We start from the raw sequence: 51973 nt of genomic DNA on the forward strand, positions 1-51973 counted from the left end.
CGATCCGCATCGCGCGGCGAGCGACGGCGCGCTGGTCACGCTGGCCACCGTCCTGGTCCTTGTTCCGGGGGTGGTCACCACGGCGCTGGGCGTGTTGCTGCTGGTGCCGCCGATCCGCGCGGTCGCGCGCCCCGGGCTGGCCGCGTTCGCGGTGCGCGGGGTGCGGCGGCGGATGCCGCTGATCAACTCGTCGCGCGAGCGCGACCACCGGCCCGACTACATCGACGGCGAGGTCGTCGACGTCCGGGACTTCGAGCCGCCCGCCCTGCCGAACGACGCGCGCGGCGGATACCCGGGGCACCCTGGCTGGGATTGATCGCCCGTAGTTTTGGCCTGTGAGCGACACGCCGACCACGCTGCTGGTCAATGGCCGGATCCATAGCCCGAGCCACCCCGACGCGACCGCCATGGCGGTCCGCGGCGGCGTCGTCGCGTGGCTGGGCAGCGACGACGTCGGGCGTAGCCAGTTCCCGGGCGTCGACGTCGAGGACCTCGACGGCGGCTTCGTCGCGCCGGGATTCGTGGACAGCCACATCCACCTGACCGCGACCGGCCTGACGCTCAGCGGCCTGGACCTGCGGCAAGCCACGTCACGCGCCGAGTGCCTGCGGATGCTCGCCGACCACGCGGCCGCCCACCCGGGCAGCGTGGTGTGGGGGCACGGCTGGGACGAGTCGTCGTGGCCGGAGAACGCGCCGCCGAGCACCGCCGACCTGGACGCGGCCGTGGGCGACCGGCCCGCCTACCTGGCCCGCGTCGACGTCCACTCGGCGCTGGCCTCTACGGGGCTGCGGCGGCTGGTCCCGCACCTGCAAGCGGCGGCCGGTTTCGCCCCCGAGCGGCCGCTGGTCGGCGACGCCCACCACCTGGTCCGGGCCGTCGCCCGCGACCTGCTCACCCCCGGACAGCTGGCCGAGGCCCGCACGGCCGCGCTGGACGCGGCCGCCGCGGCCGGCATCGTCGCGGTGCACGAATGCGCGGGCCCCGACATCGGCGGCCTCGACGACTGGCTGCGCCTGCGCGACCTCGAGCACGGCGTCGAGGTGGTCGGCTATTGGGGCGAGGCGGTCACCACGGCCGAACGGGCGCGCGCGCTGATCGACGAGACGGGGGCCCGGGGGCTGGCCGGTGACCTGTTCGTCGACGGGGCGCTGGGGTCGCGCACCGCGTGGCTGCACGAGCCGTACGCCGACGCCCCGGGGTGCGCCGGCACCTGCTACCTGGATCCCGACGCCGTCGAGGCCCACGTGCGGGCCTGCACCGAGGCGGGGGCGACGGCGGGTTTCCATGTCATCGGCGACGCCGCGGTCGCGGCGGCGGTCGGCGCGCTGGAACGGGTCGTCGCGGACCTCGGGGTGACCGCGGTCGCCCGCTGCGGGCACCGCCTCGAGCACGTGGAGATGGTCACCGCCGACCAGGCCGCCAAGCTCGGCGCGTGGGGCGTCATCGCCAGCGTGCAACCCAACTTCGACGCGCTGTGGGGCGGCGCCGACGGCATGTACGCCCGCCGGCTCGGCGCCGAACGAGGCCGCCGACTCAACCCACTTGCGCTGTTAGCATCCCAAGGCGTGCCCCTCGCGCTCGGTTCCGACGCCCCGGTGACGGGCCTTGACCCGTGGCTGAGCGTGCGCGCGGCGGTCAACCATCAGACCCCGGGCAGCGCGGTGTCGGCGCGGGCCGCGTTCGCGGCGGCCACCCGCGGCGGCTGGCGGGCCGGCGGCGTCCGCGACGGCCACGCGGGGACCCTCGTCCCCGGCGCGCCGGCCTCCTATGCGGTGTGGGACGCCGGCCCCCTGGACGTCCACGCGCCGCGCGATGCCGTCCAGCGCTGGTCCACCGATCCGCGTTCCCGGGTGCCCGCGCTGCCGCGGCTGGGTCCGGCCGACGCCCTGCCGCGCTGCCGTCGAACCGTGCACCGAGGCGCTGTCATCCATGGCTAGCGACGGGTTCGGCAGCGACGAGCGACCCGACGACGACCCGGAGGCCACCCCGGCGGCCGACGAGCCGGAACGCCACGACGAGGAGCCCCCCGACGAGCCCGAGTCCGAGCCCGCCGCGGCGCCCGGGCTGCCCGCCCGGGTGGGCGCCGCGGCGCGCCGCGCGCTGGCCGCGCTGGTCGCCGCCGTCATCGCGCGACTGCCCGGGGTGTGGGCGGCGCTGCGGCCCCGGCTGCCCCGGCTGCTGCTCGCCGTCGCCGGCGGTTGGCTGCTGTACGCCAGCTTCCCGGCCCTGAACTGGTGGTGGGCCGCCGTCGTCGCCGCCGCGCTGCTGGGCTGGGTGCTGATGCATCCGGCCACCACGCTCGCCGGCGGCTTCGGCTACGGGTTCCTGTTCGGGCTGGCCTTCTACCTGCCGCTGCTGCCGTGGATCAGCACGCTGGTGGGCGCCGTGCCCTGGCTGGTGCTGGCGACGACGTGCGCGCTGTTCCCCGCCCTCTTCGGCCTGTGCGCCGTGGTGGTGCGGCGGCTGCCCGGGTGGCCGATCTGGTTCGCGCTGGTGTGGGCGGCTCAGGAGTGGCTGAAGTCGACCCTCCCGTTCGGCGGCTTCCCCTGGGGCGCGGTGGCGTTCGGTCAGACGCAGGGCCCGTTGCTGCCGCTGGTCCAGCTCGGGGGAGTCGCGCTGCTGTCCGCGGCGATCACGCTGGTGGGGTTCAGCGCGACCGCGATCGCGCTGGAGATCGCGACGTGGTGGAAGGCCGGCCCCCGGGCGCGCACCGGCGAGGACGCACAACCGCCCGCCGTGGTGCTGCCGGGGATCTGCATCTGCCTGGTGCTGTTCGCCGCCGTCGTCGTGTGGCCGCAGGTGCGCCACGCCGGCGCGGGGTCCGGCGGCGAGCCCCCGGTCACCGTCGCGGTGGTGCAGGGCAACGTGCCGCGGCTGGGCCTCGACTTCAACGCGCAGCGCCGGGCGGTGCTGGACAACCACGTCCGCGAGACCCTGCGGCTGGCCGAGGACGTGCGTTCGGGCCTGGCCCCCCAGCCCCAGTTCGTGATCTGGCCGGAGGACTCGTCGGACATCGACCCGCTGGCCAACGCCGACGCCGCCGAACAGGTCGCGCGGGCCGTCGCCGCGATCGGCGCGCCGATACTGGTCGGCACCGTGGCCGACGTGCCCGGCCGCACCCCGGAAACGTCGCAGTACACCAACACCGTGATCGTCTGGAACCCGGTCACCGGACCGGCCGACCGCCACGACAAGGAAATCGTGCAGCCGTTCGGCGAGTACCTGCCGATGCCGTGGCTGTTCAAGCACCTGTCCGGCTACGCCGACCGCGCCGGCCACATGGTGCCCGGCAAGAGCAGCGGCGTGGTGCACATCGCCGGGGTGCCGCTCGGCGTGTCCACCTGCTGGGAGGTGATCTTCGACCGGGCCCCGCGCAAGGCCGTGCTCAACGGCGCCCAGGTGCTGGCCGTGCCGAGCAACAACGCCACCTTCAACAAGACGATGAGCGAACAACAGCTGGCGTTCGCCAAGGTCCGGGCGGTCGAGCACGACCGCTACGTGGTGGTCGCCGGCACCACCGGGATCAGCGCGGTCATCGCCCCGGACGGCGCCGAGCTGGTGCGCACGGACTTCTTCGAGCCCGCCTACCTGGACATGCCGGTGCGCCTCAAGACGAAGCTGACGCCGGCGACCCGATGGGGCCCGATCGTGCAGTGGATTTTGGTGGCCGCGGCCGGAGCGGCCATTCTGGTGGGGATACGGCACAATGGATGGTTCGCGCGTCCGGTTCGCCTGAGGTCCGGGCCGCGCGGTGAATCCGAAGATGCCGCCACGCCCCCGGGCGAACCCCCGCCCGACGAGGGCGACACGGAAACTGCGCACGACACCCCGCCCGAACAGGGCGGCCGACCCGATGCCGGGCGAGACAGTGACGACAAAGGAGCTACATGACCACCGGCCAGCCGGCGCCCCGGGCCGCGGGCAACCGTCCCAGCGAGCGCGTCCTGGTGATCATCCCCACGTTCAACGAACGGGAAAACCTGCCGGTCATCCACCGGCGGCTGAAGGACGCGTGCCCCGCCGTGCACCTGCTGATCGTCGACGACAGCAGCCCCGACGGCACCGGTCAGCTCGCCGACGAGCTGGCCGCGGCCGATCCCGGCCGCACTCACGTGCTGCACCGCACCGCCAAGGACGGCCTGGGCGCGGCGTACCTGGCCGGCTTCGCGTGGGGCCTCAGCCGTGACTACGCGGTGCTCGTCGAGATGGACGCCGACGGCAGCCACGCCCCCGAGCAGCTGCACCTGCTGCTGGACGCCGTCGACGCCGGGGCCGACCTGGCCATCGGTTCCCGCTACGTCGAGGGGGGCGCCGTGCGGAACTGGCCGTGGCGGCGCTGGGCGCTGTCCTGGACGGCCAACACCTACGCGCGGCTGGCGCTGGGCATCGGCGTCCACGACATCACCGCCGGCTACCGCGCCTACCGCCGCGAGGTGCTCGAGGCGATCGGCCTCGAGGCGGTGGACTCCAAGGGCTACTGCTTCCAGATCGACCTGACCTGGCGCACCGTCGGCAACGGGTTCGTGATCGCCGAGGTGCCGATCACCTTCACCGAGCGGGAACTGGGCGTCTCCAAGATGAGCGGGTCCAACATTCGCGAGGCGCTGGTCAAGGTCACCCGGTGGGGCGTCGAGGGGCGCCGGGCGCGCCGGGACGCCACGCGGGCCGACAACCGCACTTAAGAGCGGGCTCGGTTAGCCGCGGCGGCGCGACCTGATCAGCTCGAGGCGCTCTTTGAGCAGTTCTTCGAGCTCGTCGACGGTGCGGCGCTCCAGCAACATGTCCCAGTGCGTGCGCGGCGGCTTGACCTTCTTCGGCTCGGGCAGGTCACCCTCGATCAGGGTGCCCTCCATCCCGTTGCGGCACAGCCAGGTGCCGGGGATGTCGGCGTCGTCGGCGAACGGGACCTCGAACTCCTCGCCGTTCTCGGTGCGGTACCGCGCGATCTGGCGCGGCGCGAGGTCGTGGTTGCGGTCGGTCTCGTAGCTCACGGCTCCAAGGCGACTGCCTCTCAGGACGCGATCGGCCATGCGTGCTACTCCTCTAGTTCTTTGGGCTTTCTTAAGGCTGTTGACAGTGATGCAGTTCTGTCCCGGTTAGCAAACGTTATGACGGTCTGCGTAGTTCCCATGCCGACACGCGGCATACGCGACGCGACCTTCCATGATACGGGACTATCGAACGCGTCCGACTAAAGTCGGCAGGCGTGACCCGCCGCGCCCACCCCCAGCCGTGCCGCTGGTGTGGCCGGGACGTGACCGACGCCGGGATGGGCCGTCGCCGCCAGTACTGCCGGCAATCCTGCCGGCAACGCGCCTACGAGCAGCGGGCCGCGCTCAACCGGGGTGACACCGGGGCCGTGCCCGCCGACGCGGTGGTGTTGTCCGCCGACGACGCGGCCGACCTCTCGGATCGGGTCTATCAGGTCCGATGCGCCGCCGAGGACGTCGCGACCGCGCTCGACGAAGGGGCGCCGCCGACCGAACTGCGCGACCTGTGCGACGTGCTGATCCGGACCGCCCGCGCCGCCGACGGCTGGCGCCGCGCGGGTGTCTGATCTGGTTTGAAACCCGGCTTTGACCACCAGCGATGGATCGCCGGGTACAGTCGCGCCATGGGCGGCGGGCCAGTCGTGCGCGGGCGTACACGCGCATCCATTTCTCCAGGCCGGTCCTCGGTGAGAAGTCGGGAGCATCGGGCGTTTTGAAATCCTGCCGGAGTTGGCCATACTCACCAGCGACATTCTTGGGTCGAACAGCGGCACGACGCTGGTCGGAAAAACCACGGCCCCGGCTCGTGCGGCAAATTCCGTGACTCGGCGAGGGCGCTCGGCAACGGCCGCATCCGGCGGTGACACGACGGCCAAAATGCCAGGTGAGGGTTAGGCGAGGTTAGGGATGGCGGATCAACTCCAGCATGCGACCGAAGCGCTGCGCAAAGCGCTGGTCCAGGTGGAACGCCTGAAGCGCACCAATCGTGCGCTGCTGGAGCGCTCGAGCGAGCCGATCGCCATCGTCGGCATGTCGTGCCGCTTCCCCGGGGGCGTCGAAACCCCCGACGACCTGTGGCGGATGGTGGCCGACGGCCGCGACGTGATCACCGAGTTCCCCACCGACCGCGGCTGGGACCTGGCCGGCCTGTTCGATCCCGATCCCGACGCGCGCCACAAGACCTACGCGCGCACCGGCGGCTTCGTCGACGGCGTCGCGGACTTCGACCCCGCGTTCTTCGGGATCGCGCCCAGCGAGGCGCTGGCGATGGACCCGCAGCACCGGATGTTGCTGGAGCTGTCGTGGGAGGCCCTGGAGCGGGCCGGGATCGACCCGGGCGGGCTGCGGGGCAGCGCCACGGGGGTGTTCGCCGGGCTCATCGTCCAGGGCTACGGCATGCTGGCCGAGGAGATCGAGGGCTACCGGCTCACCGGCATGACCTCCAGCGTGGCCTCGGGACGGGTGTCCTATGTGCTGGGGCTGGAGGGCCCGGCGGTGTCGGTGGACACGGCGTGTTCGTCGTCGCTGGTGGCGCTGCACATGGCGGTGCAGTCGCTACGGACGGGGGAGTGCGACCTGGCGCTGGCCGGCGGTGCCACCGTGAACGCCACGCCGACGGTGTTCGTGGAGTTCAGCCGGCACCGCGGCCTGGCGCCCGACGGCCGCTGCAAGGCGTACGCCGGCGCGGCCGACGGGGTCGGCTGGTCCGAGGGCGGGGCCATGCTGGTGGTCGAGCGGTTGTCGGATGCGCAGCGGCTGGGTCACCCGGTGCTGGCGGTGGTGCGGGGCAGCGCGGTCAATCAGGACGGCGCGTCGAACGGGTTGACCGCGCCCAATGGTCCCTCGCAGCAGCGGGTGGTGCGCGCGGCGCTGGCTAACGCCGGGCTGTCGGCGGCGGAGGTGGACGCGGTCGAGGGCCACGGCACCGGGACCACGCTGGGCGATCCGATCGAGGCCCAGGCGCTGCTGGCGACCTACGGTCAGGATCGCAGTGAGCCGCTGTGGCTGGGGTCGATCAAGTCGAACATGGGCCACACGCAGGCCGCCGCCGGTGTCGCCGGGGTGATCAAGATGGTGCAGGCGATGCGCCACGAGACTTTGCCGGCGACCCTGCACGTGGATCAGCCCAGCCCGCACGTGGATTGGTCGGCGGGCGCCGTGTCACTGCTGACCGAATCGCGGCCCTGGACGGAGCGGGACCACCCCCGCCGGGCCGGGGTGTCGTCGTTCGGGATCAGCGGCACCAACGCCCACGTGATCGTCGAGGCCGGGCCGGTCTCGGGGCCGCGGGAAGCCGGCCCGGCGCTCCCCGTGGTGCCGTGGGTGGTGTCGGCAAAGTCGTTGACGGCGTTGGAGTCTCAGGCCGCCCGGCTGACCGCACATGTGCGCGCCCACGGCGAGCTCGACATCGCCGACGTGGCGTGGACGCTGGCGGGCCGGTCGGCTTTCGAGCATCGCGCGGTGGTGGTCGGCGGCGACCGGGACCGGTTGCTGGCGGGGCTGGACGAGCTGGCCGGGGGCGATCCCGTCTCGGTGCTCCGCGGCGCCGCCGCGGCCGCGGGCAAGACCGTCTTCGTGTTCCCGGGCCAGGGCTCCCAATGGCTGGGCATGGGCATCGAATTGCTCGACACCGCACCGGTATTCGCGGAACAGATCCAGGCGTGCGAGGCAGCCTTCGCCGAATTCGTGGACTGGTCGCTGACCGACGTCCTGCGCGGCGCGTCGGGGGCTCCGGGCCTGGACCGAGTCGACGTCGTGCAGCCGGTGCTGTTTGCCGTGATGGTGTCGCTGGCCGAGCTGTGGAAGTCGGTCGGGGTCGGCCCCGACGCGGTGATCGGGCACTCGCAAGGCGAGATCGCCGCGGCGTATGTCGCCGGCGCGCTGTCCCTGCGGGACGCCGCGCGGGTGGTCACGCTGCGCAGCAAGCTGCTGCGGTCGCTGGCCGGGCCCGGGGGCATGCTGTCCATCGCGTGCAGCACCGAGCGGGCCCGGGAGTTGTTGGCGCCCTACGGAAATCGCGTCAGCATCGCCGCCGTCAACGGGCGGGCCGCGGTCGTGGTGTCCGGTGACGTGGCCGCGCTGGACGAACTCGCCGGCTTCTGCGCCGACCTGGAGCTGCGCACCCGGCGCATCGACGTGGACTACGCCTCGCATTCGGTGGAGGTCGAGGCGATTCGCGGCGACCTCGCCGAGGCGCTGACCGGGATCGAGCCACGCTCGTCGCGCACCGCCTTCTTTTCCACGGTGACCGGAAACCGTTTGGACACAGCGGGCTTGGACGCCGAGTACTGGTACCGCAACATCCGCCAGACCGTCCAGTTCGACCAGGCGGTGCGCAGCGCGTGCGAGCACGGCTTCCGGGCGTTCATCGAATCCAGCCCCCACCCCGCGCTGATCGCCGGGATCGAGGACACCGCCAACGACTGCCTGGCCGGCACCGACGGCGCCGAAGCGACCGTCGTGCCCACGCTGGGCCGCGACGACGGCGGCCTGGATCGGTTCTTTGCCTCGGCGGCCACCGCGTTCGTGGCCGGCGTGAGCGTGGACTGGCGCGGTGTGCTCGACGGGGCCGGCTTCGTCGAGCTGCCGACGTATGCCTTTGACCGCCGCAGGTTTTGGCTGTCCGGGGAAGGCGTCGCCGCCGACGCCGCGGGCCTGGGCCTGGGCGCCAGCGAGCACCCGCTACTGAGCGCGGTCGTCGAGTTGCCGGCGTCGGGCGGGGTGGTGCTGACGGGCCGGTTGTCGCCCGGCCTGCAGGGCTGGCTGGCCGATCACGCGGTGTCCGGTGTCGTCGTGTTCCCGGGCGCCGGCTTCGTGGAGCTGGCGATCCGGGCCGGCGACGAGGTCGGGTGCTCGACGGTCGACGAACTGACCCTGCTCGCGCCGTTGATGTTGCCGGCCAAGGATTCCGGGTCCGGTTCGGTCGCCGTGCAGGTGGTGGTGGGAGCCGCAGAAGAAACCGGCCAGCGCAGCGTGTCGATCTTTTCGCGCCTCGACGCCGGCGCCGGCTGGGTGTGCCACGCCGAGGGAAGGCTGAGCCCGGGCTCGGTCGAGCCGGACGCGGAGCTGGCGGTGTGGCCGCCGGAGGGCGCCGTCGCGGTCGACGCGGCCGACGGCTACGAGCGGTTGGCCGCGCGCGGGTACGGCTACGGCCCCGCGTTTCACGGATTGGTCGCGACGTGGGTCCGCGGCGACGAGGTGTTCGCCGAGGTGCGGCTCCCCGACGCCGCCGGGGGCGTCAGTGGATTCGGCGTGCACCCCGCGTTGCTCGACGCGGCGATGCATGCGTTGGCGATGGGCCACCAAATCGGCGGCCACGCCGACGAAGTGGTGTTGCCGTTCTCGTGGCAGGGCGTGTCCCTGCACGCGGCCGGCGCCTCTGCGGTGCGCGCGCGCCTCGCGCCGGCGGGCAGTTCGGCGGTCTCCATCGAGCTCGCCGACGGGCTGGGATTGCCGGTGCTCTCGGTGCGGAAGATGGCGGTGCGTCCGATCAGCGAACGGCAACTGCGCGCGGCGGTGTCGGAGGCGGGTCCGGACCGGCTGTTCGAGGTGACCTGGTCGCCGGCCGCCACGACGGCCGGCCACGCCGGGCTTCCCCCACACGAAGTGTTCGAGTCCGGTGCGTGCGGCGACGGCCCGGTGGCGGCAGCCTACGAGCGCACGCACCGGGCGCTGGCCGCCGTGCGGTCCTGGCTGACCGAGCGCGACACCGGGGTGCTGGTGGTGGCCACCCGGGGCGCGGTGGGGCTGGCCGGTGAGGACGTCACCGACTTGGCGGGCGCGGCCGTGTGGGGGCTGGTGCGGTCGGCGCAGACCGAGCATCCCGGACGCATCGTGCTGGTGGATTCCGATGCGGCGCTTGACGATAGCGCGCTGGCCACCGCCCTCGCCGCCGGTGAGCCGCAGGTGCTGTTGCGCGACGGCAAGGCCTACACCGCGCGGGTGCGCGGCAGCCGTGCGGTCGACGGCATTATGACGCCCCCCGCCGGCGGGCCGTGGCGCCTCGGGCTCAGCAGCGCGGGCACCTTCGAGAACCTGCAACTCGAGCCGGTGCCCAACGCCGACGCCCCCCTGGAGCCCGGTCAGGTTCGCGTCGCGCTGCGCGCCATCGCCACCAACTTCCGCGACGTCATGATCACCCTGGGCATGTTCACCCACGACGCCCTGCTCGGCGGCGAAGGCGCCGGCGTGGTGGTCGAGGTCGGGCCGGGGGTCACGGAGTTCGCGATCGGCGATTCGGTGTACGGCTTCTTTCCCGACGGCAGCGGCACGCTGGTGCCCGGCGACGTCCGCCTGCTGCAGCCGATGCCCGCCGACTGGTCCTACGCCGAAGCCGCCGGCATCTCGGCGGTTTTCACCACCGCGTACATGGCGTTCATCCACCTGGCCGAGGTCAGGCCGGGCCAGCGGGTGCTGGTGCACGCCGCCGCCGGTGGCGTGGGGATGGCCGCCGTTCAGCTGGCCCGGCATCTGGGCCTCGAGGTGTTCGCGACCGCCAGCCGCGGCAAGTGGGACACGTTGCGGGCCATGGGTTTCGATGACGACCACATCGCCGACTCGCGCAGCCTGGAATTCGAGGAGAAGTTCCGCTCGGCCACTGACGGCCGGGGCATGCACGTGGTGCTGGACTCGCTGGCCGGCGAATTCGTCGACGCCTCGCTGCGGCTGGTCGCCCCCGGCGGCATCTTCCTGGAGATGGGCAAGACCGACATCCGCGATCCGGGCGCGATCGCCCGGGAATACCCGGGCATACGGTACCGCGCCTTCGACCTGTTCGAGCCCGGCCGTCCCCGGATGCATCAGTGGATGATCGAGCTCGCCGGGCTCTTCGATTCCGGCGTCCTGAAACCGTTGCCCGTCACGGCCTTCGACGTGCGGCGCGCCCGCACCGCGCTGCGGTATCTGAGCCAGGCCAAGCACATCGGCAAGGTCGTCATGACTCTGCCTACAGCGCCCGGTGCCGGGCTCGCCTCCGGCACCGTGCTGATCACCGGCGGGACCGGCATGGCGGGGTCCACGCTGGCCCGTCACCTGGTGGCCCGGCACGGTGTTCGGGATCTGGTGCTGCTGAGCCGCCGCGGCGCGGACGCGCCCGGCGCGGCCGAATTGATCGCCGAGCTGGAGGCCGGCGGTGCCCGGGTCCGGGTGGTGGCCTGCGACGCGGCCGACCGTGACGCCCTGGCGCGGGTGATCGCCGATGTTTCGGCGCACCGGCCGCTCTCCGGCGTCGTGCACGCCGCGGGCGTGCTGGACGACGCGATGATCACCTCGCTGACGCCCGAGCGCGTCGACGCGGTGCTGCGGGCCAAGGTCGACGCGGCGTGGAACCTGCACGAATTGACCCGCGAGGCGAATCTGTCGGCGTTCGTCATGTTCTCGTCGATGGCCGGGCTGGTGGGCTCGTCGGGCCAGGGCAACTACGCGGCGGCCAACTCCTTCCTCGACGGGCTGGCCGCGCACCGGCGGGCGCACCGGCTGCCCGCGATCTCGCTGGCGTGGGGGCTGTGGGACGAGGCCAGCGCCATGACCGGCGGGCTGGACGCCGCCGGCCGCGCCCGGCTGGGCCGCGACGGGATCCTCGCCCTGTCCTCGGCCGAGGCGATGGAGCTCTTCGACACCGCACTGATCGTCGACGAACCGTTCGTGGCGCCCGCCCGCATCGATCTGGCCGCGCTGCGCGCCCACGCCGTCGCGGTTCCCCCCATGTTCGCCGACTTGGTCAGCGCGCCGACGCGGCGCCGGGTCGACGACTCGCTGGCGGCCGCGAAATCCAAATCGGCGCTCGCCCACCGCCTGCAGGGGCTGCCCGAGGCCGAGCAGCACGCCCTGCTGCTGGACCTGGTGCGCTCGCACATCGCCACCGTGCTCGGCAACACCCCCGCCGACGCGATCGACCCCGACCGGGCGTTCCAGGAGCTGGGCTTCGACTCGCTGACCGCCGTCGAAATGCGCAACCGGCTCAAAACCGCCACCGGACTGGCCCTTTCGCCCACGCTGATCTTCGACTACCCGACACCCAACGGCCTGGCGAGCTACATCCGTACCGAACTCGCCGGCGTGCCACAGGAAATCAGGCACGCCCCGGTCGTTCACGCCACAGACGACGATCCGATCGCGATCGTCGGCATGTCGTGCCGCTACCCGGGCGGGGTGAATTCCCCCGACGACCTGTGGGACATGCTCACCGAGGGGCGCGACGTGCTCTCCGAATTCCCGACCGATCGCGGTTGGAACCTGGCCGGGCTGTACAACCCGGACCCCGACGTCCCGGGCACGTGCAACACCCGCTCCGGCGGCTTCGTGGACGGTGTCGCCGATTTCGATCCCGCGTTCTTCGGCATCGCCCCCAGCGAGGCACTGGCCATGGATCCGCAGCAGCGCCTGTTCCTCGAATTGTCCTGGGAAGCCTTGGAGCGCGCGGGAATCGAGCCCGGCGGGTTGCGCGGCAGCGCCACCGGCGTGTTCGCCGGGGTGTATACGCAGGGCTACGGCATGGGCGCCGCGTCGGCCGCGGAGGGCTTCCGGTTGACCGGGCAGTCGACGAGCGTGGCCTCGGGCCGGGTGTCGTACGCGCTCGGTCTGGAGGGCCCGGCGGTGTCGGTGGACACGGCGTGTTCGTCGTCGTTGGTGGCGCTGCACATGGCGGTGCGGTCGCTGCGCGCGGGCGAATGCGACCTGGCCTTGGCCGGCGGCGTCACCGTCAACGCGACGCCCGACATCTTCGTGGAGTTCAGCCGCATGCGCGGGCTGTCCCCGGACGGCCGCTGCAAGGCGTATGCGGGCGCGGCCGACGGCACCGGATTCTCCGAGGGCGGCGGCATGCTGGTGGTGGAGCGGTTGTCGGATGCGCGGCGGCTGGGTCACCCGGTGCTGGCGGTGGTGCGGGGCAGCGCGGTCAATCAGGACGGCGCGTCGAACGGGTTGACCGCGCCCAATGGTCCCTCGCAGCAGCGGGTGGTGCGCGCGGCGCTGGCTAACGCCGGGCTGTCGGCGGCGGAGGTGGACGCGGTCGAGGGCCACGGCACCGGGACCACGCTGGGCGATCCGATCGAGGCGCAGGCATTGTTGGCGACCTACGGTCAGGATCGCAGTGAGCCACTGTGGCTGGGGTCGATCAAGTCGAACATGGGCCACACCCAGGCCGCCGCCGGTGTCGCCGGGGTGATCAAGATGGTGCAGGCGATGCGCCACGAAATGCTCCCGGCGACACTGCATGTCGACGAACCCAGCCCGCACGTGGATTGGTCAATGGGTGCGGTCTCCTTGCTGACAGAGCCGCGGCCCTGGCCGGGTGGTCGCGCCAGGCGGGCGGGGGTGTCGTCGTTCGGCATCAGCGGCACCAACGCGCACGTGATCATCGAGGCTGGGCCCGACGCCACCCAGCGCGAACCCGGCCCGGCGCTCCCTGTGGTGCCGTGGGTGGTGTCGGCAAAGTCGGCGGGCGCGCTGACCGCCCAGGCGGCGCGGCTGGCCGCACACGTCGGTGCCCACGGCGAGCTCGACATCGCCGACGTGGGATGGACTTTGGCGGGCCGGTCGGCCTTCGAGCATCGGGCCGTCATCGTCGGCGAGGACCGCGAGGGACTGCTGGCCGGGCTGGACGATCTGGCCGCGGACCAGCCCGGCACGGTGATCCGCGGCATCGCCGCACCGGCGGGCAAGACCGTCTTCGTCTTCCCCGGCCAGGGCTCCCAGCTGCTCGGCATGGGCCGGGGCCTGCACGCCGCCTACCCGGTGTTCGCCGAGGCGTTCGACACCGTGGTGGCGGAGCTCGACCAGCACCTGCTGCGCCCGCTGCGCGACGTCATGTGGGGCCACGACGAAAGCGTCCTGAACACCACCGAATTCGCGCAGCCCGCGTTGTTCGCGGTGGAAGTCGCGTTGTTCCGGCTGCTGGAATCCTGGGGCATCCGGCCCGATTTCGTGCTGGGCCACTCGATCGGCGAGCTGTCCGCCGCGCACGTCGCCGGTGTCCTGTCGCTCGAGAACGCGGCGGTGCTGGTGGCCGCCCGGGGCCGGTTCATGCAGGCGCTGCCGGCCGGCGGGGCGATGGTCGCGGTGCAGGCCACCGAGGAGGAAGTGCGGCCGCTGCTGGGGCCCTCCCAACAAGACAGCGTCAGCATCGCGGCGATCAACGGGCCGGCGTCGGTAGTGGTTTCGGGTGCGCAGCAGGCCGTGTCCGCGGTCGGCGATCGATTCCGCGCCGACGGCCGCCGGGTCCACCAGCTCGCCGTCTCGCACGCGTTCCACTCCCCGCTGATGGATCCGATGATCGACGAATTCGGCACCGTGGCGGGCGGACTCGCGGTCGGCAAGGCCACCATCCCGATCGTCTCGAACGTGACCGGGCAGCTGGCGGGGGACGACTTCGGATCGGCCGCCTACTGGAAGCGGCACGTGCGGGAGGCGGTGCGATTCGCCGACAGCGTGCGTTTCGTGCATTCGGCCGGCGCCACCCGCTTCCTGGAGGTCGGGCCGAGCAGCGGGCTGACCGCGTCGATCGAGGAATTGCTGGCGGACAGTCCCGTGATCTCGATGTCCGCGCTGCGCAAGGAACGCCCGGAGCCGGTGGCACTGGCCACCGCCGTCGCGCACGGGTTCGTCGCCGGGATGGACGTGGACTGGCGCGGTGCGCTCGGTGGCGCCCGCTTCGTGGAACTGCCCACGTATGCCTTTGAGCGGCGCCGCTTTTGGCTGTCCGGCGACGGCGCCCCGGCCGACGCCGCCGGACTGGGGCTGGCCGCCGGCGAGCACGCGCTGCTGGGCGCGGTGGTGGAGCTGCCGGCCTCGGGCGGCGTGGTGCTGACCGGCAGGCTGGCCCCGAGCGCGCAGGGCTGGCTGGCCGATCACGCCGTCGGCGGCGTCGTGTTGTTCCCGGGTGCGGGTTTCGTCGAGCTGGCCATTCGCGCCGGCGACGAGGTGGGCTGCGGGGTCGTCGAGGAGCTGAATCTGGCGGCGCCGCTGGTGTTGCCGGCGTCGGGGTCGGTGGCCGTGCAGGTCGTCGTCGACGGCCCGGACGACTCGGGCGCCCGTGCGGTGTCGGTGTTCTCGCGCGCCGAGGCGGGGTCCGGGTGGTCGTTGTACGCCGAGGGTGTGCTGCGCGCGGGGACGGTGCAGCCGGCGGCGGACCTGTCGGCGTGGCCGCCCGTGGGCGCGGTCCCGCTGGACGTCGGTGACGGATACGAGCAACTGGCCGAGCGTGGGTATGGCTACGGACCCGCGTTCCGCGGCTTGAGGTCGATGTGGCGCCGCGGCGACGAGGTGTTCGCCGAAGTCGCGCTGCCCGAGGACGCCGGGGTGTCGGCGGCCGGGTTCGGGGTCCACCCCGCGATGCTCGACGCGGCGCTGCACGCGGTGATCCTGGCGTCGGACGGCGGTGAGCTGGCCGCGGGTTCGATGTTGGTGCCGTTCTCCTGGCAGCGGGTGTCCCTGCACGCCGCGGGCGCGGCGGCGGTACGGGCGCGGATCGTGCCGGTGGGCGAATCGGCCGTGTCGATCGAGCTTGCCGACGGGTTGGGGCTGCCGGTGCTGTCCGTGGCGTCGATGGTGGCGCGGCCGGTGACCGACCAGCAGCTGCTGGCCGCGGTCTCCAATTCCGGGCCGGACCGGCTCTTCGAGGTCGTCTGGTCCGCGCTGCCGGTGTCCGCGGTGCAGCCGGTGTCGCTATCCGCTTGGGGAGCCGAGGAATTGGCGGCGCCGGACGGCGGCGCCGAACGCTCGGCGGTGCTGTTCGAATCCGTACCGGTGGCCGGCGACGTCGTGACGGACGTGTACGCGGCCACGCGCGCCGTGCTGCCGGTGCTGCAGTCGTGGCTGGCCCGCGAGGGCGCGGCCACGCTGGTGGTGTCGACCCAGGGTGCGATGGCGTTGCCGGGGGAGGACGTCACCGATTTGGCGGGTGCGGCGGTGTGGGGGCTGGTGCGCTCGGCGCAGACCGAGCACCCCGGCCGGATCGTGCTCGTCGACACCGACGCGCGGTTGGATCCCGACGTGACGGCCGCGGTCTTGGCGGCCGCCGAACCGCAGGTCTTGGTGCGCAGCGGGACCGTCTACACCGCGCGGGTGCACGGCAGCCGCGCCGTCGGCGGCCTTCTGGTGCCGCCCGAGGACGGGCCGTGGCGCCTGGGCATGAGCAGTTACGGCACGATCGAGAATCTGCGGTTGGAGCGGATCCCGGACGCCGACGCGCCGCTGGGCCCGGGCCAGGTGCGGGTCGCCCTGTCGGCGCTCGCCGCGAACTTCCGCGACGTGATGATCGCCCTGGGCCTCTACCCGGACCCGGACGCGGTGATGGGCATCGAGGCCTCCGGGGTCGTCGTGGAAATCGGGTCCGAAATCGCTTCGAGCGCGGGCCGTTTCGCGGTCGGCGACCGTGTCATGGGCCTGTTCCCGGAGGGCACCGGAACGATCGCCACGACGGACCAGCGGCTGCTGGTCAAGGTGCCGGCGGGCTGGTCACACACCGCCGCGGCGACGGCTTCGGTGGTGTTCGCCACCGCGTACTACGCGCTGGCCGACCTGGCGGGCGTCAAGCCCGGTCAGCGGGTGCTCGTGCATGCCGCCGCCGGTGGCGTCGGCATGGCCGCCGTGCAGCTGGCCCGGCACTTCGGCCTGGAGGTGTTCGCCACCGCCAGCCGCGGCAAGTGGGACACGTTGCGGGCCATGGGTTTCGACGACGACCACATTTCGGATTCGCGCAGCCTGGAGTTCGAGGAGAAGTTCCGCGCGGTCACCGGCGGGCGCGGGATGGACGTCGTGCTCGACTCGCTGTCGGGTGATTTCGTGGACGCGTCGCTGCGCCTGGTTGCCCCGGGCGGGGTGTTCCTGGAGATGGGCAAGACCGACATCCGCGACCCCGAGGCCGTCGCGCGGGACCATCCCGGCGTGCGCTACCGCGCCTTCGACCTCTTCGAGGCCGGACCCGAGCGCATCCAGGAAATGCTCGACGGGCTGGCGGCGCTGTTCGGCGAGGACACGCTACAACCGTTGCCGGTCAACAGGTTTGACGTGCGACGCGCGCCGGCGGCGCTGCGGTACCTGAGCCAGGCCCGCCACGTCGGCAAGGTCGTGATGACCATGCCCGACGCCTGGGTGGCCGGCACCGTGTTGATCACCGGTGCGACCGGGATGGCGGGGTCGGCGCTGGCCCGCCACGTCGTGACCCGGCACGGTGCGCGCAACCTGGTGCTGCTGAGCCGTCGCGGCCTGGACGCGCCGGGCGCCGCGGAGCTGATGACCGAGCTGTCGGCGGCGGGGGCCCAGGTGCAGGTGGTGGCCTGCGACGCGGCCGACCGCGAGGCGCTGGCCAAGGTGCTCGCCGACATCCCGGTGCAGCGGCCGCTGTCGGGCGTGATCCATGCGGCCGGCGTGCTCGATGACGCGGTGATCTCGTCGCTGACCCCGGAGCGGGTGGATGCGGTGTTGCGGGCCAAGGTCGATGCGGCGTGGAACCTGCACGAGTTGACGCGGGATCTCGACGTGTCGGCGTTCGTGATGTTCTCGTCGATGGCCGGCCTGGCGGGCGCGTCGGGTCAGGCCAACTACGCGGCTGCTAACTCCTTCCTCGACGGGCTGGCCGTGCGTCGGCGGACCCTCGGGTTGCCGGCGATCTCGCTGGCGTGGGGGCTGTGGGATCAGGCCAGCGCCATGACCGGTGCGCTCGGTGCCGCCGACCGTGCCCGCTTCGGCCGCGACGGAATCGTCGCGATGTCCTCCGATGAGGCGCTGGGCCTGATGGACACCGCCCTGATCGTCGACGAGCCGTTCCTGTTGCCCGCCCATATCGACCTGGCGGCCCTGCGGGTCAAGTTCGACAGTGGAACGCTGCCGCCGATGTTCGTCGATCTGATCAACGCGCCGACGCGGCGCCAGGTCGACGACTCGCTGGCCGCGGCGAAGTCGAAATCGGCTCTGCTGCAGCGCCTCGAGGGGCTGCCCGAAGACGAACAGCAGGCGGTGCTGCTGGATTTGGTGCGGGCCAACATCGCCACGGTGCTGGGCAGTTCGAGCCCCGAGGCCATCGATCCGGACCGCGCGTTCCAGGAGCTCGGTTTCGACTCGCTGACCGCCGTCGAGATGCGCAACCGGCTCAAGTCCGCGACCGGGCTGGCCCTGTCGCCGACGTTGATCTTCGACTACCCGAACTCCGCGGCGCTCGCCGGCTACATGTACCGCGAACTCGTGGGCACCGCCGAACAGCGGGCCCCGGCCGCCGCGCCCGGGGAGGCCGAAATCCAGCGGGTGGTGGGATCCATTCCGGTCAAGCGGCTGCGCCAGGCGGGCGTGCTGGAGCTGTTGCTCGCGCTGGCCAACGAGGCCGAGGGCGCGGCGCAGCCGGAGGCCCCGGCGGTGACCACCGAGAAGGACATCGCGGACATGGATCTCGACGCGCTGGTCAACGCGGCGTTGCAAGACGACGATGAGTGACCATGGGCGGCGGTAGTTTGTGAGGGTCGCGGTCACCGGGGCCGGCGGTGTGCTCGGTCGCGGCCTCGCCGCCCGATTGCTCAGCGGTGGCCACGACGTCGTCGGCATCGCCCGGCACCGGCCCGAAAGCTGGTCGAGCGCGGCCGAGTTCGTCACCGCCGACATCCGCGACGCGACCGCGGTGCGCCGGGCCCTCGCTGGTGCCGACGCCGTCGCGCATTGCGCATGGGCGCGCGACACCCGGGACGGCGAGCAGGTCAACATCGGGGGCACGCGCAACGTGCTCGCGGCGTTGACCCCGTCCGCGCGCATCGTTTTCCCGTCGTCGGCGCACGGTGCACATCAGGCCCGTGTCGAAGACATGCTCGCGCACGCGGGCGTCGATTCGGTGGCGATCCGCTGCGCGCTCATCGTCGGGCGTGGCGTCGACAACTGGGTGCGCCGGCTGCTGGCCCGACCCGTCTTTCCCGCCGCACATGCGGATCGCCGCGTGCAGCTCGTGCACCTCGACGACGCGCTGCGGCTGCTGACGCGCGCTCTCCTGGACGATGAAATCGCCAGTAGCCGTGTGGATCTTGCCGCCCCGGGCGCCCCGACCCTCCGCGACATCGCGCGGGCGCTTGGGCGTCCCCTCGCGCCGCTGCGGCTCGCCTCGTTCGCCGGGCTGAGCGCGCCGCCGATGGACACCGCGCGGCTGCGCGACGAGTGGGGATTCCGGCCGGCCTGGAGCGCCGACGAATGCGTCGAGGACCTGGCGCTGGCCGTGCGCGGGCGGGTGACGCTGGGCAGGCGGGTGATCTCGCTGCCGTGGCGGCTGGCCCCGATCCAGGATCTGCCCGCCGTCGACGCGCCCGCCGAGGACGGGGTGACGCCCGAACTCGCCGGGCCCGCGGGGGTCAACGGCGAATTCGACACCCCGATCGACCCGCGTTTCCCGACCTACCTGGCCACCAATTTGTCGGAGGCGCTGCCGGGCCCCTTTTCGCCGTCGTCGGCGTCGGTGACCGTGCGCGGGCTGCGCGCCGGCGGCGTGGCCATCGCCGAACGGCTCCGGCCCGGCGGGATCATCCAGCGCGAAATCGCCATGCGCACCGTCGCCGTCTTCGCGCACCGGCTGTACGGCGCCATCACCTCGGCGCACTTCATGGCCGAAACCGTGCCGTTCGCCAAGCCCGCGACCATCGTCAGCAAGAGCGGGTTCTTCGGCCCCAGCATGGCGTCGCTGCCGATCTTCGGCGAGGAGCACCCCCCAATCGAAACCGGCCGCGCCCGAAGGCGATTGCGCACCCTGCGCAACATCGGGGTGTTCGGCGTCAACCTGGTCGGCCTGAGCGCCGGCTCAGGCACGGACACCCGGGCCCTGCTCGCCGACGTCGACCGGTTGGAGCGCATCACCGCCGGCGACCTCACCCGGCTCGACGATCGCCGGCTGCACAGCCTCATCCTGCTGGCGCGCGACCACGTCGTATACAGCTGGGTGCTGGCCTCCGGGTCGTTCATGCTGTGCGCGGCGTTCAACGTGCTGCTGCGCGGCTTGTGGGGTCGGGACGCCGCCCCGCCGGCCGGACCGGAACTGGTCAGCGCGCGATCGGTGGAGGCGGTGCAGCGGCTGGTGGTCGCCGCGCAAAGCGACCCGAAAGTCGCCGGCGCGCTGGCCGATCCCGGCCCGCATCTCGACCGGCTGGCCGCCGAGGCGCCCGGCTTTTACGCCGCGGTGCGCGCCGAGCTGGCGCTGTTCGGGCACCGGGGCCCCGCCGAGCTGGAGATGCTGTCCACCAGCTACGCCGACGACCCCGAGCTGCTGATCCGGATGGTGACCCGGGCGATGAGCGCACCCGCGGCCGCCCCGCAGTCGTACCCGCGGATCCCGTTGCGCGCCAGGCCCGTCGCCGCGCTGTTCGCTCGCCAATTGCGCGACCGCGAAGTCCGCCGCGACAAAATGGTGCGCGCCAACTGGGTGCTGCGCGGCCTGCTGCGCGAATGCGGGCGCCGCCTCGCCGATCGCGGCGTCTTCGACTCCGCCGACGACGTGTTCTACCTCCTGGTCGACGAAATCGACGCTCTACCCGCGGATGTCGCCAAGCTGGTGGCCCGGCGCCGCGACGAACAACGCGCGCTGGCCGGCGTCGTTCCGCCGACGGTGTTCAGCGGAAGCTGGCGGCCCGCCGTCGCCTCCTCACCGGCGCTGGCAGGCGGCGACACCCTGCGCGGCGTCGGCGTCTGCGGCGGACGGGTCCGCGGCCGGGTGCGCATCGTGCGCCCCGAAACCATCGACGACCTGCAGCCCGGCGAGATCCTGGTCGCCGAGGTCACCGACGTCGGCTACACCGCCGCGTTCTGCTACGCCGCCGCGGTGGTGACCGAACTGGGCGGCCCCATGTCCCACGCCGCCGTGGTGGCGCGCGAATTCGGGTTCCCGTGTGTGGTCGACGTGCAGGGGGCGACGCGCTCGCTGCCGCCGGGAGCCATGGTCGAGGTCGACGGCACTACCGGCGAGATCCGCGTGCTCGAGCTCTCCGCGGAAGACACGGCGAGCTAGCGATAACCAGCTAGGGGTCGTCTTCGTCGTCGTTGGTGAAGCGTTCGGGGTGGTGGTAGGCGTTGGTTCTGGGCTGTCCGTGGTCCAGGTGTGGTGGTGGGATCCATTCGGTTTGGCCGTGGGCGTTGGTGCGGGTGGTCCAGCCCTGTTCGGCGAGGCGGTTGTCGGGGCCGCAGGCCAGGGTGAGCTCGTCGATGTGGGTGCGCCGGGTGGCTTGCCAACCGTTGATGTGGTGGACCTGGCTGTGATAGGCGGGTGCGGTGCAGCCGGGTTTGGTGCAGCCGCGGTCGCGAGCGTAGAGCATGATGCGTTGGGCCGGGCTGGCCAGGCGTTGGGTGTGATACAGCGCCAGCGGCTTGCCGTCGTGGAAGATCGCCAGATAGTGACGGGCGTGGGCGGCCATGCGGATCACGTCGGCCATGGGCAGCAGGCTGCCGCCGGCGGTCAGGGCTTTGCCGGCGGCGGCCTCGAGCTCGCGCAGGGTGGCGATGGCCACGATGCCTACCGGTAGCCCGTTGTGGCTGCCCAGCTTTCCCGAGGCGAGCAGGGCGCGCAGCGCGGCAAGGAAGGCGTCGTGGTTGCGCTGAGCTGTCGAACGGTGATCGCGGCGCACCGCCTCGTCGTCGGGGGTGTCGTCGACGACGGGGGTGTCGTCGTCGGGGTTGCAGGCGCCGGGGGCGGCCAGCTTGGCCAACATGGCCTCGATGGCCGCGCGCAGCTCGGGGGTGACCAGCCCGCTGATGCGTGACATGCCGTCGGATTCCTGCTTGCCGAAGACGATGCCGCGGCGGCGGGCGCGCTCGCGGTCGCGGTATTCGCCGTCGGGGTGGATCCAGTCCATGATTCGCTGGGCGTATTGGGCGACCTCGTCGGGGCGGTACTGGGTGGCCTTGCCGGCTAAATCCTTCTCGGCGGCCTCGCGCAGCGCCAGGTCCACCTCGTCGGGCAGATGCGCGAAAAACCGGCGGATCTCGCGCACGTGGCCGTCCCCGATCAGCCCGTCGCGTTGGGCGGCGGCGGTCGCGGGAAGCTGCGGCGCCAACGGCTGGCCGGTCAACGCGCGCCGCGCGCCGAGATCCTCGGCCTCGGCGAGGCGCCGAGAGGCCTCGGCCTTGGTAATGCGCAACCGGTCGGCCAGCGCCGTGACCAGGCTGCCGCCCAGCTCCGCGGGACCGGCCTGGGCGTCGAGCTGATTGATCACCGTGTGCTGGGGGGCGCGCAGCCGCCGCGCGGCGCGCTCCAGGCGCTCCAACACACGCAACCGCTCCGGGGTGGTCAATACGTCAAAGGACAACGCGCCCACCCGGTCCAGGCCAGCGTCGAGCGCGTCGAAGGCCTCGACGATCTCCTCACGACTGCTGCAACCCATACCGCCGACACTACGAACCACCACCGACAAGAAACCCCGAAATGTGACGCCTGAAACCAAAGTGACACAAGAAATTTCGCGGATCCGAGTCCCGCCGTTAGACGCACAAACCAGCCGTTCGGTTCCATCGAACCCACGTCGGCCCGCTCCTGGGCGGGCTCACGCCGCTAGTCGAATTCGATCTCCAGACCGAGCGGCCCGCTCAGGCCCAGCATCGGCTTCCAGGGCGACGTGGCGACGCGGCGCGGGTTGGTCATGCGCCGGGCGAGGACCTTGAGGGCCCCGGCGAGCTCGACTCGGGCGAGGTTGGCGCCGAGGCAGTAGTGGGCGCCGCCGCCGAAGGTCAGGATCGGCGGCGGGTTCTCCCGGGAGATGTCGAATCGGTCCGGGTGGGAGTAGACCTCCGGATCGCAGTTCGCGGCATAGGTATTCACCGAAATGAACGTGCCGGCCGGGAAGGTGTAGTCGGCGAAGGTGACATCGTCGAGGACCGTGCGGAGGGTGGCACACACCGCCGGCGAATGGCGCATGCATTCTTCGACGGCGCGCATCGCGAGGCCAGGATCGTCGCGAAGCAACGCCAGCTGATCGGGATGATCACACAGCGCGTGCATGGACGCGGCGAGTTGATTGCGGGTGGTGTCGGTGCCCGCGCTGAGAATGCTGAACGCCAGCATGCGCAACTCCGCGTTGCTGAGCCGGTCTCCGCCGTCCTGGGCGCGAATCAGTTCGGAGATCAGGTCGTCGGTCAACCGGCCGCGCCGCTCGGCGATCATGTCGTCGATGTAGGCGTCGAACTCGTCCCACGCCCGCATGACCATGTCCTGCTCCTCGACGAGGTTGGAGTCCAGCCGCACGATCTTGAAAATGTCTTCGGCCCACAGCGAAAACCGCTCCCAGTCCTCGGGCGGGGCGCCCAGCAGCGCGCAGATGATCGGGATCGGGTAGGGCCGGGCGATGTCGGCGACGAAATCACACCGGCCGGTATCGGCGACCCGATCCACCAATTCGTTGATGACCGTGTCGATGGTGTCTTCCATGCGCGCCGACGCGCGCGGGGTGAAGGCCCTGGACACCAAGCCGCGCAGCCGCCGGTGCTCCTCGCCTTCCATGCCGAGGATCGTGCCGAGCACCCTGTCGTAGAGCGGCCCGGACGTGATGCCGCGCGCCGTCATGTGCATACCGGGCGGGAACACGAATCGGGGGTCTCGGAGTATCCCGCGGGCGAGGTCGTAGCCGAGCACCTCGGGTCCGAGCGGCCCGATGGCGATCGGCGACTCCGCGCGAACCTCGTGGATGCGCGGGGCGACCTCGTGCACGGTGTCGGTGATGTCGTAGTGCAGCGTCGGGAGTCCCGCGTCGAAAATGCTGGGTGCTGCGGCGTCGACGGTCATCGTCGCTCCTTAGGCCGAAATCAGTTGGGCCGGTAACGTTTGGGCGTTACCTCGATCGGCGCCGCGATGGCCTCGCCCGGGGCCAACTCCCCGGAATGGGGGAGATCCGGCATCAGCCTCGCCGTCGCGGTGTCGACGATCGCGGCGAAGTTGTCGCGCACCTTCTCGACCGTGGGTTCGGCGTCGTAGTGGCCGGTGGTCTGACCGAACACGCGGATGCCCACGTTCCCGGCGCCCGCCTCGAGGTTGGCGCCGGATACCGGACAATCCTGGTGGACCAGGAACGCCACGACCGGTGACACCAGGCCGGTCGGGAAGTGCTCCTCCATCAGCTTCGTGAAGGCGGATGGGTCGTTGAAATGCGTTATGGCGCTGGTGTTGGCGGCCGGACCCAACGCGTTGACCTTGATGCCGAGCGGGGCTCCTTCGACGGCAAGGCCACGGGTCAGCCCGAAGATTCCGCCCTTGGCGGCACCGTAGATGGACAGGTACGGCATGCCGAACATCGCTCCGGACGTGGTGTTCACGATCCGGCCGTAGCCGGTCCGGCGCAGGTGGGGCCACGCCGCCCGGCACATCCACAGGGTGCCCATCAGATGCACGTCGATGACGTTGCGGATGTCGGCGTCGGAGATCTCGTCGAACTGCGTCATGAAGCAGATCCCGGCGTTGTTCACCAGGATGTCGAGGCGACCCCACACGTCCAGCGCGGTCTGGACGACCTGGCGTGCGCTGTCCTCGTCGGCGACGCTGTGCAGGTCCGCGACCGCCTCGCCGCCCGTCGCGCGAATCTCCTCGACCACCTGCTCGGCGTTGGCCCGCAGGGTGTTTCGTCCGTCGGGTCCGACACCGAGGTCGTTGACGACCACCTTGGCCCCGCGCTCGGCGAGCAGCTTGGCGTGCGACCGGCCCAGGCTCGGCTCCTGCCCCCCGGCGCCGGTGACGATCGCGACCCTTCCGTCGAACCGGAGATCGTTCATCACGGGGCGAGCTCGAAATGCGGGATGCGGCTCAGCCATTCGGTCACGACGACGTTCATCTCCATCTCGGCCAAGTCCAGTTCGGGAATGTTCGGTCGGCTCATCGGCAGTCACTCGATATTCGTGGACAGAAACGTCAGAGGAAGGCCGAGCACCGACAGGTCGATCTCGTCGAGGTAGGAGCCCTCGCCCGAGAAGCTCTGCCGGAATCTCGTTGTCGCGCCGTAGCGCTCGGCCACGGCTTCGGCCGCCGAGGCGCCGGGGACCCTCAGCACCACCGTGTAGATGCCGTCGCCGTGCACCTCGATAAACTCGGCCACCGACCGGGCGACGGCGGCGTCCGAGCCGGGCGCCGGGCTGATCAGCTCGATGCCGCGGTTCCAGTCCAGGTGGACATCCACCCCGAGCTCGGTCAGTTGCAGGCTCTCGAACGCGAAGCCGAGATCGGTGAACAGTTGCGCCACGGCGTCGCGGCGCTCCTGCGCGACCGCGAAAACCACGTGGTGGAGCGACGATTGGTCCTCGCCCGTCATCGCGCCTCCTTTCCGGCGGTTGTCAGCACCCCGCGGGGAAGCACCCCGCACAGGTCGGTGTAGGTCATGATGCCAGGCGGGGCCGCGACGGCGGCCGGTATCGCGGCGATCGCCGGCATGGCGGTGATGGTGAGGCCCAGCATGATGTAGTCTTCCAGCGTCTCGCCGTGGAAGTCCGGCGGCGGCAGGAAGCTCAGGGTGGTCTTGATCGTCGGCCGTCCCTGGACCTCGATCGTGTAGCCCATGTCCAATGGCCAGTCCGGGTCCAGTGACTGGCCTTTGCGCCAGCGCCCGCGGATCTCGATGACCTCCCGCTCGCCGACGATGCCCTTCCACCGGACGTCCACGCCGGCGACGCAGCCCTTTGCGATCGTCCAGTCCCCGGGCAGGTGGAGATCCTCGGTGGTCTTGGCGTACTCGGCCTCGCAGCGGACCTCGTCGAGCTCGGTTCCCAAAGCATCGGCGATCAGCAACACGCCGTCGCGGAAGATCCCGGAACCCTGCTCGGTGATCGCCGGCAGGTCCGGCCGATCGATGGGATAGCCGAAACCCATGGGGATTTCGGTGGCGGGGGAGTTGTAGACGGTGGTGTCGGCGGATTCCAGCATGGACACCTTGTCCACCCGGTCGCTCAGCCCGGCCGACACGATGGCGAACAGTTGGATGAAGCCGGGGTTGATGCCGCTGCCGAAGATGGTCGACCCGCCCCGCCGGCAGGCTTCGGCGATGCGATCGCGTCCCGCGCCGAGGAAGTGCCCGGTGATGAACCCGGCGGTGCCCACCACGTTGATGCCGGCGCCCAGGATGCGGACGAGCTCGTCGACGTCGGCGAACATCGGGTTGTAGACCACGCAGTCCGGCTTGAGCGCCAACAACGCCTCGACGTCGTTGGTGGCGCGCACGTTGAGCGGTTCGATCCCGCACAGCTCGCCGGCGTCGCGACCGGCTTTCTCCGGCGAGAAGGCGTAGCACCCGACGAGCTCCAGCGTCGGGTTCGACGCGATCGCGCGCACCGAACTCTTGCCGACGTTGCCCGTCGTCCACTGGACGACCCGGTAGGTCAAGGGTGCGCCGCCGAATGCTGTTGGGCGGCTTGCCGGGCGAGCCGGTCGTTGTGGATCCGGACGAGCTCGCGGAACCCCAGCCGATGGTATTTCGGTATGGGCTGGATTCCCCAGATGTCCTGGGCGGTGGCCTTGCCCTCGGCGCCCTCGGGCGGCCCGAACGGCGGGTAGGGGTACTTGCATTCCAGCGTGTCGTTCGAGTACCGGACCTTGAGCAGCTCGCTGCAGATCTCGGTGAGGCTGAGCGTGGGGTAGCCGTAGTAGACGGCCATGAACGGCAGGGTGAATGCGCCCTCGATGACCAGCGCGACCAGGCACACCAGCACCGCGCGCTTGATCCATTTGTGCATCCGCGCGTAGTACGGCGTGGTGCCCGGCGGCAGGTCCTCGGCCGGATTCTTTTCCTCGGCGGCGGGGCTTGGGGTGGGGGTGGTCACGGTGGTCCTCCTTGGAACCTGTTCAGTCGGTGAAGATTTCGCGGTTGACGGTGTGGAGGTAGGGGATCGCGAGGAAGGGGGTGATGTAGAAGATGTCGTAGAGCCACCAGCCGACGACGGGGAACACCACCCCGGCGTAGCGCACGTCGGCGAACATGGTCATGTTGAACACGTAGCCGATCCAGATCATCACGCCCATCCAGCAGGTGATGACCATCCACTGATGGCCCCAGCGCTTCATCTGCAAAAAGCCGATCGCCGCGGCGACGCGCATCGAGAAGACCGTGAAGATCAACCCGAACACCCAGGCCTTTTCGCCCGGCCCGGCCGAGCCGCCGACCCAGAGCTCGTTGTAGTGCCAGAAGTAGCCCGCGTCGAACATGTTTCCCCAGCCGACCATCAGCACCCGGTTGATCAGGGTGTGGTTGGCGACCAGGTCGAGCGCCCAGCCCAGGCTGTTGAGGCATCCGTCGATCAGGACCAGGTAGCCGATCAGGGTGACGATCATGGGGCGCACCGACAGGCCGGCGCGCAGGGCCTGGCGCTGCAGCCAGACGCCGCGCATGAAGATCGGGAAACCGATCAGGCCCGGCGCCCACATGCCCATCAGGGCGGCGCCGACGATCATCCACCTGTCGGCCCTTCGCTGCGCCAGGCGGGATTCGTCGTAGTGCTCGTCGAGGCCGATCGAATTCGGTTGCGCGGCAGAGACGGTCACAAATCCCACCACCCGCGGGCGAACGACATGTAGAGCTGGATGAGAAACATCGCCAGCAAATAGCCGTAGACGGCGACTTGTATGACGATGAGCGCTATCTTGCGTTTGCGTTCCTTCTGATCGACCACGATCGGCTCCTTCCTAACCCGTTGACGTTTCGGTGCCGGCCAGGGTGGCCACCGCGACCTCGCGCAGGCCGTCGGTGACCGCGCCGTCGACGCTCAGCGGCGCGAGGATGCAGGCCTCGGCCGCGTCCAGTTCCTCTGCGCCCGAGGCGATCAGGTGCGCGGCGGTGACCAGCACCCGCGTCGACGGCGGCTCGAAGTGGAAGGCCTGGTCGGCGGTGCGGATCGCGACCGCGCACCGGACCAGCCGCTGCGCCGTGGCCGGCGGAATTCCGGTTTCGGCGACGATCACCTCGGCCTCGCGCTCGGGCGCCAGGTACGTCATCGGAAGGGTGACGAACCGCTGGCGGAACGACGGTTTGAGCTCCTTGAGCGAGCTGCGATACGCCGGGTTGTACGAACACACCAGCATGAACGTGTCCGGCGCCCGCACCACCTCGCCGGCGCGGTCCAGATAGAGCGAGCGGCGGTGGTCGGTGAGCGAATGCAGGATGGCCAGCGAATCGTGCCGGGCCTCGACCACCTCGTCGAGGTAGCAGATCGCGCCGGCCTTGACCGCCCGGGTCAACGGCCCGTCGGTCCAGACCACGTCGCCTCCGGTCACCATGAACCGGCCGACGAGGTCGGAGCTGGTGAGGTCGTCGTGGCAACTGATGGTGACCACGGGCCGTTGCAGCAGCAGGCCCATGTGCTCCACCAGCCGTGTCTTGCCGCAACCCGTTGGGCCGGTGAGCATCACCGGCATCCGGCGGTGGTACGCCTGCTCGAACAGGCGGACTTCGTTGCCGCTGGCGAGGTAGGTGTCGGTGGTCATCTTGTCCGTCGGGTGCTGGGGTTCATGCCGCGACGAGTTCACGATGGACGTGGGCCAGCACCCGCGGCAGGTCCTCCACCCGCCGGATGCGTTGCGACCGGCGCGGGCCGAACACGTCCGGCAGGGGATCGACGCGGGTCGGCCCCACGCCCACGTAGTAGATCGACACGCCCGCGTCGTTGGCCTCCTCGACCGCGTGCGCGGTGTCCGCCCAGGCGTACCGGCCCTCGTATCCCTCGTCGGAGATCAGGCCGTCGCCGATGACGATCAGCAGGCGCCGCTCGGAGCGCTGGGCCAGCAGGCGGCCGGTCAAATGGCGAAGTGGCGCACCGAGTCTGGTGTATCCGCCGGTGTGCAGGCCCAGGCCGCTGGGCGGCACGAATCGGCGGTCCTCGAAGTCCTTGAGGCAGTGCACCTCCACGCGGTGACGGGTGTTGCCGGTGAAGACGAACACGCCGTGCCGTTCACGCGCCAGCGTCATGGCGCGGGAAAGCGCATCGGCACAGGCCAATTCCAGCTGGAAGATCCGGCCGCCGTGCACCCCCAGCGAGGAACTGCCGTCGAGCAGCACGGCGGTGGCGACGTCGCGGCCGCCGGGTAGCAGTTCGCGGAAGATGCGCGGCGCGCCGGCCTCGCGGGGCTCGCCGGTCGACAGGTCGATGTAGTGGTTGACGTATTGGTCGACGTCGAGGTCGGAGCCGTCCTCGCGGCGGTTGGTCATGGCGCGGTGGGTGTGTTCCTCGAACCACTTGCGCACGTCGACGGTGACCGGTCCCGGGCGCTGGAGGCGGCGGGCGTGGGCTCGCTCGAGGACGGCGACATGATCGGGCAGGAAGCGTTTCGTCCACATGTTCCATTCGGGGTAGGGGATCCCGGGGCGGTTGTTCGGGGTGACGTCGAGGTCGTCGTCCTGCGGCCTGCTGGGCGGCGGCAGGTTCGGGTTGCGGATGCCGCCGTCGCCGCCGGCGGGAACGGAATACGGTTGCGGCGCCCGCTTTTGCGTCGAGGTCCAGGGCATCCGGCCGAAGCGGCGCCGCAGGCTGTCGGCCAGCCCCTGCGGCGTGGTGTATGCCGACGGCAGCGCGCCCAGCAGCGGGTGGACCGTCAGCGCTTGCTTCGTGCCGGCCAGCGAGATCGCCATGTCCAGCATCGCCGGGGCGTCCAGGTCGGCGGGTTCGGCCCGCAGGTCCGGCAGCACGCGCCGCAGCTCGGGCAGCAGGCCCGGCCAACGCTGCGCGACCCAACCGAGGGCGACGCCGGCCTCGACCAAGGTGAGCGCCGACAGCTCACGGGCGGACAGCTCGTTCAGCCGGTATTCGGTGACGCGTTCCTTCGACGGCGAACATTGCAGCGCCACACCGCATGTCAGCGTTCGACGCGTCCAGTCGGGCTTTGCCGAATAGGGGGCGGGATAGGGCACGTGGACGAACGTCAGCTTCGCGTTCAACCCGAACGCGCGGCGATCGCCGGTGACCAGTCGCGCGCCCTCGCGGCGGTTGTCGCTCAGCGCGACCGCCGTGACGGCGCAACCGCGTTCGAGCGCGATCGCGCCGGCATCCGAGTAGTCAGCCACGGCCACCGCTTTAGAACGTGCCGATGTTCGAGAACAGCCAATACCAGAACCAGATGATCAGCCCGGTGCCACCCCACGCGGCGACGTAACGCAGGATCTCCCAGACATAGTCCACGATCCGACCTCCTTGATCTGTGCTGCGAGCCGATTGACGTGTGGTCCCCGCGCGTCAATCGGAGAAGATTTCGCGGTTGACACTGTGTAGGTACGGGATGGCCAAAAACGGGGTGATGTAGAAGATGTCGTAGAGCCACCAGCCGACGACCGGTAACACGACACCCGCGTAGCGCACGTCGGCGAACATGGTCATGTTGAACACGTAGCCGATCCAGATCACCACGCCCATCCAGCAGGTGATCACCATCCACTGATGGCCCCAGCGCTTCATCTGCAGAAAGCCGATCGCCGCCGCGATCCGCATCGTGAAGACGGTGAGGATCAGCCCGACCTCCCAGGCCTTCTCGCCGGGACCCGCGGCGCCGCCCAGCCACAGCTCGTTGTAGTGCCAGAAGTAGCCGGCGTCGAACATGTTTCCCCAGCCGTTGAGCAAGACGCGGGCCAGCAGGGTGTGGTTGGCCACCAGGTCGAGCGCCCACCCGACCGTGTTGATCGCGGCGTCGATGATCACCAGGTAGCCGATCAGCGTGACGAGCATCGGCCGCACCGAGAGCCCCTCGCGCTGCGCGCGGCGCAGCAACCACACGCCGCGCAGGAACAGCGGCAGGCCGAAGACACCCAGGGCGGCGGTGCCGATCAGCAGGCTCCCGCAGATCAGCCATTTGTCCGCCTGGCGCTGCGCGACCGCCGACCGTTCCATGTGCTCGTCCAGCGCGACATGCCCCTGCTGCGCCTGCGCCAGGTTCACGAATCCTCCTCGCCGTAGAGGCCGGCAGATCAACCGTCAGATCACCATAACAAACTGACTATAGTCATCGTAAGATCCGGAGCACGGTGGCTTTCGCGCGGTATTCCCATGCTGCGTTGTGTTCCGTGGGCGAACCGGACGCGACGTGCTGCTTCGTGTCACTGACGGTAGTCAGCCTACTTCCGTTGACACCGACTCGGCGCCGGGCCTACTCTGGGCGAGCGCTCAGCCACTGAAAGCCAAGGAGTCGCAATGGCTTTGCAATCGTCCAGCGACCGCACCTATCGCGTTATCCAATGGGGCATGGGCAATGTCGGATCGGTGGCGCTTCGCCACTTCATCGGGAGCCCGGCATTCGCGGTGGTCGGCGTGCTCTGCAATCGCCCGGAAAAGGTGGGCAAGGACGCCGGCGAGCTCGTCGGCACCGGACCGATCGGCGTGCTCGCCACCACCGACAAGGCGGCCATCGAGGCGCTGGACGCCGATTGCGTGTTCTACGCGCCGCTTTGGTCCGATCCCGACGAGGTCTGCCGGCTGCTGCGCGGCGGCAAGAACGTCGTCGCATCGGGCGGCGCCTGGTGGTATCGGACCGAGCACAGCCAGGCGGACATCGACAAGATCGACGCCGCGTGCCGCGAGGGCGGCACGTCGTTTCACGCCGGCGGCATCAACCCGGGATTCGCCGGGGACCTGCTCGTCCTGACGCTCGCGCGCATCGTGAGCCGGATCGACACCATTCATATCTACGAGGTGGTGAACTTCGGCCGCGACACCCTGAAGTACCTGTTCGAGATGGGAATGGGCAGCGACCCCGCCGGATTCGAGGACGGCCCAAACCTGTTGGGGCAGGCCTGGCCGTTGTTCGCGCAGTCGATGGCGATGGTGGCGGAGGGACTGGGAAAGACGGTCGACAAATACACGACCGAGGTGGAGCTGGGGTCAGCCACGCGCGACATCCCCTTCGAGGGCGGGGAGACCAGCGACATGCCGGGCTTCAAGGGCGTGATCAAGAAGGGCACGGTCGCTCGCCAGCACCACAAGTGGACGGCGTGGGCCGACGGCAGGCCGCTCATCGTCTTTCACGAGATCTACACGATGGACAGCTTCGATGCCATTGAGCCGCAGGAGGATTGGCCCCAGCGCTACCACTACCGCATCGTGATCGAGGGCGATTCGTCCACCGAGTTGATCCTGCAGGGGGCGCAGGACCCCGATGGCGGCTATGCGCTGCCCGGCTACACCTGGACCGCGATGGGCCCGGCGAACACGGTTCCGGCCGTGTGCGACGCCGCGCCCGGTTTCCTCACCCACAAGGAGCTCGGGCTGGTGGGTCTGCGTGGCCTCGTGCGCCCCTAGGGCTGCAGGCTGCGCAGCGTCCGGGTGACGTAGTCCTCCAGCAGCGCGTGGCCGGTCGGCCAGTGGTTCGTGGTGATCAGCAGGGCGTAGAGGCCCAGCAAGAAGAACACCGCGCTGTTCATGGGATTGACGCGCGCGTCCGTCTCGCCGCGTTCTTGAGCGAGCGCGATCTCCTGGGCGACCAGGACGATCAACGGGTGGTCCCTGCCGTCTTCGGTGGGCGGGCGGGTCTGCGAGAAGTGCAGCGCCAGAAAGTCATTGAACAGCCGGTCGCCCAAGCGGCGTTCCAATCCGATCACCAGCCGGACGGCCTCGTTCAGCGCGGCGGCGAGATTGTGCTCTGACTTGAGGAATTGGGCGAACTGCTTGGCGATGCGGTCCTCTTCCCGGCGCTCGAGCTCCAGCAGGACGTGCTCCTTGGTCGGGAAGTGGAAGAAGAAGGTCCCGTGGGCCACCCCCGCGGCGGCCACGATGGTGCCGACGTCGGCCTCGGCCATGCCGGCCCTGGCGAACTCCGCGATCGCGGCGCCCATCAATCGCTCTTTGGTCTGCAAGCGCTTCGCCTCGCGCGCAGAGAGCCTGTCCGTCACAGCTACTTCTTTCCTTTAGGGTTGACCCAACTCATCCAGCTGCTCCGAGGGTAACTCAATCATGGTGATATGACCGAATAAAGCGGCTCAACGACCGATATTCATTGACTTTAGTCAGGCAATCTTCGTAGATTGAACGGCGCACACCTCACCGATGGTCGAAGGGGCCCGACATGGCATTGGAGCAGTTCCGGCTGGACGGACAGGTCGCGATCGTCACAGGGGCCGGGCGCGGTGTCGGGGCGGGCATCGCACGGGTGCTGGCCGAGGCCGGCGCGACGGTGGTCGGCACCGCGCGCACCGAGTCCGAGATCGCAGGCTCGATCAAGGGCATCGAAGACGCCGGCGGCAAGGGGCTGGCGCTCGTCGCCGACGCGATGAGCCGCTCGGACGGCGAGCGCGTGGTGAACACGGCCATGGAGCGCTTCGGCCGCATCGACATTCTCGTCAACAACGTCGGCGGCTCCACGTACGCGAGGTTTCTGGACATCACCGACGAAGACTTTCGCCACACCTTCGACTGGTGTGTGACTTCGGCCTTCATCATGAGCCAGCTCGCCGCGCCACACATGCTGGACGCCGGGCGCGGTTCGATCGTCAACATCTCGTCGGGTTCGGCGCGGTTCGGCATTCGGGCCCTGACCGCGTACTGCGTCGCCAAGGGCGGTCTGGAATCGCTCACGCGCGCCATGGCACAGGAACTCGCACCGAAGATTCGCGTCAACGCGATCGCACTGGGGTCGTTCGCCACCGACGGGCTGCAGAGCAGCCTGGACCTGATGCCCGGGTCGCTGGAGAAGATGCAGGAGGCCACGCCGCTGCATCGGCTGGGCGACGTGGAGGACCTCGGACGGCTCACCGTGTATCTGTGCACGCGTGATTGTTACGCGACCAACGCGATCTTCCACGTCGACGGCGGCATAGACTCGAACAACTCGCCGTTGCCGATACCCGACTACTGAGCTGGACTCGCGAAGGAGAAGCGCGCGGTGCGCAAAGTCGTTCAATTCTCGACGGGCAACGTCGGCCGGCATTCGTTGCGGGCCATCATCGGACGGCCGGATTTGGAGCTCGTCGGTGTGCACGCGGCCAGCGCCGACAAGGTCGGTCGGGACGCGGCCGAGTTGTGCGGGCTGGACGAACCGACCGGCATCGTCGCCACCGACGACGTCGACGCCCTGGTGGGCCTCGGCGCCGACTGCGTCGTCTACACCTCGCAGGGCGAGACCCGGCCGATGGAGGCCATCGAGCAGATGGCCGCCTTCCTCGCGGCCGGAACCAACGTCGTCGGCACCTCGATGGTCTGGCTGGTCACCCCGCACCACGCCGAGGACTGGCTGCGGGCGCCGTTGCAGCGCGCCTGCGAGGAGGGCAACACCTCGCTCTACGTCAACGGCATCGACCCGGGCTTCTCCGGCGATACGCTGGTGCACTCCGCGGTGAGCCTGACCACCCGGGTCTCGTCGATCACCGTGCAAGAGATTTTCGACTACGGAAACTACGACGACGCGGAGTTCACCGGCGCCGCAATGGGTTTCGGATCCACTGAGGGTGACGAGTCGCCGATGATGTTCCTGCCCGGGGTCATCGTGTCGATGTGGGGCGGCCAGGTCCGCAGCCTGGCGGACAACCTCGACATCAAACTCGACGAGGTGCGCCAGCGCGTCGAACCCTGGTACACGCCCGAACGCATCGAGTGCACGATGATGACGGTGGAGCCGGGGCAGATGGCCGCGGTGCGCTTCGCCACCGAGGGCGTCCGCGATGGCCAGCCCGTGATCACCCTCGAGCACGTGACACGGCTGACGACCGCCGCGGCGCCCGACTGGGAGTTCCCGCCCGACGGTCATACCGGCGTGCACCGCGTCGTCGTGGAGGGCGAACCGCGCGTCGAGATCAACACCCACGTATCCCACCCGGTCTTCGATTCCACTGACGCCGGATGCATTTCGACGGCGGGGCGGGTCGTCAACGCGATCGACTGGGTGTGCCGCGCGCCCACAGGTCTGATCGCGGTGGAGGACATTCCCCTGTCGGCGACGATGCGCGGCCTCATGTGGACTGAGCGGTGACGGCGTCGTCGCCGGGGCGGGTGGCCGGCAAGCGCGTCCTCGTCACCGGGGCGGCCCGCGGTCTGGGGCGTAGCCATGCGGTGCGGCTCGCGCAGGAGGGGGCCGACCTCATCCTGGTCGACATCTGCCAGTCCCTGCCGCAGATCGACTATCCCTTGGCGACCGAGGAAGACCTCAACGAGACCGTACGGCTGGTTATCGAGTTGGGCCGTCGCTGCGTGAGCCGCATCGTCGACGTTCGTGACGACGTGGAATTGCGCGCGGCCGTTGATGACGGCGTCCGCGAGTTGGGCGGTCTGGACGGAGCGGTGGCCAATGCCGGCGTCCTGACGTCGGCGCCGTGGGATAGAACCACGCTCGATCAGTGGCGGACGGTGGTCGACATCGATCTCATCGGAGTGTGGAATACCTGCGCGGCCGCGATACCGCACCTGCTCGAACGGGGAGGCGGCAGTCTCGTCACCATCAGTTCTGCGGGCGCCGTGAAAGGCTTTCCGCTACAGACGCCTTACACCGCCGCGAAGTATGGTGTCGTGGGTCTGACTTTGGGACTGGCCAACGAACTGGCCGCCCAGAATGTGCGGGTGAATGCTGTGCTTCCCACCGGCTGCCACACCGGCATGATCCCCCCGTCGTTCGGCGTGGCCCTGGGGGAGGAACGGCCGGACCTGATTCCGATCTTCGTCAACGCGATGCCGACGCCCGCCGTCGAGCCCGCCGACATCAGCAACGCGGTGCTGTTCCTCATTTCCGATGAGTCCAGGTGGGTCACGGGGCTGCAGTTCAAGGTCGACGCCGGGGTGACGATCAACTAGACCGCTACACGCGCCAGGTGCTCGGTTCGGAAATCCGAAGCGGCGGCGCCGGGGGGAGCGGTCGTCCGTCGACGATCGATATCGCGTCGACGATGAGGGCGACGTAGCGCCGCCACCCATCGCTATCTGAATCCATCGTCGCCAGCACGCTGTAGAGCATCGCGATGAGGCGCGGCACGTCGTCCACGACCAGGTCGGCCCGCACGCGGCCCGCGCGCTGGCCCTCGCGGACCAGGTCGTCGAGCGCCTCGTTGAGTGACACCGAGATATCGAACGTCAGCGCCCCGGCCCGGTGCGCGGCGGTCAGCAGGTTGTGTTCGCGCGCACCGAGCGAGATCGCCGCCTCGATCAGTTGCGCGAGCCCGCGCAGCGGGTCGTCGCTGCGGCGGGCCGCTTCGATCGCGGGCGTGAGATCCTCGGCGATGCTGTGGTCCAGGGCGGCCCGCACCAAATCGGCCTTCGCCGGAAACCGGCGATAGAGGGTTCGTTCGCCGACCCCCGCGCGGCGGGCGACGGCCTCGACGGGCGCGTCCGGCCCCAGTTCGCCATAGACATCGCGCGCCGCGCGCAGAATGCGGTCGACGTTGCGGGCCGCGTCCGCGCGCAGCCGGCGGTCTTCAACCGCTGTCATCGTCCCAGCCTAACTGACGGTTGACTGCCAACAGGCGCTGCTCTACGCTACATAACTGGCAGACATATGACACTTAATCGGAAAAGCTGGTTATGTCAACATCTTTGGAATCCTCCGAAACGGCCGAGGCCGAACTTCCCGTGCTGCCCGTCCCGCGGCCCGCCCGCTGCCCGCTGGCGCCGCCACCGGAATTCGCGGACTGGCGCGCCGAGCCCGGGCTGCGGCGGGCGATGTTCGGTAGCAACCCGATCTGGGTGGTGAGCCGGTACGAAGACATCAGGGCGGCGCTGGTCGATCCGCGCTTGTCCGCGAAGACGATTCCCGACGCCATCATGCCCACCGACGCCGACAATAAGGTGCCGGTGATGTTCGCGCGCGCCGACGATCCCGAGCATCACCGACTGCGGCGAATGATGACCAGTAACTTCACCTTCCGGCGCTGCGAATCGATGCGCCCGCACATTCAGGAGATGGTCGACCACTACCTCGGCCAGATGATCGACCATGGCGCACCGGCCGATCTGGTGCGCGAATTCGCCTTGCCGGTGCCGTCCATGGTGATCGCGCTGCTGCTCGGTGTGCCGCCCGAGGACCTCGAACTGTTCCAGTTCAACACCACGAGGGGCCTCGACCAGAGGTCCACCGACGAGGAGCGGGGCCAGGCCTTCGGGGCCATGTACGCCTACATCGAGGAGTTGGTGCAGCGCAAGGAACGCGAACCCGGCGACGACCTGATCAGCCGCCTGGTCACCGAATATGTGGCCACGGGCCAGCTCGACCACGCCACGACGGCCATGAACAGCGTGATCATGATGCAGGCCGGCCACGAAACGACCGCCAACATGATCTCGTTGGGAACCGTTGCGCTGCTGCAACATCCGGACGTGTTCGCTCGGCTCGGACAGACCGACGATCCCACCTACGTCGCGAACGTCGTCGAAGAGCTGATGCGCTACCTGTCCATCGTGCACAGCCAGGTCGATCGCGTGGCGTCCGAGGATGTGGTGATCGGCGGCCAGCTGGTCCGTGCCGGGGAGTTCGTCATGATGAACCTCCTCGCCGGGAACTTCGACCCTCAATTCATCGACGATCCCGAAGCCTTCCACCCCGGCCGAAACCCGCGCGGGCACTTGGGCTTCGGATACGGAGTGCATCAGTGCATCGGGGCGAACCTGGCCCGCGTCGAGATGCAGGTGGCGTTCGCCACGCTGGCGCGCCGCCTGCCCGACCTCAAACTGGCGGTGGCGCCGGAGGAACTGAGGTTCAAAGACGCCAACATCTATGGCATGAAGGAACTTCCGGTCAGCTGGTGAGCGCCGTGGAACTTCGCTTCGACGACCAGGTCGCCGTGATCACCGGGGCGGGAGGCGGTCTGGGCAGGCAGTACGCCCTGCTGCTCGCGGCACGCGGCGCGCGCGTCGTGGTCAACGACGTCGGGGGCTCGGTGACGGGCGGCGGATCCGACGCCGCGGCGGCCGGCTCCGTCGTCGACGAGATCCGCCAAGCCGGTGGGCAGGCCGTCGCCGACGCCCACAGCGTGACGACACCCGAAGGCGGACAGGCGATCATCGATGCCGCCCTGCGCGCCTGGGGGCGGGTGGACATCGTGATCAACAACGCCGGCATCGTCGGCGACGCGCCCTTCGAGGACATGACCGCCGAGCGGCTCGGGCCTCTCGTCGACGTGCATCTCAACGGCGCGTTCTACGTGACCCGCCCGGCGTGGGCGGTGATGCGCGAGCGGCGCTACGGCCGGATACTCAACACCTGCTCGGCGGCGGGAATCCTTGGCGCCGAACGGATGAGCAACTACGGGGCGGCCAAGACCGGGTTGATCGGTCTCACCCGCGTGCTCGCCGCCGAAGGGGCCGCCCACGACATCAAGGTCAACGCCATCGCCCCGATCGCCCACACCCGGATGTTGACGCACTCGATCGACGGGGCCGGCGCACCGGACGATCCCGCGGCGCAAGCGGTCATGAACGACCTGGTCGGCCAATACCTGCGGAAGCTGGACCCGGCGCTGGTGGCCCCGGTCGCGGCCTTCCTCACCCATCGGGATTGCCCGGTGTCCGGGGAGATTTACACGGCGGGCGCCGGCCACGTCGCGCGCTTCTTCATCGGCCGGACCAAGGGCTGCTACCGCCCGGGACTGTCGATCGAGGACGTGCGCGACCACCTCGATGAGATCCGCGACGAGGTCGGCTACACCGTTCCGGGTGGGCCGGGCGACGAGATGGGCGAGCTCTTCGCGAGCATCATGCCCGGCGTCAGCACCTGAACGCCGCGCCGACCCCGTCCGGCGGCGGCACCGACTTCAGGCAGCCGAACGGCTGAATGCCGGCGGGGGCGAAGCGCACCGCCGATTGGTGGGCGTAGTTGACGCAGAACAGGCCCGCCGGATCCGCGCGGCAGCGGTAGTCGCCGAACGACAGCGAATCACCGTTGGCGAGCTCGGGTCCGTTGCCGTTGATGAACGGACCCGGATCGGCGCGCGCCGACCCGACCTGCAGGTTGACCCCGTCGAAGTCGACCCAACCGCCCTTCCAGTCGCCGTAGGCGGTGTCGGGGCGGGGCGGGGGATTGGTCAGGTCCACCAGGCACGCCAGCGCGCCGCCGGTGTGCTGCGCATCGGTCATGCAGGAGATCTTTCCCGCCTGGGAGCTCAGCGCGATGTCGCCGCCGAGGGGCGTGCTGGCCCCGTCGCGCGTCACGCTGTGATAGCGCCCCGGGTCGGCGGGATGACCCGCCTCGATCCACGCGATGACGTCGGAGATCGCGGTCCCGGCCGCGGGCGCGACGGACGGCGCCGGCGGCTTGCCGCCCACCGGCCCCGTCGTCGTCGGCGAGCTCCCGGCCGACGTCGGCGAGGTGGTCTGGGGCTGCCCCGAGTTCCCCCCGCCGGTGTGCGAGCACCCGGCAGCCAGCAACGTCAGAGCGATCAGCGCGGCGATCCGCATCCCGCCAGGCTAGCCGCCACGCCGCCGGATTCGGCCCGCTACCCGCGCAGGACGGCCGGTGTGTCGGTTACCGTCACTGGTATGCATGAGCGCACCGCGCGCGCCCGCACGACCACCGGCATCGTCGAAGGTTTCACCCGCGACGGCGTCAACCGCTGGCGATCCATCCCGTACGCCCGGCCGCCGGTGGGGCACCTGCGGCTGCGCGCCCCCCAGCCGGCGCTGCCGTGGTCGGGCGTGCGGCACTGCCACGGCTTCGGCAACTGCGCGCCCCAGCAACGCCGCTACACCATGCTTGGGGTCGGCCGCTACCAGCCGACCAGCGAGGACTGCCTCACCCTCAACGTCGTCACCCCCGAGGGGGGCGCCGACGAGCCGTTGCCGGTGATGGTGTTCATCCACGGCGGCGGGTACTTCATGGGCAGCTCGGCGACCCCGCTGTACGACGGCGCCGCGCTGGCCCGCCGCGGGTGCGTGTACGTGTCGGTCAACTACCGGCTCGGCGTGCTCGGATGCGTGGATCTGTCGTCGCTGTCGACCCCCGACATCACCATCGACAGCAACCTGTACCTGCGCGACCTCGTGCTGGCGTTGCGGTGGGTCAAGGACAACATCGCCGAATTCGGCGGAGACCCGGGCAATGTCACCATCTTCGGCGAGAGCGCGGGCGCGTGCATCACCGCCACGTTGTTGACCGTGCCCGCCGCCGAGGGCCTGTTCGCCCGGGCGATCTCGGAAAGCCCCGCGTCGGGCCTGGTGCGGTCGAAGGAGGTCGCCGCCGAATTCGCGGCGCGCTTCGCCCACCTGCTCGGCGCGCGCACGCGAGACGGCGCCGCTGCCTTGATGCGGGCATCGGCGGCCGAATTGATCGACGCGCAACAACGCCTGATCGACCAGGGTATGCAGGAACGGCTGGGCGCCTTCCCAATTGGCCCGGCCACCGGCGACGACATGCTGCCGACGGATCCCATCGAGGCCATGCGGAGCGGTCACGCGCACCGGTTGCCGCTGATCGTGGGCACCAACGCTGAAGAGGGCCGATTGTTCACCCGCTTCCTCACCATGCTGCCGACCAACAAATCGATGGTCGAAGAGCTGCTGGCGGATACGGAACCGGCTGCCCGCGAACGCATTACCGCCGCCTACCCCGACTACCCCGCGCCCTCGGCGTGCATCCAGCTCGGCGGCGACTTCGCGTTCAGCTCGGCGGCCTGGCAGATCGCGGAGGCCCACGGTGTCCACGCACCCACCTACCTGTACCGGTACGACTACGCCCCCCGGACCTTGCGCTGGTCCGGGTTCGGAGCCACCCATGCCACCGAGTTGCTGGCCGTCTTCGACGTGTATCGCACCCGGTTCGGCGCGCTGCTGACCGCCGCCGCCGATCGGCGCGCCGCGCTGCGGGTCAGCAACGAGGTGCAACGGCGGTGGCGGTCGTTCAGCCGCACCGGGTCGCCGGGCGACAACTGGCCCGCCTATACCCCCGCCGACCGCGCCGTCATGGTCTTCGACCGCAAGAGCCGGGTCGAGTTCGACCCGCACCCGCACCGCCGAATCGCGTGGGACGGTTTCTCCCTTGCCCAGTGACCTGGCACGCTGACCCTCATGCACGCCGACACCGAGCAAGTCATCGAACGCCCCGGCGATCTCACCGCCGCCTGGTTGGCGGCGGCCATCGGGACCGGGCCCATCGCCGAGTTCGCCGTGGAACGCATCGGCACCGGCCAGATGAGCGAGTGCTACCGCGTCCGGCTCACCTACGCGGACGCCGACGGGGCCGGGCCCGAGTCGGTGGTGCTCAAGGTCGCCGCCTCCGATCCGGTGAGCCGGCAGACCGGGTCGGCCCTGGGTCTCTACGAGCGCGAGGTCCGCTTCTACGGCGACATCGCGCCGCGGCTGGGCGGGCCGATCGCGCCGTGCCACCACGCCGCCGTCGACGTCGCGACGGGCGTGTTCGACCTGTTGCTCGGCGACGCGGGACCGGCCCTCGTCGGTGACGAAATCGCCGGCGCCACAACTGAACAGGCCCGCATCGGCGTCGTCGAACTGGGACGCCTGCACGGCCCGCTGCTCGGCGATGCCACGCTGGCCGAGGCGCCGTGGCTCAATCGCGACGCACCGCTGAACCAGGCGATGATCGCGTCGCTGTACGCCGGCTTCGTCGACCGGTACGCCGACCAGATCGCACCGGAGCACCGGGTGGTGTGCGAACGCCTGGTGGCCTCGTTCGACGGGTACCTCGCCCAGGAGTCGGAGCCGGGCCGGATTCGGGGCCTGGTGCACGGCGACTACCGGCTGGACAACATGCTGTTCGGCACCGCCGGGGCCGACCGCGCGCTGACCGTGGTCGACTGGCAGACCGTGTCCTGGGGGCCGGCGCTGACGGACCTGGCGTACTTCCTCGGCTGCGCGCTGCGGACCGAGGACCGCCGGGAGCGCTACGACGAATTGCTGAGCGCCTACCACGAGGCGCTGGGCCCGGCGGCGCCGCTCGGCCTCGCCGACGTCGTCGAAGGTGTGCGGCACCAAAGCTTTTTCGGCGTGATGATGGCGATCGTCTCGTCGATGTTGGTGGAGCGGACCGACCGCGGCGACCGGATGTTCATGACGATGCTGGCGCGCAACTGCGACCACGTGCTCGACACCGACGCGCTGGCCATACTCCCGACCGCGGTGGCCCCGGAGCCGCTGCGACCGTCGGAGGACGACGAACTCGCCCACGCCCCGACCGCCGAACCGCTGTGGAGCGAAAGCTGGTACGCCGACTTCGCCGATGCGGCACAGGGATTGGGCGGCTGGTTCCGCATCGGCCTGATCGCCAACCAGCAGAAGGCGTTGGTGCACGCGCTGCTGTGCGGACCCGAGATGCCCACCGTCGCCATCGATGCCGAGGTGCCGCTGCCCGCCGACCCGTGGGCGTTGCGCACCGACGCCTTCGAGGTGAGCCACTCCGCGGGGGTTCCGCTGCAGACCTACCGGGTGGACGTGCGCGGGCAAGGCCAGGCCTACCCCGACCCGTCGGCCCTGTTGCGCGGCGAGCCGGGAACCCCCGTCGAGATGACGATGAACCTGGTGTGGGCCACCGACGGCACGCCGTACACCTACCGGCTGACGACGCGCTACGAAATCCCTTGCACCGTCTCGGGAACCGTGACCGTCGGGGACACCAGCTATCGGGTCGACGCGGTTCCGGGGCAGCGCGATCACTCGTGGGGCGTGCGCGACTGGTGGAGCATGGACTGGATTTGGAGCGCGCTGCACCTCGACGACGGCACCCACCTGCACGGGGTGAACATCCGCATTCCCGGGGCCCCGGAGTTCAGCATCGGCTACGCCCAGGACGCGGACGGGAACCTCACCGAGCTGGAGACCGTCGGCTCCCGGGAAGCCTTCGGCGCCAACGGGTTACCGCTGGACGCGACGCTGAGCCTGAGCCCCGGCGAGATCACCGCGGACGTGGAGCTACGCGGGCACGCGCCGGTGCGACTGACCGCCGCCGACGGGCGGGCGAGCCAGTTTCCGCGCGCCTGGGCCACCGTCCGCACCGCGGACGGGCGCAGCGGCGTCGGCTGGGTGGAATGGAACCGCCACCGCGCCGAGTAGGCGCCACGCCGCCCGTCGTCGTGATGGGCGTCTCGGGATCGGGCAAGTCGACGGTCGGGGCGGCGCTGGCGCGACGGCTGCGGGTGCCGTTCGTGGACGCCGACACCCTGCACCCGCCGGCCAACATCGCCAAGATGGCCGCAGGCGAACCGCTCACCGACGACGATCGCCATCCGTGGCTGGAGAAGGTCGGAGCCTGGCTGGCCGCCCACGGCGACGGCGGGGTGGTGAGTTGCTCCGCGCTGAAACGCGTCTACCGCGACCAGCTTCGGGGGCAGTGCCCGCGCGCGAAGTTCTTGCACCTCAGCGGTTCTGCGGAACTCATCGCCGCCCGGCTGACCGCGCGGCCAGGGCACTTCATGCCGCCCGCGCTGCTGGACTCGCAATTCGAGGCGCTGCAACCCCTCGGCGCCGACGAGGCCGGTGTCACCGTCGACGTCGGCCGGGGCGTCGACGCGATCGTCGATGCCTTCCTGGCGGGCGCGTGATGTACGCGATCGCGGTGGGGCTGATCGTGGCGTTGCACTTCGCCTTCATCGGGTACGTGGTGGCCGGCGGGTTCCTCGCGCTGCGCTGGCCGCGCACGATGTGGCTGCACGTGCCGGCGGTGATCTGGGGCGCCGCCATCGCCACGAATCGCGTGGACTGCCCGTTGACGTGGGCGGAACGCTGGGCTCGCCGCAAGGCGGGGCTGGCGCCGCTGCCGCCCGAAGGCTTCATCGACCACTACGTCAGCGGAACGCTTTACCCCTCCGGATGGTTGACGGGCGTGCAGGTCACCGGGTTCGCGCTCGTCGCGCTGTCCTGGGTGTTGTACGTCCGGCGCCACTAGGTGGTGTCGACGAGCGCCTTGGTGGGCGGCACGGCAGCCGCCAAGCGTGGCTACCAGGGACGGCGGCGGCGGGCCTTCACGCGTGTCTTGACGACCCCCTCGCCGACGCGCTCGCGGGCGGCATCGGCCAGTTGGCTGCCCCGCGCGGCGGCCTCGCTGGCGAACTCGCTGCCACGCAGCCGCGCGATCTCGGCGAACTCCGCCCCGCGGTCGCGCGCCACGTCGGCCAGCTCCTCGCCGCGCTTGCGCGCCTTTTTCGCCAGGGGCTCGCCCCGTTCGGCGGCCGTGCTGGCGAGTTCCTTGCCGCGTTTGCGTGCCTTCTTGGCCAGCGGCTCGCCCCGTTCGGCGGCGGTGCTGGCGAGTTCCTTGCCGCGTTTGCGCGCCTTCTTGGCCAGGGGCGCGCCCCGTTCCGCGGCGGTTTCGGCAAACTCGCGGCCCCGCTCCAGCGCGGCCTCGGCGTAAGGGGCGCCCCGCTCGGCCGCCGTGCTGGCCAGTTCGCGTCCGCGCTCGAGCGCGGCCTCGGCGTAGGGCGCGCCTTTCTCGGCGGCGGCGCTGGCCAGCTCGCGCCCGCGTTCGGCGCCGACGTGCAGGCCGCGCGCGATCTTTTCCCCGAGCTCACCGAAGTCGGCGTCGAAAGAATCGTCAGAGCCCGGCAGCGCCGACGACACCCGCTCGGACAGCCGTTCGGCCGCCCGGCGGCCCCGCCATCCCAGCGAGGGCTTGCCCGCCGTGTCGGCGGACGCGATCATCAGCCCTCCCAGCAGGCTGAGGTCGGTCAGAAAGTCCTTGCGCTTCTGCGCTTTGAGCTGCGGGTCGCTCTCGCTCCAGAACATGTGCGCACCGAGGTTGGCCGGCAGCACCGTCAGGGCGAGGGCCGCCGAGGCGAAACGCGGCGCTTTGCCCGTGGCGAGCAGCAAGCCGCCGCCGATCTGGACGGCCGCGGTGACTTGCGCGAATGTCTGGGGGTCGCTGGGAATGCGGCTTCCCACCGGATCCGGCAGGGCCCGAAGGCCGTCGACGGTCGGCGCCGCGGCCTCCGCCGCGGGCTTGGGATTGCGCAGTGAGTCGATGCCTTGGCCGACGAACACCGCTGACAACAGGGGCCTCGCGATTCTGCGGAACAACATGGCAGCTGGGTTACCCCGCCGACCCGCAAACAAACCGTCGGGGGATAGCGGCACCGTCGGCAGCCATTGACTCTGCGCTGACGGTGCGCCCTTCTCGCACTTTCGCGCCGTGGACGCAGAGTCAACCGGTGCGGCGGCCCCGGACTACGGTGGAGCGCGTGCGGGCGTTGATCATCGTCGACGTGCAAAACGACTTCTGCGAGGGCGGCTCGGTGCCGGTGCGCGGCGGGGCGCGCCTGGCGTCCGCCATCGACGACTACCTCGCCGGCGGGCCGGGCTACGACCACGTCGTGGCCACCGAGGATTTCCACATCGACCCGGGCGACCATTTCTCCGACCGGCCCGACTACTCGTCGTCGTGGCCGCCGCACTGCGTCGCCGGCAGCCCCGGCGCCGAGCTTCGCCCCGAACTCGACCCCACCCGGATCGAAGCCGTCTTTCGCAAGGGCGCCGACGCCGCGGCGTACAGCGGCTTCGAGGGCGCCGACGAAAACGGCACCCCGCTGCTCGACTGGTTGCGCGAGCGCGGGGTCGACCGCGTCGACGTGGTCGGCATCGCCACCGACCACTGCGTCCGGCGCACCGCCGAGGACGCGGCGCGGGCCGGCCTGGCCACCAGGGTGCTGATCGACCTCACGGCGGCCGTCGCGGCGGAGTCGGCCGAGCAAGCGCTGGCGGCGATGCGGTCGGCCGGCGTCGAGCTGGTCGGCGGCCGCTGATGGTGGTGCCGCTGGATCGCGACCGCCTGCTCGCCGCGGTGGAGCGGTCGCCGCAGGCGGCCGCCGCGCACGACCGCGCCGGATGGGTGGGCCTGTTCACCGTCGACGGCCGGGTCGAGGACCCGGTGGGATCGCGCCCGCACGTGGGGCACGCGCAGATCGGCCGCTTCTACGACACGTTCATCGGTCCGCGTGACATCACGTTCCATCGCGACCTGGACATCGTCTTTCGCACCGCCGTGTTGCGCGATCTCGAGCTCGAGGTGTCGATGGGCCCCGCGGTGACGATGCACATCCCCGCAATCCTGCGTTACGACCTCCGAGAGTCCAACGGGCACTGGCGAATCGCCCGATTGCGCGCCTACTGGGAGCTGCCGGCGATGATGCTGCAGTTCCTGCGAACCGGCCCGCGCGCGGCGCCGCCCGCATTGCAGCTGTCGCGGGGCCTGCTGGCCAATCAGGGGTGGCGGGGGACCGCCGGGTTCATGGCCGGCTTTCGGCGCGCGGGGGCGCGGCCCAAGCGGCTGGCGCAGGAGTTCCTCGGCGCCGTCGCGCGCAAGGACGGCGCCGGCGCGTTGCGGCTGCTGTCACCAACGGCCGCAATGACTTTGGGCGATGCCGACCGGGTCGACGTCGCCGAACTCGCCGAGCGGCTCGACGGGCTCGGCTGGACCAAGGTGATCGGCGCGGGCCACACGGTCGCGGTCCCGGTCAACTCCGCCCACGGGCGCGGCATCGTGTTCGCCGACGTCGCGTGGCCGGCCAACGCGATCGACCGGATCCGCTACTTTCCCGGTTGATCAGCGCACCACCACCATCAGCGCCAGCGTCGCCGCCGACAGGCCCAGGTAGGCACCGGGAAACGCGATGTTGTAGAGCACCCGCGCGCGCAGGTGCGTGACGACCGCGCCGACGAAGAACAGGACCAGCCCGGCTGCGGCCGCGATGCCCAGCGCCGGTAGGCCCAGGAGCCCGACGACCAGCCCGCCGGCCCCGGCCAGCTTCACCGCGCCCAGCGCCGGCAGCCACGAGCGCGGCACCCCGACCTCGGCCGAGTTCGCCAGGACGAACCCGGCGGGGATGAGGTCGGCCACGGCGATCCCGGCGGTGACGACGGCGGTCGCCGCCGTGATGACGACGTATGCGGCGTGCATAGTGGACATCCGCTTCAACCCCTTGTCTTCCAGCTGTTTCCGCAACGGCGAGCCGAATGGCAGCAGCGCACGTCGCGGCGCACAATCGATAGGGTCATGGTGCAGGTCTCCTTTTGCGACAGAGAGTTCGATGGATGCGCTCATCTTCTTGACGACTCCCGCGCAGGAAAGGTGACCCGTGAGCGCGCCCAAAAATCTGGTGGACCTCGCCCAGCGGTTCGACGCGGATCGTCGGCACCTGAGATCGGTGGCTTTTCGGCTGCTGGGCTCGGCGGCCGACGCCGACGACGCGGTGCAGTCGGCGTGGCTAAAGGCCAGCCGCTCGGACACCGCCGAGATCGCCAATCTCACCGGGTGGTTCACCACCATCACCGCCCGCGAGGCGATCGACCAGCTTCGGGCGCGCGCGCGCCGCGCCGAGCAGCCCCTGGCCGACCCCGACGAGCTGGACCGCCTCGCCGCGACCGCGGCCGACTCCGCGGATGAGGCCGCGCTGCTGATCGACTCGGTGAGCGACGCGATGCTCGTCGTGCTCGACCGGCTCTCACCCGAGCAGCGCGTCGCGTTCGTGCTGCACGACGTGTTCGCCGTGCCGTTCGAGGAGATCGCCAGCGTGCTGGGCAAATCGCCGGCGGCCGCGAAGAAGCTCGCCAGCCGGGCGCGCGGGCGGCTGCACGCCCGCCCGACCGCCGATCCGGACCGCGCGGCCCGGCACGTCGCGGTCGTCGAGGCCTTCCTCGCGGCGTCGCGCGGCGGCGACATCGCCACGCTGCTGGAGCTGCTGGCCCCCGGCGTGGTGCGCCGGGTCGATCCGGCGCTGGTCCCCGCCGACGTGCCGACCGAGGTGCGCGGCGCCCGCCGCGTCGCGGAGGAAACCCGCCGCTTCGCCCGGCGCGCGCGGGCCGGTGTCGTCCTTCTCATCGACGGCGCGCCCGGCGTCGTGATCGCGCCGCGCGGGCGCCCGCAAATCCTGTTGCGCATCGGCGTCGGAGCCGACGATCGCATCGACACGATCGACATCACCGGCGACCCCGACGGCCTGCGGCGGGCCGCGCTCGCGCTGCCGTCCCTGCCAACGGGGGAGCGCCATGTCCGATAGGCCGTTCCGGCGGCGGGACCTGCTGCGGGGCGGCGGGGCCCTCACGGCGGCGTCGCTGGTGCCCTGGGCCGCCGGCTGCACGCCCGACGACGACGCGTTGACGTTCTTCTTCGCGGCCAACCCGGAGGAACGCGACGCCAGGATGCGCATCGTCGACGAATTCCAGCGCCGCCACCCCGACATCAAGGTCCGGGCGGTCTTGTCGGCGCCGGGCGTGATGCAGCAGCTGTCGACGTTTTGCGCCGGCGGCCGCTGCCCGGACGTGCTGATGGCCTGGGACTTGACCTACGCCGAGCTGGCCGCCCGGGGCGTGCTGCTGGACCTCAACACCATGCTCGCCCACGATCGGGACTTCGCCGCGCAACTGGCGTCGGACGGCATCGCGCCCCTGTACGACGCCTTCACGTTCAACGGGGGCCAGTACGCGCTGCCCGAGCAGTGGTCGGGGAACTACCTGTTCTACAACAAGCGGCTCTTCGCCGACGCCGGGGTGCCCGCGCCGCCCAGCACGTGGGACCGGCCCTGGAATTGGGCCGAATTCCTCGACACCGCAACCGCTCTCACCAAGCGGGACGGGTCGGGGCGCACCACCCAGTGGGGGTTCGTCAACGTCTTCGTCTCGTACTATTCGGCCGGCCTGTTCGCCATGAACAACGGGGTGCCGTGGTCCACGCCGCTGAAAAACCCGACCCACTTCAACTTCGACCAGGACGCCTTCATCGAGGCGGTGCAGTTCTACGCCGACCTCGCCAACAAGCACCGGGTGGCGCCCAGCGCATCCGACGTGCAGTCGATGTCCACGCCCGACCTGTTCGCGTCGGGCAAGGCGGCGATTGCGCTGGGGGGTCACTGGCGCAACCAGACGTTCATCCGAGCCGAGGACCTGGATTTCGATGTCGCCCCGCTGCCCGTGGGACCGCGCCGGCAGGGGCAGCCCGCCCGCTCCAACATCGGTTCCACGGGGCTGGCCATCTCGTCGAGCAGCCAACGCAAGGAGCAGGCATGGGAATTCGTGAAATTCGCGACCGGCCCCGTCGGGCAGGCACTGATCGCTGAATCCAGTCTCTTCGTGCCGGTGCTGCGGTCCGCGCTCGGATCCACCGGATTCGCCACCGCCCACCACCGGGTGGACAACCTCGCCGTGCTCACCGACGGGCCCGCGCACTCGGACGGGTTGCCGGTCACCCCGGCATGGGAGAAGATCGTCGCACTGATGGACCGCAACTTCGGACCGGTGCTGCGCGGATCCCGCCCGGCGACGTCGCTGACCGCGATGTCGCCCGCCATCGACGAGGTGCTGCGCAGCCCATGACATCGATTGCCCGGCAACGGACCAAGGGATCCGGCCCATCGCGGCGACGAGCGCGGGCCGGGCGCCTGTTCGTCGCCCCCAACCTGGCCGCGGTCGCGGTGTTCATGCTCTTTCCGCTCGGATTCTCGCTGTACATGAGTTTTCAGCAGTGGGATGTCTTCCGGCCGCCGAAGTTCGTGGGCCTGACGAACTTCCGGGAGCTGTTCACCTCCGACCCGCTGTTTCTCATCGCCATCCGCAACACGGTCATCTTCACCGTCGGCACGGTCGTGCCGACCATCGTCATCAGCCTCGTCGTGGCGGGCGCGCTGAACCGGAAGGTCAAGGGAATCGGTGTATTTCGCACCATCGTCTTTTTGCCCCTGGCCATCTCGTCGGTGGTGATGGCGGTCGTGTGGCAATTCGTGTTCAACACCGACAACGGGCTGCTCAACATCATGCTCGGCTGGGTCGGGATCGGCCCCGTCCCGTGGCTGGTGGACCCCCGCTGGGCGATGATCTCGCTGTGCATCGTCAGCGTGTGGCGCAGCGTGCCGTTCGCCACCGTCATCCTGCTGGCCGCGATGCAGGGCGTGCCGGAAAGCGTCTACGAGGCGGCCAGAATCGACGGTGCCGGCGAGATACGGCAGTTCGCGTTCATCACGGTGCCGCTGATCAAAGGGGCCATGTCGTTCGTCGCGGTCATCTCGATCATCCACGCGTTCCAGGCGTTCGACCTCGTCTATGTCCTCAACGGCGCCAACGGCGGGCCCGAAACCGCCACCTATGTGCTGGGCATCATGCTGTTCCAGCACGCGTTTTCCTTTCTGGAATTCGGCTACGCGTCGGCGCTGGCCTGGGTGATGTTCGCCATCTTGCTGGTGTTGACCGTGGTGCAGTTGCGCCTGACCCGGCAGCGGTCGTTGGAGGCTTCGCATGGGGTCGGCTGAGCGGGTGTTCACGCGCAACGTCTTTCGCGCGGTCGCGGTCTACACCACGCTGCTCGCCATAGCGTGGTGCTGGCTGTTCCCGATCGCCTGGGCCGTGTCGGGCTCCCTGAAGCGGGAGGGCGAGGTGAGCCAGCCGACGCTGCTGCCGGCCCACCCGCGGTGGTCCAACTACACCGACGTCTTCACGCTGATGCCGTTCGGGCGCATGTTCTTCAACACCGTGTTGTACGCCGGCTGCGTCACCGCGGGACAGGTCTTCTTCTGCTCGCTGGCCGGGTATGCGTTCGCGCGACTGCACTTTCGCGGCCGCGACACGCTGTTCGTGTTGTATCTGGGCACCCTGATGGTGCCGCTGACCGTCACCGTGATCCCGCAGTTCATCCTGATGCGACTGGCGGGCTGGGTCGACACGCCCTGGGCGATGATCGTGCCGGGCCTGTTCGGCAGCGCCTTCGGCACCTATCTCATGCGGCAGTTCTTCCGAACGCTCCCTGCCGATCTCGAGGAGGCGGCGATCCTGGACGGCTGCTCGCCGTGGCAGATCTACTGGCGCATCCTGCTGCCGCACGCCCGCCCGGCGGTCATGGTGCTGGCGGTGCTCACCTGGGTCAACGTGTGGAACGACTTCCTGTGGCCGCTGCTGATGCTGCAGCGCAACAGCCTGGCGACGCTGACGCTGGGGCTGGTGCGGCTGCGGGGCGAATACGTCGCCCGGTGGCCGATCATCATGGCGGCCTCGATGCTGATCATGGTGCCGCTCGTCGTCATCTACGCCGTCGCCCAGCGCTCCTTCGTCCGCGGCATCGCGGTGACCGGAATGAACGGATAGCCATGGCCTCGGTGAGCTTCGAACGGGCGACGCGGCGCTATCCGGGATCGGACCGGCCGGCCCTGGACGGCCTCGACCTGGACGTGGGGGACGGCGAATTCGTCGTGCTGGTGGGGCCGTCGGGATGCGGCAAGACGACCTCGCTGCGGATGGTGGCCGGCCTGGAGACGCTGGACTCCGGGCGCATCCGCATCGGCGACCGCGACGTCACCGACGTCGATCCCAAGGACCGCGACGTCGCGATGGTGTTCCAGAACTACGCGCTCTACCCGCACATGTCGGTGGCCCAGAACATGGGCTTCGCACTGAAGATCGCCAAGACTCCCAAGGCCGAGATCCGCGAGCGGGTGCTGGGGGCGGCCAAACTGCTTGACCTGCAGCCCTATCTGGACCGCAAGCCCAAAGACCTGTCCGGCGGGCAGCGCCAGCGGGTCGCGATGGGCCGCGCGATCGTGCGCCGCCCGCAGGTGTTCCTGATGGACGAGCCGCTGTCGAACCTCGACGCCAAGCTGCGGGTGCAGACCCGCAACCAGATCGCCGCGCTGCAACGGCGTCTCGGTACCACCACGGTCTACGTCACCCATGATCAGGTGGAGGCCATGACCATGGGTGACCGCGTCGCCGTGCTGTGCGACGGCGTGCTGCAGCAGTTCGCGAACCCCCGCGAGCTTTACCGCAATCCCGCCAACGTGTTCGTCGCGGGGTTCATCGGATCACCGGCGATGAACCTGTTCACGCTGCCGGTGGTGGACTGTTCGGTGTCGCTGGGGGATTGGCCGATCCCGCTGCCGCGGGAAATCGGCAGTGCGGCGGGTGAAATCGTCGTCGGGGTGCGCCCCGAGCACTTCGAGCTGGGCGGACTCGGCGTCGAGATGGAGGTCGACGTGGTCGAGGAGCTGGGCGCCGACGCGTACCTGTACGGCCGAATCACCGGCTCCGGCAAGGTGATCGAACAGCCGATCGTGGCCCGCGCCGACGGCCGTCACCTACCGGAGAAGGGCAGCCGCGTGCGCCTGCGCCCCGAAGCCGGGCACCTGCACTTCTTCGGCACCGACGGCCGCCGAATCTAGTTGCGCGAGCAGACGCAAAAGCCCCCGCACGCCCGGCGTGTCGGG

39 protein-coding genes and 1 pseudogene (1 of these 40 only partly in view) are annotated in these 51973 nt (G+C 70.4%); 23 read left to right on the forward strand and 17 right to left on the reverse strand.

Annotation, left to right across the window (positions count from 1 at the left end):
- The 3 genes and pseudogenes from AC5Y4Z_RS18195 to lnt form a co-directional block, all read left to right on the forward strand.
- A protein-coding gene (locus AC5Y4Z_RS18195; RefSeq protein ID WP_499965879.1) for an FxsA family protein crosses the window boundary here: on the forward strand, positions 1 to 316 show its 3' portion. It extends 191 nt beyond the left edge of the window; 316 of the gene's 507 nt are visible here — the last part of the coding sequence; the start codon falls outside the window, past its left edge; it ends in the stop codon at positions 314 to 316.
- A 91-nt stretch (positions 317 to 407) separates the two neighbouring features.
- Entirely contained in the window at positions 408 to 1940 is a 1533-nt protein-coding gene (locus tag AC5Y4Z_RS18200) for an amidohydrolase (RefSeq protein WP_499965974.1), read from the forward strand.
- Positions 1933 to 4685: pseudogene (gene lnt / locus AC5Y4Z_RS18205) on the forward strand (apolipoprotein N-acyltransferase). Before AC5Y4Z_RS18200 ends, lnt begins: the two are co-directional and overlap by 8 nt.
- A gap of 12 nt (positions 4686 to 4697) precedes the next feature.
- On the opposite strand, the gene rbpA reads toward lnt, so the two are convergent.
- Positions 4698 to 5033, reverse strand: a complete 336-nt coding sequence (gene rbpA, locus AC5Y4Z_RS18210) for an RNA polymerase-binding protein RbpA (protein WP_499965881.1) — start codon at positions 5031 to 5033, stop codon at positions 4698 to 4700.
- Between the two features lie 176 nt (positions 5034 to 5209).
- Between rbpA and AC5Y4Z_RS18215 the strand changes: the two genes are divergently transcribed.
- The 3 genes from AC5Y4Z_RS18215 to AC5Y4Z_RS18225 all read left to right on the forward strand — a co-directional run bounded on the left by AC5Y4Z_RS18215 (position 5210) and on the right by AC5Y4Z_RS18225 (position 20958).
- Entirely contained in the window at positions 5210 to 5560 is a 351-nt protein-coding gene (locus AC5Y4Z_RS18215; RefSeq protein WP_499965882.1) for a hypothetical protein, read from the forward strand.
- Positions 5561 to 5900: 340 nt separating this feature from the next.
- On the forward strand, positions 5901 to 18419 hold the full coding sequence (locus AC5Y4Z_RS18220) for a type I polyketide synthase (protein ID WP_499965883.1): 12519 nt from the start codon (positions 5901 to 5903) through the stop codon (positions 18417 to 18419).
- Between the two features lie 19 nt (positions 18420 to 18438).
- Positions 18439 to 20958, forward strand: coding sequence for a sugar epimerase family protein (locus AC5Y4Z_RS18225; protein WP_499965885.1), 2520 nt, complete (start codon positions 18439 to 18441; stop codon positions 20956 to 20958).
- 10 nt (positions 20959 to 20968) lie between these two features.
- Here the strand turns inward: AC5Y4Z_RS18225 and AC5Y4Z_RS18230 are convergent, their stop codons facing one another.
- From AC5Y4Z_RS18230 to AC5Y4Z_RS18280, 11 genes are all read right to left on the reverse strand, one after another.
- Positions 20969 to 22327, reverse strand: a complete 1359-nt coding sequence (locus tag AC5Y4Z_RS18230; protein WP_499965886.1) for an HNH endonuclease signature motif containing protein — start codon at positions 22325 to 22327, stop codon at positions 20969 to 20971.
- 167 nt (positions 22328 to 22494) lie between these two features.
- Positions 22495 to 23721 carry a cytochrome P450 gene (locus AC5Y4Z_RS18235; protein WP_499965887.1) on the reverse strand — a complete coding sequence of 409 codons (1227 nt, stop codon included), beginning with the start codon at positions 23719 to 23721 and terminating at the stop codon, positions 22495 to 22497.
- A 20-nt stretch (positions 23722 to 23741) separates the two neighbouring features.
- A complete protein-coding gene (locus tag AC5Y4Z_RS18240; protein ID WP_499965888.1) occupies positions 23742 to 24701 on the reverse strand; it encodes an SDR family NAD(P)-dependent oxidoreductase in 960 nt (319 codons plus the stop codon).
- Positions 24702 to 24811: 110 nt separating this feature from the next.
- Entirely contained in the window at positions 24812 to 25234 is a 423-nt protein-coding gene (locus AC5Y4Z_RS18245; RefSeq protein ID WP_499965889.1) for a hypothetical protein, read from the reverse strand.
- Positions 25231 to 26298 (reverse strand): NAD(P)H-dependent amine dehydrogenase family protein, encoded by a 1068-nt coding sequence (locus AC5Y4Z_RS18250; protein WP_499965890.1) that lies wholly within the window; start codon positions 26296 to 26298, stop codon positions 25231 to 25233. The genes AC5Y4Z_RS18245 and AC5Y4Z_RS18250 overlap by 4 nt, the downstream gene beginning before the upstream one ends.
- Complete coding sequence (locus AC5Y4Z_RS18255) at positions 26295 to 26735, reverse strand: hypothetical protein (RefSeq protein ID WP_499965891.1); 441 nt, start codon at positions 26733 to 26735, stop codon at positions 26295 to 26297. Before AC5Y4Z_RS18255 ends, AC5Y4Z_RS18250 begins: the two co-directional genes overlap by 4 nt.
- A 22-nt stretch (positions 26736 to 26757) precedes the next feature.
- On the reverse strand, positions 26758 to 27453 hold the full coding sequence (locus AC5Y4Z_RS18260; RefSeq protein ID WP_499965893.1) for a hypothetical protein: 696 nt from the start codon (positions 27451 to 27453) through the stop codon (positions 26758 to 26760).
- Entirely contained in the window at positions 27450 to 27581 is a 132-nt protein-coding gene (locus tag AC5Y4Z_RS18265; RefSeq protein WP_499965894.1) for a hypothetical protein, read from the reverse strand. Before AC5Y4Z_RS18265 ends, AC5Y4Z_RS18260 begins: the two co-directional genes overlap by 4 nt.
- A 13-nt stretch (positions 27582 to 27594) precedes the next feature.
- Positions 27595 to 28392 (reverse strand): CbbQ/NirQ/NorQ/GpvN family protein, encoded by a 798-nt coding sequence (locus tag AC5Y4Z_RS18270; protein ID WP_499965896.1) that lies wholly within the window; start codon positions 28390 to 28392, stop codon positions 27595 to 27597.
- A gap of 22 nt (positions 28393 to 28414) precedes the next feature.
- Positions 28415 to 29965 (reverse strand): nitric oxide reductase activation protein NorD, encoded by a 1551-nt coding sequence (locus AC5Y4Z_RS18275; protein WP_499965897.1) that lies wholly within the window; start codon positions 29963 to 29965, stop codon positions 28415 to 28417.
- Positions 29966 to 30134: 169 nt separating this feature from the next.
- Positions 30135 to 30782 (reverse strand): hypothetical protein, encoded by a 648-nt coding sequence (locus tag AC5Y4Z_RS18280; protein ID WP_499965976.1) that lies wholly within the window; start codon positions 30780 to 30782, stop codon positions 30135 to 30137.
- Positions 30783 to 31082: 300 nt separating this feature from the next.
- Here AC5Y4Z_RS18280 and AC5Y4Z_RS18285 point away from each other — a divergent pair, with 300 nt between their 5' ends.
- Positions 31083 to 32186: an NAD(P)H-dependent amine dehydrogenase family protein gene (locus AC5Y4Z_RS18285; protein WP_499965898.1), complete on the forward strand. Its 1104-nt coding sequence runs from the start codon at positions 31083 to 31085 to the stop codon at positions 32184 to 32186.
- Here AC5Y4Z_RS18285 and AC5Y4Z_RS18290 read toward each other — a convergent pair.
- A complete protein-coding gene (locus tag AC5Y4Z_RS18290; RefSeq protein WP_499965900.1) occupies positions 32183 to 32719 on the reverse strand; it encodes a TetR/AcrR family transcriptional regulator in 537 nt (178 codons plus the stop codon). The genes AC5Y4Z_RS18285 and AC5Y4Z_RS18290 overlap by 4 nt on opposite strands.
- Before the next feature lie 230 nt (positions 32720 to 32949).
- Here AC5Y4Z_RS18290 and AC5Y4Z_RS18295 point away from each other — a divergent pair, with 230 nt between their 5' ends.
- The 3 genes from AC5Y4Z_RS18295 to AC5Y4Z_RS18305 are packed head-to-tail and all read left to right on the forward strand — an operon-like array spanning position 32950 to position 35663.
- The gene (locus AC5Y4Z_RS18295) at positions 32950 to 33738 is read left to right on the forward strand and encodes an SDR family NAD(P)-dependent oxidoreductase (protein ID WP_499965902.1); all 789 of its coding nucleotides are present in this window, start codon (positions 32950 to 32952) and stop codon (positions 33736 to 33738) included.
- Between the two features lie 27 nt (positions 33739 to 33765).
- Positions 33766 to 34848, forward strand: a complete 1083-nt coding sequence (locus AC5Y4Z_RS18300; protein ID WP_499965903.1) for an NAD(P)H-dependent amine dehydrogenase family protein — start codon at positions 33766 to 33768, stop codon at positions 34846 to 34848.
- 20 nt (positions 34849 to 34868) lie between these two features.
- The gene (locus AC5Y4Z_RS18305) at positions 34869 to 35663 is read left to right on the forward strand and encodes a mycofactocin-coupled SDR family oxidoreductase (RefSeq protein WP_499965977.1); all 795 of its coding nucleotides are present in this window, start codon (positions 34869 to 34871) and stop codon (positions 35661 to 35663) included.
- A 4-nt stretch (positions 35664 to 35667) separates the two neighbouring features.
- Here AC5Y4Z_RS18305 and AC5Y4Z_RS18310 read toward each other — a convergent pair whose 3' ends face one another.
- A complete protein-coding gene (locus AC5Y4Z_RS18310; protein WP_499965905.1) occupies positions 35668 to 36294 on the reverse strand; it encodes a TetR/AcrR family transcriptional regulator in 627 nt (208 codons plus the stop codon).
- Between the two features lie 92 nt (positions 36295 to 36386).
- On the opposite strand from AC5Y4Z_RS18310, the gene AC5Y4Z_RS18315 reads away from it, so the two are divergent.
- Positions 36387 to 37607 carry a cytochrome P450 gene (locus tag AC5Y4Z_RS18315; protein ID WP_499965906.1) on the forward strand — a complete coding sequence of 407 codons (1221 nt, stop codon included), beginning with the start codon at positions 36387 to 36389 and terminating at the stop codon, positions 37605 to 37607.
- Positions 37604 to 38575, forward strand: coding sequence for an SDR family NAD(P)-dependent oxidoreductase (locus AC5Y4Z_RS18320; protein WP_499965907.1), 972 nt, complete (start codon positions 37604 to 37606; stop codon positions 38573 to 38575). The genes AC5Y4Z_RS18315 and AC5Y4Z_RS18320 overlap by 4 nt, the downstream gene beginning before the upstream one ends.
- On the opposite strand, the gene AC5Y4Z_RS18325 is transcribed toward AC5Y4Z_RS18320, so the two are convergent.
- A complete protein-coding gene (locus AC5Y4Z_RS18325; protein ID WP_499965908.1) occupies positions 38565 to 39254 on the reverse strand; it encodes a hypothetical protein in 690 nt (229 codons plus the stop codon). The two genes, AC5Y4Z_RS18320 and AC5Y4Z_RS18325, sit on opposite strands and share 11 nt — an antisense overlap.
- An 81-nt stretch (positions 39255 to 39335) precedes the next feature.
- On the opposite strand from AC5Y4Z_RS18325, the gene AC5Y4Z_RS18330 reads away from it, so the two are divergent.
- The 4 genes from AC5Y4Z_RS18330 to AC5Y4Z_RS18345 are packed head-to-tail and all read left to right on the forward strand — an operon-like array spanning position 39336 to position 43689.
- The gene (locus AC5Y4Z_RS18330) at positions 39336 to 40841 is read left to right on the forward strand and encodes a carboxylesterase/lipase family protein (RefSeq protein ID WP_499965909.1); all 1506 of its coding nucleotides are present in this window, start codon (positions 39336 to 39338) and stop codon (positions 40839 to 40841) included.
- A gap of 18 nt (positions 40842 to 40859) precedes the next feature.
- Positions 40860 to 42857: a DUF7064 domain-containing protein gene (locus tag AC5Y4Z_RS18335; protein ID WP_499965911.1), complete on the forward strand. Its 1998-nt coding sequence runs from the start codon at positions 40860 to 40862 to the stop codon at positions 42855 to 42857.
- Positions 42833 to 43345 (forward strand): gluconokinase, encoded by a 513-nt coding sequence (locus AC5Y4Z_RS18340; RefSeq protein ID WP_499965913.1) that lies wholly within the window; start codon positions 42833 to 42835, stop codon positions 43343 to 43345. The genes AC5Y4Z_RS18335 and AC5Y4Z_RS18340 overlap by 25 nt, the downstream gene beginning before the upstream one ends.
- Entirely contained in the window at positions 43345 to 43689 is a 345-nt protein-coding gene (locus AC5Y4Z_RS18345) for a DUF2784 domain-containing protein (protein ID WP_499965914.1), read from the forward strand. Before AC5Y4Z_RS18340 ends, AC5Y4Z_RS18345 begins: the two co-directional genes overlap by 1 nt.
- Before the next feature lie 50 nt (positions 43690 to 43739).
- Here the strand turns inward: AC5Y4Z_RS18345 and AC5Y4Z_RS18350 are convergent, their stop codons facing one another.
- Positions 43740 to 44816, reverse strand: coding sequence for a DoxX family protein (locus AC5Y4Z_RS18350; RefSeq protein WP_499965916.1), 1077 nt, complete (start codon positions 44814 to 44816; stop codon positions 43740 to 43742).
- A 158-nt stretch (positions 44817 to 44974) separates the two neighbouring features.
- Between AC5Y4Z_RS18350 and pncA the strand changes: the two genes are divergently transcribed.
- Positions 44975 to 45535: a pyrazinamidase PncA gene (gene pncA / locus AC5Y4Z_RS18355; protein ID WP_499965917.1), complete on the forward strand. Its 561-nt coding sequence runs from the start codon at positions 44975 to 44977 to the stop codon at positions 45533 to 45535.
- On the forward strand, positions 45535 to 46335 hold the full coding sequence (locus tag AC5Y4Z_RS18360; RefSeq protein WP_499965919.1) for a ketosteroid isomerase family protein: 801 nt from the start codon (positions 45535 to 45537) through the stop codon (positions 46333 to 46335). The genes pncA and AC5Y4Z_RS18360 overlap by 1 nt, the downstream gene beginning before the upstream one ends.
- On the opposite strand, the gene AC5Y4Z_RS18365 is transcribed toward AC5Y4Z_RS18360, so the two are convergent.
- Complete coding sequence (locus AC5Y4Z_RS18365) at positions 46336 to 46689, reverse strand: DoxX family protein (RefSeq protein ID WP_499965978.1); 354 nt, start codon at positions 46687 to 46689, stop codon at positions 46336 to 46338.
- 178 nt (positions 46690 to 46867) lie between these two features.
- On the opposite strand from AC5Y4Z_RS18365, the gene AC5Y4Z_RS18370 reads away from it, so the two are divergent.
- From AC5Y4Z_RS18370 to AC5Y4Z_RS18390, 5 genes are read left to right on the forward strand one after another with little or no spacing between them, the layout of a single operon-like run.
- Entirely contained in the window at positions 46868 to 47788 is a 921-nt protein-coding gene (locus AC5Y4Z_RS18370; protein ID WP_499965921.1) for a sigma-70 family RNA polymerase sigma factor, read from the forward strand.
- On the forward strand, positions 47778 to 49100 hold the full coding sequence (locus AC5Y4Z_RS18375) for an ABC transporter substrate-binding protein (RefSeq protein WP_499965923.1): 1323 nt from the start codon (positions 47778 to 47780) through the stop codon (positions 49098 to 49100). Before AC5Y4Z_RS18370 ends, AC5Y4Z_RS18375 begins: the two co-directional genes overlap by 11 nt.
- Positions 49097 to 50029, forward strand: coding sequence for a carbohydrate ABC transporter permease (locus AC5Y4Z_RS18380; RefSeq protein WP_499965924.1), 933 nt, complete (start codon positions 49097 to 49099; stop codon positions 50027 to 50029). The genes AC5Y4Z_RS18375 and AC5Y4Z_RS18380 overlap by 4 nt, the downstream gene beginning before the upstream one ends.
- A complete protein-coding gene (locus tag AC5Y4Z_RS18385) occupies positions 50016 to 50858 on the forward strand; it encodes a carbohydrate ABC transporter permease (RefSeq protein ID WP_499965925.1) in 843 nt (280 codons plus the stop codon). The genes AC5Y4Z_RS18380 and AC5Y4Z_RS18385 overlap by 14 nt, the downstream gene beginning before the upstream one ends.
- A gap of 2 nt (positions 50859 to 50860) precedes the next feature.
- On the forward strand, positions 50861 to 51928 hold the full coding sequence (locus AC5Y4Z_RS18390; protein ID WP_499965926.1) for an ABC transporter ATP-binding protein: 1068 nt from the start codon (positions 50861 to 50863) through the stop codon (positions 51926 to 51928).
- Positions 51929 to 51973: the final 45 nt, after the last annotated feature.

This window comes from Mycobacterium sp. NGS63, assembly GCF_059812295.1.

Coding starts and splice junctions, on each gene's coding strand:
- AC5Y4Z_RS18335 (WP_499965911.1), top strand. CDS start 40,860: ATGCACGCCGACACCGAGCAAGTCATCGAACGCCCCGGCGATCTCACC.
- AC5Y4Z_RS18200 (WP_499965974.1), top strand. CDS start 408: ATGGCGGTCCGCGGCGGCGTCGTCGCGTGGCTGGGCAGCGACGACGTC.
- AC5Y4Z_RS18380 (WP_499965924.1), top strand. CDS start 49,097: ATGACATCGATTGCCCGGCAACGGACCAAGGGATCCGGCCCATCGCGG.
- AC5Y4Z_RS18325 (WP_499965908.1), bottom strand. CDS start 39,254: ATGCGGATCGCCGCGCTGATCGCTCTGACGTTGCTGGCTGCCGGGTGC.
- AC5Y4Z_RS18270 (WP_499965896.1), bottom strand. CDS start 28,392: ATGACCACCGACACCTACCTCGCCAGCGGCAACGAAGTCCGCCTGTTC.
- AC5Y4Z_RS18230 (WP_499965886.1), bottom strand. CDS start 22,327: ATGGGTTGCAGCAGTCGTGAGGAGATCGTCGAGGCCTTCGACGCGCTC.
- AC5Y4Z_RS18390 (WP_499965926.1), top strand. CDS start 50,861: ATGGCCTCGGTGAGCTTCGAACGGGCGACGCGGCGCTATCCGGGATCG.
- AC5Y4Z_RS18285 (WP_499965898.1), top strand. CDS start 31,083: ATGGCTTTGCAATCGTCCAGCGACCGCACCTATCGCGTTATCCAATGG.
- AC5Y4Z_RS18220 (WP_499965883.1), top strand. CDS start 5,901: ATGGCGGATCAACTCCAGCATGCGACCGAAGCGCTGCGCAAAGCGCTG.
- AC5Y4Z_RS18235 (WP_499965887.1), bottom strand. CDS start 23,721: ATGACCGTCGACGCCGCAGCACCCAGCATTTTCGACGCGGGACTCCCG.
- AC5Y4Z_RS18375 (WP_499965923.1), top strand. CDS start 47,778: ATGTCCGATAGGCCGTTCCGGCGGCGGGACCTGCTGCGGGGCGGCGGG.
- rbpA (WP_499965881.1), bottom strand. CDS start 5,033: ATGGCCGATCGCGTCCTGAGAGGCAGTCGCCTTGGAGCCGTGAGCTAC.
- AC5Y4Z_RS18365 (WP_499965978.1), bottom strand. CDS start 46,689: ATGCACGCCGCATACGTCGTCATCACGGCGGCGACCGCCGTCGTCACC.
- AC5Y4Z_RS18240 (WP_499965888.1), bottom strand. CDS start 24,701: ATGAACGATCTCCGGTTCGACGGAAGGGTCGCGATCGTCACCGGCGCC.
- AC5Y4Z_RS18290 (WP_499965900.1), bottom strand. CDS start 32,719: ATGGGCGCCGCGATCGCGGAGTTCGCCAGGGCCGGCATGGCCGAGGCC.
- AC5Y4Z_RS18280 (WP_499965976.1), bottom strand. CDS start 30,782: ATGGAACGGTCGGCGGTCGCGCAGCGCCAGGCGGACAAATGGCTGATC.
- AC5Y4Z_RS18295 (WP_499965902.1), top strand. CDS start 32,950: ATGGCATTGGAGCAGTTCCGGCTGGACGGACAGGTCGCGATCGTCACA.
- AC5Y4Z_RS18330 (WP_499965909.1), top strand. CDS start 39,336: ATGCATGAGCGCACCGCGCGCGCCCGCACGACCACCGGCATCGTCGAA.
- AC5Y4Z_RS18385 (WP_499965925.1), top strand. CDS start 50,016: ATGGGGTCGGCTGAGCGGGTGTTCACGCGCAACGTCTTTCGCGCGGTC.
- AC5Y4Z_RS18360 (WP_499965919.1), top strand. CDS start 45,535: ATGGTGGTGCCGCTGGATCGCGACCGCCTGCTCGCCGCGGTGGAGCGG.
- AC5Y4Z_RS18310 (WP_499965905.1), bottom strand. CDS start 36,294: ATGACAGCGGTTGAAGACCGCCGGCTGCGCGCGGACGCGGCCCGCAAC.
- AC5Y4Z_RS18340 (WP_499965913.1), top strand. CDS start 42,833: ATGGAACCGCCACCGCGCCGAGTAGGCGCCACGCCGCCCGTCGTCGTG.
- AC5Y4Z_RS18245 (WP_499965889.1), bottom strand. CDS start 25,234: ATGACGGGCGAGGACCAATCGTCGCTCCACCACGTGGTTTTCGCGGTC.
- AC5Y4Z_RS18345 (WP_499965914.1), top strand. CDS start 43,345: ATGTACGCGATCGCGGTGGGGCTGATCGTGGCGTTGCACTTCGCCTTC.
- AC5Y4Z_RS18315 (WP_499965906.1), top strand. CDS start 36,387: ATGTCAACATCTTTGGAATCCTCCGAAACGGCCGAGGCCGAACTTCCC.
- AC5Y4Z_RS18350 (WP_499965916.1), bottom strand. CDS start 44,816: ATGTTGTTCCGCAGAATCGCGAGGCCCCTGTTGTCAGCGGTGTTCGTC.